40 protein-coding genes, 6 tRNA genes and 2 other RNA genes (2 of these 48 cut by a window edge) are annotated in these 57,671 nt (G+C 50.4%); 33 read left to right on the forward strand and 15 right to left on the reverse strand.

The features are described from left to right. Nucleotides 1-313: the final stretch of an ABC transporter ATP-binding protein gene (locus RS889_RS05830; protein WP_021016964.1), read on the forward strand. The gene continues 773 nt to the left of window position 1, outside the view; the window shows 313 of its 1,086 coding nt (coding positions 774-1,086); its start codon lies beyond the left edge, outside the window; the stop codon is at nucleotides 311-313. A 48-nt stretch (nucleotides 314-361) separates the two neighbouring features. On the opposite strand, the gene RS889_RS05835 is transcribed toward RS889_RS05830, so the two are convergent. After that, nucleotides 362-1,480, reverse strand: coding sequence for an ROK family transcriptional regulator (locus RS889_RS05835; protein ID WP_315710932.1), 1,119 nt, complete (start codon nucleotides 1,478-1,480; stop codon nucleotides 362-364). Between the two features lie 57 nt (nucleotides 1,481-1,537). Beyond that, on the reverse strand, nucleotides 1,538-2,398 hold the full coding sequence (locus RS889_RS05840) for a glucosamine kinase nucleotide-binding domain-containing protein (protein ID WP_315709764.1): 861 nt from the start codon (nucleotides 2,396-2,398) through the stop codon (nucleotides 1,538-1,540). A 354-nt stretch (nucleotides 2,399-2,752) separates the two neighbouring features. Between RS889_RS05840 and RS889_RS05845 the strand changes: the two genes are divergently transcribed. Continuing rightward, nucleotides 2,753-3,910, forward strand: coding sequence for a Gfo/Idh/MocA family protein (locus tag RS889_RS05845; protein ID WP_315709766.1), 1,158 nt, complete (start codon nucleotides 2,753-2,755; stop codon nucleotides 3,908-3,910). 171 nt (nucleotides 3,911-4,081) lie between these two features. Here the strand turns inward: RS889_RS05845 and grcA are convergent, their stop codons facing one another. Next, nucleotides 4,082-4,465, reverse strand: a complete 384-nt coding sequence (grcA, locus tag RS889_RS05850) for an autonomous glycyl radical cofactor GrcA (protein ID WP_315709767.1) — start codon at nucleotides 4,463-4,465, stop codon at nucleotides 4,082-4,084. A 368-nt stretch (nucleotides 4,466-4,833) separates the two neighbouring features. Between grcA and ung the strand changes: the two genes are divergently transcribed. Beyond that, entirely contained in the window at nucleotides 4,834-5,523 is a 690-nt protein-coding gene (gene ung, locus RS889_RS05855; protein ID WP_315710933.1) for a uracil-DNA glycosylase, read from the forward strand. A gap of 93 nt (nucleotides 5,524-5,616) precedes the next feature. On the opposite strand, the gene RS889_RS05860 is transcribed toward ung, so the two are convergent. The 3 genes from RS889_RS05860 to gltX all read right to left on the reverse strand — a co-directional run bounded on the left by RS889_RS05860 (nucleotide 5,617) and on the right by gltX (nucleotide 7,499). After that, nucleotides 5,617-5,692 (reverse strand) — tRNA-Ala (locus tag RS889_RS05860). A 47-nt stretch (nucleotides 5,693-5,739) separates the two neighbouring features. Continuing rightward, nucleotides 5,740-5,815, reverse strand: a tRNA-Ala gene (locus RS889_RS05865). A gap of 268 nt (nucleotides 5,816-6,083) precedes the next feature. After that, entirely contained in the window at nucleotides 6,084-7,499 is a 1,416-nt protein-coding gene (gltX, locus tag RS889_RS05870; RefSeq protein WP_021016958.1) for a glutamate--tRNA ligase, read from the reverse strand. Nucleotides 7,500-7,765: 266 nt separating this feature from the next. On the opposite strand from gltX, the gene RS889_RS05875 reads away from it, so the two are divergent. From RS889_RS05875 to RS889_RS05905, 7 genes are all read left to right on the forward strand, one after another. Continuing rightward, nucleotides 7,766-7,841: transfer RNA gene (locus tag RS889_RS05875), tRNA-Val, on the forward strand. A 50-nt stretch (nucleotides 7,842-7,891) separates the two neighbouring features. Beyond that, nucleotides 7,892-7,967 (forward strand) — tRNA-Val (locus tag RS889_RS05880). A 41-nt stretch (nucleotides 7,968-8,008) separates the two neighbouring features. Continuing rightward, a tRNA-Val gene (locus RS889_RS05885) sits at nucleotides 8,009-8,084 on the forward strand. Between the two features lie 7 nt (nucleotides 8,085-8,091). Beyond that, nucleotides 8,092-8,167 (forward strand) — tRNA-Lys (locus RS889_RS05890). A gap of 43 nt (nucleotides 8,168-8,210) precedes the next feature. After that, a non-coding RNA gene (locus tag RS889_RS05895) (RtT sRNA) lies at nucleotides 8,211-8,337 on the forward strand. A gap of 43 nt (nucleotides 8,338-8,380) precedes the next feature. Then, nucleotides 8,381-8,507, forward strand: a non-coding RNA gene (locus RS889_RS05900) — RtT sRNA. 226 nt (nucleotides 8,508-8,733) lie between these two features. Continuing rightward, complete coding sequence (locus RS889_RS05905; RefSeq protein WP_315709768.1) at nucleotides 8,734-9,168, forward strand: DoxX family protein; 435 nt, start codon at nucleotides 8,734-8,736, stop codon at nucleotides 9,166-9,168. 225 nt (nucleotides 9,169-9,393) lie between these two features. Here RS889_RS05905 and srmB read toward each other — a convergent pair whose 3' ends face one another. Beyond that, the gene (gene srmB, locus RS889_RS05910; RefSeq protein WP_315709769.1) at nucleotides 9,394-10,719 is read right to left on the reverse strand and encodes an ATP-dependent RNA helicase SrmB; all 1,326 of its coding nucleotides are present in this window, start codon (nucleotides 10,717-10,719) and stop codon (nucleotides 9,394-9,396) included. A gap of 132 nt (nucleotides 10,720-10,851) precedes the next feature. Here srmB and trmN point away from each other — a divergent pair, with 132 nt between their 5' ends. After that, complete coding sequence (gene trmN / locus RS889_RS05915; protein WP_315709771.1) at nucleotides 10,852-11,595, forward strand: tRNA(1)(Val) (adenine(37)-N(6))-methyltransferase TrmN; 744 nt, start codon at nucleotides 10,852-10,854, stop codon at nucleotides 11,593-11,595. 48 nt (nucleotides 11,596-11,643) lie between these two features. Here trmN and nadB read toward each other — a convergent pair whose 3' ends face one another. After that, a complete protein-coding gene (gene nadB, locus RS889_RS05920) occupies nucleotides 11,644-13,245 on the reverse strand; it encodes an L-aspartate oxidase (RefSeq protein WP_315709773.1) in 1,602 nt (533 codons plus the stop codon). A gap of 372 nt (nucleotides 13,246-13,617) precedes the next feature. Between nadB and rpoE the strand changes: the two genes are divergently transcribed. The 11 genes from rpoE to acpS all read left to right on the forward strand — a co-directional run bounded on the left by rpoE (nucleotide 13,618) and on the right by acpS (nucleotide 23,086). Next, nucleotides 13,618-14,193: an RNA polymerase sigma factor RpoE gene (gene rpoE, locus RS889_RS05925; protein ID WP_021016952.1), complete on the forward strand. Its 576-nt coding sequence runs from the start codon at nucleotides 13,618-13,620 to the stop codon at nucleotides 14,191-14,193. A gap of 50 nt (nucleotides 14,194-14,243) precedes the next feature. Continuing rightward, nucleotides 14,244-14,903 (forward strand): anti-sigma-E factor RseA, encoded by a 660-nt coding sequence (gene rseA / locus RS889_RS05930; RefSeq protein WP_021016951.1) that lies wholly within the window; start codon nucleotides 14,244-14,246, stop codon nucleotides 14,901-14,903. Beyond that, complete coding sequence (rseB, locus tag RS889_RS05935; protein ID WP_021016950.1) at nucleotides 14,903-15,856, forward strand: sigma-E factor regulatory protein RseB; 954 nt, start codon at nucleotides 14,903-14,905, stop codon at nucleotides 15,854-15,856. Before rseA ends, rseB begins: the two co-directional genes overlap by 1 nt. A 2-nt stretch (nucleotides 15,857-15,858) precedes the next feature. Beyond that, nucleotides 15,859-16,326, forward strand: coding sequence for a SoxR-reducing system protein RseC (gene rseC, locus RS889_RS05940; RefSeq protein ID WP_021016949.1), 468 nt, complete (start codon nucleotides 15,859-15,861; stop codon nucleotides 16,324-16,326). Between the two features lie 269 nt (nucleotides 16,327-16,595). After that, nucleotides 16,596-18,395, forward strand: coding sequence for a translation elongation factor 4 (gene lepA, locus RS889_RS05945; protein ID WP_021016948.1), 1,800 nt, complete (start codon nucleotides 16,596-16,598; stop codon nucleotides 18,393-18,395). A 16-nt stretch (nucleotides 18,396-18,411) separates the two neighbouring features. After that, complete coding sequence (lepB, locus tag RS889_RS05950) at nucleotides 18,412-19,380, forward strand: signal peptidase I (RefSeq protein WP_021016947.1); 969 nt, start codon at nucleotides 18,412-18,414, stop codon at nucleotides 19,378-19,380. A gap of 181 nt (nucleotides 19,381-19,561) precedes the next feature. After that, nucleotides 19,562-20,242 carry a ribonuclease III gene (rnc, locus tag RS889_RS05955; RefSeq protein ID WP_021016946.1) on the forward strand — a complete coding sequence of 227 codons (681 nt, stop codon included), beginning with the start codon at nucleotides 19,562-19,564 and terminating at the stop codon, nucleotides 20,240-20,242. Continuing rightward, on the forward strand, nucleotides 20,239-21,144 hold the full coding sequence (gene era, locus RS889_RS05960; RefSeq protein ID WP_021016945.1) for a GTPase Era: 906 nt from the start codon (nucleotides 20,239-20,241) through the stop codon (nucleotides 21,142-21,144). Before rnc ends, era begins: the two co-directional genes overlap by 4 nt. A gap of 11 nt (nucleotides 21,145-21,155) precedes the next feature. Then, entirely contained in the window at nucleotides 21,156-21,896 is a 741-nt protein-coding gene (gene recO, locus RS889_RS05965) for a DNA repair protein RecO (RefSeq protein WP_021016944.1), read from the forward strand. 78 nt (nucleotides 21,897-21,974) lie between these two features. Next, complete coding sequence (pdxJ, locus tag RS889_RS05970; RefSeq protein WP_021016943.1) at nucleotides 21,975-22,706, forward strand: pyridoxine 5'-phosphate synthase; 732 nt, start codon at nucleotides 21,975-21,977, stop codon at nucleotides 22,704-22,706. Further along, the gene (acpS, locus tag RS889_RS05975) at nucleotides 22,706-23,086 is read left to right on the forward strand and encodes a holo-ACP synthase (RefSeq protein ID WP_315709776.1); all 381 of its coding nucleotides are present in this window, start codon (nucleotides 22,706-22,708) and stop codon (nucleotides 23,084-23,086) included. Before pdxJ ends, acpS begins: the two co-directional genes overlap by 1 nt. A gap of 16 nt (nucleotides 23,087-23,102) precedes the next feature. On the opposite strand, the gene RS889_RS05980 is transcribed toward acpS, so the two are convergent. Beyond that, nucleotides 23,103-23,363 carry a YfhL family 4Fe-4S dicluster ferredoxin gene (locus tag RS889_RS05980; RefSeq protein ID WP_021016941.1) on the reverse strand — a complete coding sequence of 87 codons (261 nt, stop codon included), beginning with the start codon at nucleotides 23,361-23,363 and terminating at the stop codon, nucleotides 23,103-23,105. A 354-nt stretch (nucleotides 23,364-23,717) separates the two neighbouring features. On the opposite strand from RS889_RS05980, the gene pdeH reads away from it, so the two are divergent. Next, a complete protein-coding gene (gene pdeH / locus RS889_RS05985) occupies nucleotides 23,718-24,509 on the forward strand; it encodes a cyclic-guanylate-specific phosphodiesterase (protein WP_315709777.1) in 792 nt (263 codons plus the stop codon). A gap of 775 nt (nucleotides 24,510-25,284) precedes the next feature. After that, the gene (locus RS889_RS05990; protein ID WP_315709779.1) at nucleotides 25,285-26,802 is read left to right on the forward strand and encodes a sensor domain-containing protein; all 1,518 of its coding nucleotides are present in this window, start codon (nucleotides 25,285-25,287) and stop codon (nucleotides 26,800-26,802) included. 51 nt (nucleotides 26,803-26,853) lie between these two features. Here the strand turns inward: RS889_RS05990 and RS889_RS05995 are convergent, their stop codons facing one another. The 3 genes from RS889_RS05995 to RS889_RS06005 form a co-directional block, all read right to left on the reverse strand. Beyond that, nucleotides 26,854-28,215: an HlyD family type I secretion periplasmic adaptor subunit gene (locus tag RS889_RS05995; RefSeq protein WP_315709780.1), complete on the reverse strand. Its 1,362-nt coding sequence runs from the start codon at nucleotides 28,213-28,215 to the stop codon at nucleotides 26,854-26,856. Beyond that, entirely contained in the window at nucleotides 28,202-30,388 is a 2,187-nt protein-coding gene (locus tag RS889_RS06000; protein WP_021016937.1) for a type I secretion system permease/ATPase, read from the reverse strand. Before RS889_RS06000 ends, RS889_RS05995 begins: the two co-directional genes overlap by 14 nt. A gap of 62 nt (nucleotides 30,389-30,450) precedes the next feature. Further along, nucleotides 30,451-31,800 carry a TolC family outer membrane protein gene (locus RS889_RS06005; RefSeq protein WP_315709781.1) on the reverse strand — a complete coding sequence of 450 codons (1,350 nt, stop codon included), beginning with the start codon at nucleotides 31,798-31,800 and terminating at the stop codon, nucleotides 30,451-30,453. A 350-nt stretch (nucleotides 31,801-32,150) separates the two neighbouring features. Here RS889_RS06005 and RS889_RS06010 point away from each other — a divergent pair, with 350 nt between their 5' ends. The 5 genes from RS889_RS06010 to RS889_RS06030 all read left to right on the forward strand — a co-directional run bounded on the left by RS889_RS06010 (nucleotide 32,151) and on the right by RS889_RS06030 (nucleotide 46,589). Next, the gene (locus tag RS889_RS06010) at nucleotides 32,151-34,472 is read left to right on the forward strand and encodes a retention module-containing protein (RefSeq protein ID WP_315709782.1); all 2,322 of its coding nucleotides are present in this window, start codon (nucleotides 32,151-32,153) and stop codon (nucleotides 34,470-34,472) included. A 254-nt stretch (nucleotides 34,473-34,726) separates the two neighbouring features. Beyond that, on the forward strand, nucleotides 34,727-34,936 hold the full coding sequence (locus tag RS889_RS06015) for a hypothetical protein (protein WP_315709783.1): 210 nt from the start codon (nucleotides 34,727-34,729) through the stop codon (nucleotides 34,934-34,936). Nucleotides 34,937-35,138: 202 nt separating this feature from the next. Then, a complete protein-coding gene (locus tag RS889_RS06020; protein WP_315710934.1) occupies nucleotides 35,139-36,083 on the forward strand; it encodes an Ig-like domain-containing protein in 945 nt (314 codons plus the stop codon). Nucleotides 36,084-36,212: 129 nt separating this feature from the next. Further along, nucleotides 36,213-46,175 carry an Ig-like domain-containing protein gene (locus tag RS889_RS06025; protein WP_315709784.1) on the forward strand — a complete coding sequence of 3,321 codons (9,963 nt, stop codon included), beginning with the start codon at nucleotides 36,213-36,215 and terminating at the stop codon, nucleotides 46,173-46,175. Nucleotides 46,176-46,247: 72 nt separating this feature from the next. Further along, complete coding sequence (locus RS889_RS06030) at nucleotides 46,248-46,589, forward strand: hypothetical protein (protein ID WP_021016934.1); 342 nt, start codon at nucleotides 46,248-46,250, stop codon at nucleotides 46,587-46,589. A 67-nt stretch (nucleotides 46,590-46,656) separates the two neighbouring features. On the opposite strand, the gene lapD is transcribed toward RS889_RS06030, so the two are convergent. Together lapD and lapG are read right to left on the reverse strand one after the other, a co-directional pair. Beyond that, the gene (gene lapD / locus RS889_RS06035) at nucleotides 46,657-48,597 is read right to left on the reverse strand and encodes a cyclic di-GMP receptor LapD (RefSeq protein WP_315709786.1); all 1,941 of its coding nucleotides are present in this window, start codon (nucleotides 48,595-48,597) and stop codon (nucleotides 46,657-46,659) included. Nucleotides 48,598-48,606: 9 nt separating this feature from the next. Beyond that, nucleotides 48,607-49,260 carry a cysteine protease LapG gene (lapG, locus tag RS889_RS06040; RefSeq protein WP_315710935.1) on the reverse strand — a complete coding sequence of 218 codons (654 nt, stop codon included), beginning with the start codon at nucleotides 49,258-49,260 and terminating at the stop codon, nucleotides 48,607-48,609. Nucleotides 49,261-49,494: 234 nt separating this feature from the next. Between lapG and murQ the strand changes: the two genes are divergently transcribed. After that, a complete protein-coding gene (murQ, locus tag RS889_RS06045) occupies nucleotides 49,495-50,388 on the forward strand; it encodes an N-acetylmuramic acid 6-phosphate etherase (RefSeq protein ID WP_315710936.1) in 894 nt (297 codons plus the stop codon). A 104-nt stretch (nucleotides 50,389-50,492) separates the two neighbouring features. Continuing rightward, on the forward strand, nucleotides 50,493-50,999 hold the full coding sequence (gene tadA, locus RS889_RS06050; protein ID WP_315709788.1) for a tRNA adenosine(34) deaminase TadA: 507 nt from the start codon (nucleotides 50,493-50,495) through the stop codon (nucleotides 50,997-50,999). A gap of 18 nt (nucleotides 51,000-51,017) precedes the next feature. Here tadA and mltF read toward each other — a convergent pair whose 3' ends face one another. Further along, nucleotides 51,018-52,463, reverse strand: coding sequence for a membrane-bound lytic murein transglycosylase MltF (gene mltF / locus RS889_RS06055; RefSeq protein ID WP_315709790.1), 1,446 nt, complete (start codon nucleotides 52,461-52,463; stop codon nucleotides 51,018-51,020). A 275-nt stretch (nucleotides 52,464-52,738) separates the two neighbouring features. Here mltF and purL point away from each other — a divergent pair, with 275 nt between their 5' ends. Next, nucleotides 52,739-56,623, forward strand: coding sequence for a phosphoribosylformylglycinamidine synthase (gene purL, locus RS889_RS06060; RefSeq protein ID WP_315709792.1), 3,885 nt, complete (start codon nucleotides 52,739-52,741; stop codon nucleotides 56,621-56,623). Between the two features lie 689 nt (nucleotides 56,624-57,312). Next, nucleotides 57,313-57,671: the start of a sensor histidine kinase gene (locus RS889_RS06065; protein WP_315709793.1), read on the forward strand. Its footprint extends 1,075 nt past the window's final position; the window shows 359 of its 1,434 coding nt (coding positions 1-359); the start codon lies at nucleotides 57,313-57,315; the stop codon falls past the right edge of the window.

Genomic DNA, 57,671 nt, shown 5'->3' on the forward strand with positions numbered 1-57,671 from the left:
ACCGGAGTTGAACATTGATAATCTGCTATTACCACTCAGCCATACTCTGCAAGAAGGACAGCATGTGTGGTTGGGTGTCCGGCCTGAACATTTTGTCGAGCCGATGGGCGCCGATTGTCAGTTTACGGCATCGCTGACATTTGCTGAGCGATTGGGTCATACCAACTATCTGTATCTGGATATTGGTGTGGAGAACACGCTGGTTATTGAGCAACGAGAAGCCAAACGCTATGAAACCGGCGACAGCGTATCACTGGGGATCAACGCCAGCCAGTGCCTGCTTTTTGCCGACAGCGGTGAGCGTGTTCGCTAAATATGATGCTGATTTTTCCCCTTTCAATCGGTCGAGAGGGGGAACCGTTTATTCTCCATCGGCATTTGCCGCCAGAATATCAATGAGTTTGTTAACCGCAAAACCAGCGGCACCCAATGCCCACATACGGTTTGACTCGGTCAGGAACATCAAGGGCGTCAATTGTGGCGTGAGCTTCAGGCGGTACGCCTGGAAACTCATCGTGACGCGTTCCAGTAATATCCGTGATGCCATTTGTGGCTCCATCGCTAGATAAACCACATCCGGATCCAGGGCTATCGACAGATTCGCCAATGATACACCAATGTGATGCCCGGCATTAGCCAGGACATCCAGCATGTGGGGGGATGGTCGTTGATCGACTTCGAGTAAGTTCTTCGGCGGTGTTTCGCCTGTGGGTGTCTGTTGTGCAATGGCATTCAAGATCGCGCGCGACGAGGCAATGTCTTCAAGATTTCCTGCCGTCCCGTCACCAATCAGCGCCATGCCTATTTCCCCCGCGTTACCGTGACGTCCGCGATACAACTGGCGCTCCAGGATAATACCTGCACCAATACCTTTACCGTAGGTGGCGATAATTGCTGATTGCGCACTGCCCAACTGACCAAATACGAGGGTCGCCAGTGCCATAGCATTCGCATCATTCTCGATATAGACCGGAATGTTAAAGCGCTCTTCCAGCATGTTGGCAATAGGTACATTGGTCCAGTCTAGTGCTTTAGAACGTACACAGTAGCCGTTTGCTGGGTCAACGATACCTGAGAGTGCTACACCGATAGCGCTGACTTTTGCGGCATCCACAGTCTTGAGGAACTTGGTCAGCGCATCACTTAACTGTTTGGGGGTTAATGCGCCGGTTGGGATCAGCTGTTCACCAATCAGTTTGCCATTCAGATCCGTCATAACGATCAGATTGCGTTCCGCATTAAGCTGAATACCAACGACAGTGGCATGATCGGGATTCAGACCCAACAGGATTTTGGGTCTGCCCATAGATTCCCGTCGAAGCCCGAGTTCATGAATAATTCCTTTGCTTAATAGTCTGTTCGCCGCCTGAGAAATGGTGGACATGCTCAGGCCGCTGCGTACTTTCAAGTCCGACTGGCTGATCGGAGAATTTTCAATAATAAGGCGCAGAATACGCGCTGAAACATTCGGAACAATCATAGGGTTTTGAATCATCTTATGGTTTCATGACAGAGAAATTGCTGCAATTATTGTCGATTATTGTGTCGCCAGACGCAACGCGCCTTGTAAAGCATCCGCTTTGGCGCTAACCAGACGTTCACGCGTCACTGTGGGCAAATAGGGCAATATCGGTTTAGCGATACCACCCATTAATGCCACGTCACCCTGACACGCCTTGAGTAACCAATTCAGCATTAAATCAATATCTTCGGCTAATTGACTAACCAGAGTGAGCCCCTGTGGGTCTGATGCCTGTGCGGCCTGGAAAATCTCAGGAGCAAAATGCCCCCAGTCTGCCGGCTTGGCGGACTGTGACCAGTTGAGTAGTGTTTCTGGTGAGTTAGAAAAGTGCGCCATCAGCGAACGCGTGAGTGGGGTATGTGTGAGAATATTGTCGTGCGCCAGTAGTGCTGAACGCAATGCACTGCGACCAAGAATGGCCCCAGAACCCTGATCACCAAGGTTAAATCCCCAACCACCGATAGCATGAAAGTGATGCCCGTCGAACGCGGCCCCCTGACTTCCTGTCCCGACAATGAGTACGGCACCCGGAGAACCAGAATGTGCACCAAGACAGGCAATCTCAACATCCGATGCTACGTGAACTGCTGCAAAAGGCAGTACTGACTGTGTGACGCGATGGCGAAGTTCAGTGATATTCGCCCCGGCAAAGCCAAAACCGGCCACGGTATCAGATAATGCGGAAAGTGGCAGTCCGGCATGATAGAACGTCTGTTCAACGGCAGACATCGCCGTAGACAGCGCACCGTTAAAATCTGAAAATAGATTAGCGGCGCCAAGGCACGCTTCAGCCAGAATGGTGCCTTTCTTGTCGGTCAGTCGCGCACGGCATCGTGTACCACCGCCATCCACACCCACGAAGTAATCTGGTTGCAACCTTGCCTCCTTCTGGCTCTGAACCACCGGCTTTTAACGCCATCAAGTAACAGCCTAAACCTGTAGCTTTTCACTCCAATGAATGGCGTGACCGGTATAGAGCAAAAAAGATAGGGTAAAAAAACATAAATCGCAATGATAAAAAAATTAAGAAAAAATAAATTCATAAAAAATCATTAAAAACATAATGATAACAAATTATTTCATTTTCACTTAAGCTTCATTTATTGACATTAGTTTTGCTGTCGTAATAAGTTCTTGATGGTTGTCAGAGCAATGTAAGCCTGGTCAGGGCCATGCATCATTACACCATTTCGCAAAGCATCTCTTTCAGAGACGGGCAGGGGACATAACATGAAAGTAGGCATTGTCGGACTCGGTTTTCGCATGTCAAATGTGGTTAACGAGTTCAGTAAAGTTGATCCGGATTTCAGCATTACCGGATATTTTGATCCCGCACCGGCAGGGTTACCGAATCTGAAAGCGTTCAATATCGATGCCGGTTACGCCTTCGACTCTTTTGATGCACTCTTGCGGGCTGGTGGCTTTGATTTGCTGATGGTCGGCTCGCCAAATTATATGCATCTTGAGCATATCCGGGCGGGGCTGGCTACAGGTGTGCGCGTCTTTACCGAAAAACCGGTAGTCATCGACGAAGCACAAAGCATGGCGTTGGCTGAACTGGTTAAAGAGTATGGATCTGACAACATCATCGTCGGGTTGGTATTACGTTATTCGCCCTTGTATATCGATTTGCTCAAAGCGAAACAAGGCAACCAACTGGGTGAAATCACTTCCATTGAGGCCACCGAGCATATCAAGCCTTATCACGGTGCTTTCTTCATGCGCGACTGGCGTCGCTATGAGAAATATGCCGGCCCTTACATTCTGGAAAAATGCTGTCACGATATCGATCTTTATCAGGGCTTGGTCGGTGAGCGAGCTGTTCGGGTTGCCAGCTTTGGCGGTCGGAAATCCTTTACCCCGCAGCATGAACCACAGGGAAAAATCACCACTGATTCCGAGGTGTATCACATCAAACCCAGTGGCTGGTCCAGCACCGATGCGGTATTTAACAGTGATGCGGATATTGTGGATTATCAGACAGCCATTATCGAATATGCAGGTGGTGCCACGTTAGCCTTCCATGCCAATCTGAACGTGCCGGATGAATTTCGTCGTTTCTGCGTAATAGGATCCAATGGTATGGCGGAGGGCGATTTTGTCCGTAACTATTTTCGTGTACATGATGCCCGTACGGGGGACAAGCTGGTTTCGACCGAATATGAAGGTAATGCGTATGATGGTCATTATGGTGCAGATGCATTAATGGTCGAGGAGATCGTCAAGCATCTGAAAACCGGCAGTCCACTGAAAGTGTCCGTCGTTGATGCGCTGGAAGCCGGGTTAACGGCGATTAAAATTGATGAGGCGAGAAAACAGCGTACCGTTATCGATCTAACTGAATGTTGGCAACGTTTTGATCGGGCATTAGGTCGTGAGCTCTGTTAAGCGTTCATTGCTTACCGGCGTTAATCGGCCATAAGTGACAATGTTAGATGTTAAAGGCGCCCCTCTCGGTACTACGGTATGACTGGGTATCAAGGGATTAAACGCAATCTGGGATTAAATTTAAGGGAGCGTATATCCGCTCCCTTGTCATCAATAATACCAATACGGTTATTACAGACTTTCTGTGAAAGTACGAGTAATAACGTCGCGCTGTTGTTCTGGTGTCAGTGAATTAAAACGTACAGCATAGCCAGATACACGGATGGTTAGCTGTGGATATTTTTCCGGATGTTTGACCGCATCTTCCAGCGTTTCACGGCGCAGAACATTCACATTCAGATGCTGACCGCCTTCAACGCGAACTGATGGTTTGATATCTAACGGAATTTCGCGATATTCAAACTGGCCCAGCTCACTGACTGTCACGATTTGGTCTTCGCTATAGCCGGATTTTGCACATACACAGCGAGCCTGAGACTTCTCTTCATCCAACAGCCAGAAAGAATTAACCAGGGTATTGTCGTTTGCTTTGGTGATTTGAATACCAGTAACCATAATTGCCTCCGTAAAGCGGCGTTATATTATCTAAAATAAAAATGCGGGCAGTCAGTAACAAACCAACGGTTTGTATTTAACGATAAAGTAAAATTGACTGAATCTGTCTTCCTGTATACCAGCCAATTTACTGTGCCACTTTGATATAAATCAATTTTCAAGGAGCAATGTGCTCGTCTTGAGGAGTAATTATTTGTTTTATATCAATTTTCGTCTATATTAATAAATGCAAAAAAATTTTGTAAATTTTCAATTATTTTTCAAATGCGTGGTCGATAGCCACCAATATGTCGGTTATGGTTTTACCTGACAGTGATTGACCGGTAAGCTAGATAATCAGGATTCACTGATTGGATAACGGATGCATGATGGAAAGCTCCTTTACCTGGCACGATGTGCTGGCCCAAGAGAAACAACAACCTTATTTCATTAATACGCTCAAATTCGTTAGTCAGGAACGCGCTGCTGGCAAGGTGATTTATCCGCCGCAAAAAGATGTTTTCAACGCATTTCGTTTTACCGAATTTAGTCAGGTCAAGGTCGTTATCCTGGGCCAAGATCCCTATCATGGACCTCATCAGGCGCATGGACTGTCATTCTCGGTCCGTCCCGGAGTGCCTGCGCCACCTTCACTGATGAACATCTATAAAGAACTGGCGAATGACATGCCCGGATTTAAAATACCGACGCATGGGTTTCTGCAAAGCTGGGCACAACAGGGTGTGTTGCTCCTTAATACTGTTTTAACGGTTGAAGCGGGTAAAGCGCACTCCCATGCCAATCTGGGATGGGAAACATTTACCGATAAGGTGATTGAAGTATTAAATGCCCATCGGGAAGGGGTGGTGTTTTTGCTATGGGGATCTCATGCGCAAAAGAAGGGCAATATGATTGACTGCCAGCGCCATCATGTTTTGAAAGCGCCTCACCCGTCACCACTTTCTGCTCATCGTGGTTTCCTGGGGTGTCGACATTTCTCGCAAGCCAATCAATTTCTCGAGCAACAAGGCATTACGCCCATAGACTGGATGCCGAGTTTGTCTGAAAATCAGGAATGATCGATACTGCCTTCGGGTAACGAGGGCATTTTGACAGAAGTGTTGTGGTGATAGACAGAGAGTTCAATGAATAATAGAGATAAAACAAGGAATTGGTGGAGCTAAGCGGGATCGAACCGCTGACCTCTTGCATGCCATGCAAGCGCTCTCCCAGCTGAGCTATAGCCCCACATATCATATGTGGATGGTATTTCAGGAAATCCAGACCGCGTGATGTGGTGGAGCTAAGCGGGATCGAACCGCTGACCTCTTGCATGCCATGCAAGCGCTCTCCCAGCTGAGCTATAGCCCCATTCCTGACACAATATCCGTGTGAACGGGCCGCATGATATGCAACCGCATGTATAGTGTCAACGGCTAAATCCATTTCTGCAACTGACCGCTGAAAAAGACGTCAACGTTTTGTTTGCAGACAATTTCATCCTTTGGTTTGAACTCACATAAAGGAAACACGAGGACAGTGCTCTTGAAAGACACCATTCCTCGTGCCAGGCACAACTCTATATAACGGCTTCTGATCAAGCATGATGGCGCAGCCAAACGAGTTGTTTAATGCGTCTTTATGACTGCGCTTCGCGTGCGGTGATAAAGTCCAATGCGCGGTCGATTCTCGCCAGAGTGCGCTGTTGTCCCACAGCATGAACCGTCACGTCTACGCCGGGAGATTGGCCTGCGCCCGTTACGGCCACACGCAGTGGCATGCCCACCTTTCCCATCCCCTGCTGCAATTCATCTGCTGTTCCCTGGATGGCATGATGAATGTGCTCCGGTGTCCATTCGCTGATCGCCGCCAGTTTGGCGCGTACCCGCTCTAATGGTTGACGTGCGACTGGGCGCAGATGTTTCTTGGCCGCGTCGGCATCAAACTCGTCGAATTCCTCATAGAAGTAACGGCATGAAGCTGCCATTTCTTTTAGTGTTTTGCAACGTTCGCCCAACAAGACCACCAGTTGGCTGAGTTGTGGACCGCTACGGGTATCAATCCCAGCTTGTTCGATATGCCAGGACAAATGTGTTGCGACATACTCTGGCGGTAGATGATTAATATAATGATGATTCAGCCACTGTAATTTCTCAGTATTAAATGCACTGGCGGATTTGCTTACCGCATCTAGCGAGAACAGTTGCTTCATTTCCTCAATGGAAAAAATTTCCTGATCGCCAGAAGACCAACCCAGGCGAACCAGATAGTTCAGCAGAGCTTCCGGTAAATAGCCATCATCACGGTATTGCATTACCCCAACCGCACCATGACGTTTGGATAACTTTTTGCCGTCGTCACCAAGAATCATGGAAACATGTGCATATTCCGGTACCGGTGCACCTAACGCTTTCAGAATATTAATCTGTCGAGGCGTATTATTGATATGGTCTTCACCACGGATAACATGGGTGATTTCCATATCCCAGTCATCAATCACCACGCAGAAGTTATAGGTTGGCGATCCATCGGTTCGACGAATGATCAGATCGTCCAGTTCCTGATTACTAAACTCAATTGGCCCGCGAATGCGGTCATTAAAAATAACCGAGCCTTCCTGCGGATTGCGGAAACGAACAACGTGTGGCTCATGTTCATCATGATGTTGGTGAGAATCACGACAGCAACCGTCATAGCGCGGTTTTTCACCATTCGCCATTTGCTGTTCGCGTAATGCTTCAAGACGGTCTTTAGAGCAATAGCATTTATATGCGGTTCCATTTTCCAGCATCTGATCGATGACAGCATTGTAGCGGTCAAAGCGTCGAGTCTGATAGTACGGCCCTTCATCCCAGTCCAGGTTCAGCCAGTTCATGCCATCCATAATGGCATTAATTGCTTCCTGGGTAGAACGCTCCAGATCGGTATCCTCAATACGTAATACAAATTCGCCATTATGATGACGGGCAAAAAGCCAGGAATAAAGAGCGGTACGAGCACCGCCGACATGAAGATAACCAGTAGGACTGGGCGCGAAACGGGTTTTTATTTTCATTGGAATTACGGCCTTATTACGCGATGGCTGTTAGTGAATTGACACAAGTTCATGATTAAAAGTGAGCAATATTCTACCACTCTACCTTAATTCCTCAACGCTATAACACGCCTGGGTGACGTCTATATTTGACAAAATAGGCGAGAATTCTACGGCAATGTCCAGAAATACGACATCTTGTTTAATTTTACAACGAACAGCTATTTTCGTTTTAAAAAGCGTTGACTCACTTTGAACTATCCCTATAATGCGACTCCACACAGCGAGGGTGATTAGCTCAGCTGGGAGAGCACCTCCCTTACAAGGAGGGGGTCGGCGGTTCGATCCCGTCATCACCCACCACACTTTTATAAAGTGTTCCCCTGTGTAAGAGATTAAAAATATTGAGAAGTGGGTGATTAGCTCAGCTGGGAGAGCACCTCCCTTACAAGGAGGGGGTCGGCGGTTCGATCCCGTCATCACCCACCACTTCTCAACCAGCTCAAATCTCTGAATGTGTTATCAGAAGTGGGTGATTAGCTCAGCTGGGAGAGCACCTCCCTTACAAGGAGGGGGTCGGCGGTTCGATCCCGTCATCACCCACCACTTCTGCGGGTCGTTAGCTCAGTTGGTAGAGCAGTTGACTTTTAATCAATTGGTCGCAGGTTCGAATCCTGCACGACCCACCAATTCCATATGTGATCCCTTTTGTTATCAATTCGCTGTTATTCCATAGTGCACGTGTCGTGTGGGTGAGAACCTGCGCTCAGGTTCGAGCCGAGCGAATGCGAGACAACAACGCGTCAGCGTTGGCCCGCAGGGTGAGGCCAGAGGCCGAATTATCCTGCACGACCCACCAATTCCATATGTGATCCCTTTTGTTATCAATTCGCTGTTATTCCATAGTGCACGTGTCGTGCAGGTGAGAACCTGCGCTCAGGTTCGAGTCGAGCGAATGCGAGACAACAACGCGTCAGCGTTGGCCCGTAGGGTGAGGCCAGAGGCCGAATTATCCTGCACGACCCACCAATTCCATATGTGATCCCTTTTGTTATCAATTCGCTGCCACCATTCTTAATGTTCTGTTTCCTGTCATTCTTTGTGTTTTTTCTCAGCGGCTATTTTTCAACTATTATTCTCTATGACACAGTTTTTTTGACTAGCTATATCAAATATATTGGTTTTTTATCTGAACAGGAAATGACGACACTAATGCTGTTTATACAAACCCATTTCCCTCATAAAGGATATAAAAATGATTTCTCAAGCCAACAAGTGGTTCTCTCAGTTAACCGATTATCCTGATGCGGGGAAATTATTGCTGCGTTTAACTATTGGCATACTGTTGCTTTTCCACGGGGTTGCCAAGATTGAACACGGTGTGAGTTGGATTGTGGGAATGTTGCAGGAGAATGGTCTACCCGGTTTTATTGCCTATGGTGTTTATATCGGAGAAGTTGTTGTTCCGGTACTCATTATTCTTGGTTTGTTTACCCGTGTTGCGGGTGCTATTTCCGCTATAAATTTGTTAGTGGCCACGTTGTTGGTGGGGATGGGAAGATTTTTCACCATAACTCAGGTTGGTGCTTGGGGATTGGAAGTTGAAGCACTTTACTTCCTGGCCAGCCTGGTCATTATGCTGATGGGTAGTGGGCGTTACTCAATCACGTCAAACGAAGATTATCGATAGGCTGGATGAGGGAAACGCTCGTTTAGGACGGTTTCTAATTACTGACAAATGCGTAAGCGGATTATAAAACGTAGCAAGTACATCCTTGTAAGCTTAAGCCGCGCCATCCCTCTGGCGCGGATACTTTACTTCTATCACTCATTATCACCGTTCTGATTCGGCACATAGATTGATCAACGGTCTGAAGGGAGCATCGGCTCCCTTTTATTTTTATGGCTATAATGATCAACTTTCAGTCGGTTTTTCCATCTTGTCAGCGGGCTGACGACGTTTACCAACATTTTTACTATCGCGGTGGCGAATTTTCACCTTTACTTTCTGTTTATCTTTCTCTTTCTGTTCTTTGCGTTTGGTCAACACTTTCTTGGATGGCTTTCCGGTCACGTTGTCGTTTGGTGCCCGTGTGCTGGGACGTAGTTCATCCACCACGCGAGGCTTTAACGGTTCATTCAGATAACGACTAATTTTCCCCAGCAGCAGGTGATCGTGGGCTTCAACCAGCGATATTGCACATCCTTTGCGACCTGCGCGACCAGTTCGGCCAATACGGTGTAGATAGGTATCTGCGGTGCGTGGTAAATCGAAGTTAAATACATGGCTGATATCGTTAATATCGATGCCTCGAGCAGCAATGTCAGTTGCAACCAGTACATTTACCCGCCCCTCGCTTAAGCGCTTGATAGCCTCGTTTCTTTTGGCCTGGACCATCTCGCCTTCCAGATAACAGGACTGAATGCCGGCTGCATGCAACCATCCAACCAGCTCATGGACACGTTCACGTTTGCGCACAAACACAATAGAACGAGTGACATCCGGTTGTTTCAATAAGTGGCATAACAGGGCGGTTTTGTGTTCAAGATCATCGGCACGGTAGTACCATTGCAGAATCTTTTTACGTTCCCGGCGTGAAGGATCGGACTCTATTTCTATCGGATCATTCAGCAGGCGTTCGGCAAAATCCTGAATGGCGTCGCCTTCCAGTGTGGCCGAGAACAGCAGTGTTTGCTTGCGCCAGCGTGTTTCACCGGCGATGTGCTCAATATCCTGTGCAAAGCCCAGTTCCAGCATGCGATCAGCTTCATCCAGGATCAGCGTTTCGACTGCCCGGCAGTCAAAATTTTCTTCTTTAATGTATTGCAACAATCGCCCGGTGGTCGCAACCACGAGATCCTGATTTTCACTAAACACTTCAGCGTGGTTCATATAGGCGACGCCACCAGTGATAGTGGCTATATCCAGATGCGTGTGCGCAGCCAGCAGGCGAGCCTGGTCAGCAACCTGCATCGCCAGCTCACGGGTTGGCGTCAGAATTAGAACCCGAGGCGGTCCTGATTTTTTCCGTGGAAAATCGAGTAGATGCTGTAGAACCGGCAACAGATAGGCAGCGGTCTTCCCTGTACCTGTTGGTGCGGAGCCCAGTACATCTCGCCCTTCCATCGCTGGGGGAATAGCGGCAGCCTGAATTGCTGTCGGGCGCTGAAAGCCTATGTCACGCAAGGCATCAAGCAGGCTTTCGTCAAGATCAAACTCGGAAAAATTGGTTGCAGTCATTGTCTACCTCTGTTCGGGGCGGTGATTATAGACGCATTGGCCTGGTTGTTCATCTGTTTAAGCTGCGATGACTACTTTTCCTCGACTTGAGATTCTCTTATGCTACCCCGGTTTGGTACGGAATGACGAATAATGAAGCATCAAGACAGTAAATCAGGATTGCGGTCCGGTGGTTTTACCTTTAAGCAATTTTTTGTTGCGCACGATCGTTGCGCGATGAAAGTCGGAACCGATGGCATAGTCCTGGGCGCGTGGGCACCGTTGCGATCTGTGGGCAGGATATTGGATATTGGCTGTGGTTCTGGTGTGATTGCCTTAATGCTGGCTCAGCGTAGTGGGGGAGCCGTCCCTGTTGATGCAGTTGAACTGGATGCAGTGGCCAGTCAGCAGGCAATGGACAATGTATCTACATCACCGTGGTCTGACACGATTAATATTTATCATGCTGATATTACTCGGTTTATACCAGCTACCACTGCGCCATACTCGCTGATTGTCAGTAATCCGCCGTATTTTTCCCCAGGGGTGTCCTGTCGAACGGAACAGCGTGCGCAGGCGCGTTATACCACAACGTTGACACATTCAGACTTATTGAACTGTGCTCATCGACTCTTGGCTGATGACGGATTGTTTTGTGTCGTATTGCCCCACCAGGTTGTAGAGGAATTTCTGAATAATGCCCGTGATGGCGGCTGGCATCTCAGACAGCGCACAGATGTGGCGGAATATGCATTTCGGGCTGCTCATCGAGTGTTGCTGGCGCTGTCTCACCAGCCGGGTGCCGTGATAGAAACATCACTGGTCATCCGCGATGACCACCAATGTTATTCCGTCGCTTTCCGAACGCTGACCCAGGATTTTTATTTGTTTATGTAGGTTGAGAACAGCGAGGCTCAAGGCCCCGCCTTTCTCTCTCCAAGGGGATTATGGATGCAAAATCGTAGGCTGTGGTGTGTCTGAGCGCTCAGGGTAATCGAGCGTATAATGCAATCCGCGGCTTTCTTTTCTTTCCAGCGCACAACGGACGATCAACTCGGCAACCTGAACCAGGTTACGCAATTCCAGCAGGTTGTTGGAAATACGGAAATGTGCATAGTATTCATTAATTTCATGCTGTAACAGATTGATGCGGTGTAATGCCCGTTCCAGTCGCTTGGTGGTTCGAACAATACCGACGTAGTCCCACATGAAAAGCCGCAGCTCATGCCAGTTATGCTGGATAATGACCTGCTCATCAGAGTTGTCCACCTGGCTTTCATCCCACGATGGCAGATGATCGACCAGCTGCTTGCTTGGCAGACGCTTAAGAATGTCTTCAGCCGCTGACCAGCCATAAACCAGACACTCCAGCAGTGAGTTGGAGGCCATCCGGTTGGCGCCATGCAATCCGGTGTAGCTGACTTCACCAATGGCATAAAGTCCGTTCAAATCGGTTCTGCCTTGCTGATCCACCACTACACCACCACAGGTATAGTGTGCGGCGGGAACTATCGGGACTGGTTCTTTGGTCAGATCGATACCCAGTGACAGTAATTTTTCATAAATGGTCGGAAAATGATGAGTAATGAATTCCGCAGGTTTATGGCTGATATCCAGGTACATACAGTCAGCCCCCAGACGCTTCATTTCGTGATCGATGGCACGAGCGACAATATCTCGGGGGGCCAGCTCGGCACGTGAATCAAAGTCGGGCATAAAGCGGCTGCCATCAGGGCGTTTCAGGTAAGCACCTTCACCACGTAGGGCTTCTGTAAGCAAAAAATTCCTGGCTTGCGGATGAAACAGGCAGGTGGGATGAAACTGGTTGAATTCAAGATTGGCGACCCTACATCCTGCACGCCATGCCATGGCGATACCGTCACCGGAAGAAACATCTGGATTGGTAGTGTACTGATACACCTTGGCGGCACCACCACTGGCCAGTACCACTGTTTTAGCCCGGCAGGACTCGACGACTTCCTTTTCCCGGTTCCAAATGTAAGCGCCTACCACCCGTTTATGGCCTGCTAGCCCCAGCTTGCTGGACGTGATCAGGTCAACCGCATTACAGCGCTCCATCAGCGTGATATTGGGATGTGCGAGAGCTTTACCAACCAATGTCGTTTCGACTTCTTTACCCGTGGCATCGGCAGCGTGCAGAATGCGTCGATGACTGTGACCCCCTTCCCGGGTTAAATGGTAACGAGCTTCGCCATGAGGGGAGTTTTCAGTATCAAACAATACACCCTGGTCAATCAGCCATTGAACACAGTGTTTGGCGTTATTGGCAATAAAGGATACTGCCTCGCGTTCACACAGACCATCACCAGCAATCAATGTATCTTCAATGTGGGAGTCGATACTATCTGTTTCATCAAAAACAGCGGCGATCCCGCCCTGGGCATAAAAGGTGGCGCCTTCGTTCAATGGCCCTTTGCTGAGAACCATCACTCTGGAATGCGGGGCGAGGCGAAGTGCTAGCGAGAGTCCTGCTGCTCCGCTGCCGATGATGAGGACATCGCAGTCGTGTTCAGTGGTTGAATTCATGATGAGTGTTGTTTAGTTTATAAAACAGTAAAACGAATCCTAGCACTAGATAGGTTATTTATGCAGCCTTTTTGTTCATTTTGTTAAACATACTCTGAATGTGATGCTAACCCTCTATCGCAGCGTGACTTATGGTGCCAGAACTGTGGTTTTGGCGTATGATTCGCTCTGAAATGGGGTGCAAATGAGAAAAGATAGTGTGAACTATTGTGTATCCCAGAAAATTCAATGAAGTAGTCATTAAAATAAACGTCATAGCGCGGAACTTTATTATTCAAATACACTCCAAGCGTGAGCTTGCTCTGATTTCAGTGAATAGCTGGCAGTACTTAACATAGGCGTGGAGACGGGTTTGGGGAGATATTACCTCGGATGAGCGAGCAGTTAGCGGATCAGGTTCTGGTTGAGCGGGTCCAGAAAGGAGATCAGAATTCGTTCAATTTACTGGTTATTCGTTACCAGCATAAAGTGGCGAGTCTGGTATCCCGTTATGTTCCTCCGGGAGACGTGCCGGACGTAGTGCAGGAATCCTTTATCAAAGCCTATCGTGCGCTGGAGTCTTTTCGTGGCGATAGTGCTTTTTACACTTGGTTGTACCGTATCGCGGTGAATACGGCAAAAAATTACCTGGTAGCGCAGGGTCGGCGACCTCCCTCTAGCGATGTGGACGCCAACGATGCTGAAAATTATGAAAATGCCAGTGCATTGAAAGAAATATCGAACCCTGAGAATTTAATGTTGTCAGATGAGTTGCGAAGAATTGTTTTCCGTACCATAGAGTCACTGCCTGAGGATTTACGTTTGGCAATTACTCTGCGTGAACTGGATGGACTAAGCTATGAAGAGATAGCGTCCATAATGGATTGCCCAGTCGGTACTGTTCGGTCGAGGATTTTCCGCGCTCGGGAAGCGATTGATAATAAAGTACAACCACTTATTCAGCGTTAGCTTGTTCTTGACGCTAACAATGGCGGGTTTGACAAGGTAAGGGTGTCAGTATGCAGAAAGAGAAACTTTCCGCTCTAATGGATGGCGAAGTAGTTGATAATGAACTGCTGAGTGCTTTGTCGAAGGATGACAAGTTACAGCAAAGTTGGCAGAGTTATCATTTGATCCGCGATACATTACGTGGTGATGTCTGTGATAACGTAGTGAATATTGACATTGCCGAACGGGTAGCCGCTGTGCTGAAAAAAGAGCCGCTACGTCTCATTTCTCACACCGTAGCTGATGTTCAACCACATCCACAAACCTGGCATCGATTGCCGTTCTGGCACAAGATTCGTCCGTTTGCCAGTCAACTGACTCAAATTGGTGTTGCCGCCTGTGTTTCACTGGCAGTGATTGCTGGTGTGCAACACTATCAGCAAGGTAATGTGACGCCAGAAAGCGCTGGAGGAACACCGGTGCTGAGTACGACACTGCCCATGTTAGGTGCCGCATCACCGGTAAGCCTAAGTGTCCCGGCTGAAAACGGTGTCGCACATGGCGGACAGCGCCAGATGCAGGCGCAGCATGAGCGTATTAATGCGCTGTTGCAGGATTACGAATTGCAGCGTCGGGTCTATTCCGATCAGCTTCAGCTTCAGCAACCTGACGTTCAGCAGGCCGCCGTGCAAGTACCTGGGACTCAATCATTAGGAATGCAACCGCAGTAATGAAGCGCTTTTGGTTTGTCGCATGCATTTTTTTTGGCAGTCTGTCTTATTCTTCTATCGCTCTGGCGCAGAATGACTCCAGAGCGATATTGCAGCAGATGAGCAGTGCCAGTCAGTCATTAAATTATGAAATGTATTTCATCAATGTTTCCCACTTGGGAATTGATTCCTTGCGTTATCGCCATATTATTCAAGACAAGGATACACTGGCACAATTGATCCACCTCGACGGCCCTCGTCGGGAGATTCTGCAACGTGGCAATAGTATTATCTATCACGAAGCTGATATGGAACCTTTCACGTTGTCGGGTGAACATATTGTGGATTCTCTACCCGCCTTGATGTTCGCTGATTTCCAGCATTTGTCCGGATACTATGATTTCATTCCCACTGGGCGTATACGGCTTGCTGACCGTCAAGGGGACGTTATTCGTATTGTATCCCGTGATGGTACGCGTTTTAGCTATGTAGTCTGCCTGGATTCTGAGACCAAATTACCTCTGCGTGTCGATTTGCTTGACCAGAATGGTGAGATGCTGGAGCAGTTCCGGGCCATTTCCATTGTCGTGGGTGACAATATTCAAAAACTCATGGCACCATTGAAAAATCTTAAGCAGCCACCATTACTCAGTCTATCGACTAAAACGTCGGCAAATTTTAACTGGGTGGCTGAATGGTTACCGATGGGAGTAGAAGAGATTTCTCGTAATCAACATCTGTTGTCAGGTGTTAATGTTCCTGTGGAGTCGCGGTTTTACAGTGATGGTTTGTTCAGTTTTTCTGTGAATATCAGTCCGGCTAGTGAAACAGCTCGCTCTGAGCGAAATGCATTCGTTGGCCGTCGGACAGTGCATACAGAAATCCGTGATAACCATGAAATTACCGTCATTGGTGAGCTACCGTTGGCTACGGCTAAACGTATCGCAGATAACATTATTTTTAAGGCACAGTAGTAATGATTAAAGAATGGGCGACTGTGGTTTCATGGCAAAGTGGTATGGCGCTTGTGCGTTGCGAACCGCGTTCTGGCTGCGGTAGCTGTCAGTCGCGCACGGGGTGTGAATCGGGGGCGTTGAAGGCACTGGAGAGTCCAGAGCACCAATTACTCATCCCTTATCGACAGCCGCTTCAGTCGGGACAACGCGTGGAAATTGGTGTTGCAGAGAGTAGTTTGCTTCGTTCCGCCGTATTGATGTACCTGTTTCCCTTGCTGGGATTAATGGTCGGTGCGGGTGTGATGCAAGCATTGTATGGCAATGACATACTGTCTATCACCGGAGCATTGGCAGGTGTGATGATGAGTTTTTGGGCAGTACGGCTCTGGGCTGACAAAATAGGTGAAAACAGCGATTATCAGCCGGTGATCCTGCAAGTCTCCTTGCCGGAATCTTTATTGCGGGTTGAATCTTTTCCCACCCTTTGAATACAAGAGATGAAATGCTTGTATGCCATGCATCTTCGGTATTAATTTCAACAGCCGCTCAGTTTTTTACAGCTTCTTTCATCTTATAACTCGGGTATCTTCGATAAAGCAGTCATAATCGTGGGTAATACTCAGTCCATGACTAGGTTTTCTACCATCCGACATGTAGAATGCTGCGGTTCAGGTATAGGACAACGGCTATGGTTGTCACCTAATGCACGTGCCATCGGCAAGAATTTCAGGAATACCAAGGTAGAAAAACTTTTATAATGAAGCATATACGAAATTTCTCCATTATTGCTCACATCGACCACGGTAAGTCGACGCTATCTGACCGCATTATTCAAATTTGCGGTGGCTTGTCCGAACGAGAAATGGCGGCACAAGTACTGGATTCTATGGATCTGGAACGTGAACGTGGTATTACCATCAAAGCCCAGAGTGTGACGTTGGATTACAAAGCATCCGATGGTCAAATTTATCAGCTTAATTTCATCGATACGCCTGGACACGTTGATTTTTCTTATGAAGTTTCCCGCTCATTGGCAGCCTGTGAGGGAGCCTTGTTGGTGGTAGATGCCGGACAAGGGGTAGAGGCACAGACTCTGGCCAATTGTTACACGGCAATGGAAATGGATCTGGAAGTGGTTCCGGTCTTGAATAAAATCGATTTGCCTGCCGCCGATCCTGATCGTGTTAGTGAGGAAATTGAAGATATCGTGGGCATTGATGCTACCGATGCGATTCGTTGTTCTGCCAAAACCGGTGTGGGCGTACCTGAAGTGCTGGAACGTCTGGTGCGGGATATTCCCCCGCCAGAAGGTGATCCGGAAGCAGCGCTGCAAGCGCTGATTATCGACTCCTGGTTTGATAACTACCTGGGGGTAGTTTCACTTATACGCATCAAGAACGGTATGTTGCGTAAAGGTGACAAGGTCAAAGTGATGAGCACCGGTCAGGTTTATAACGCTGAACGGCTAGGGATCTTCACACCGAAGCGGGTTGACCGGGAAGTATTGAACTGCGGTGAAGTTGGCTGGCTGGTTTGTGCTATCAAAGATATTCTCGGCGCACCGGTCGGAGATACCCTGACTCTGGCCCGTAAACCGGCAGAAAAGGCACTGCCGGGTTTTAAAAAAGTAAAACCACAGGTTTATGCCGGACTTTTCCCAATCAGTTCCGATGATTATGAGGCTTTCCGTGATGCACTGGGCAAACTCAGTCTGAATGATGCGTCATTGTTCTATGAGCCGGAAAGTTCCACTGCACTGGGCTTTGGTTTCCGATGCGGTTTCCTCGGCCTTCTGCATATGGAAATCATTCAGGAACGTCTGGAGCGTGAATACGATCTGGAGTTAATTACTACGGCTCCGACCGTTGTTTATGAAGTCGAAACCACTGGCAATGAGGTTATTCACGTTGATAGCCCTTCCAAGTTACCGCCGGTGAACAATATCCAGGAATTACGCGAACCTATCGCCGAGTGTCACATGCTGCTGCCACAGGAATATCTGGGCAATGTGATCACATTGTGTATCGAGAAACGTGGTGTACAAACCAACATGGTGTACCACGGCACTCAGGTAGCTTTAACTTATGACATCCCTATGGCAGAAGTGGTGCTGGATTTCTTTGACCGTCTGAAATCAACCTCGCGCGGATATGCCTCTCTGGATTATAGCTTCAAGCGTTTCCAGGCCTCTGATATGGTGCGGGTGGATGTGCTAATTAACAATGAACGTGTGGATGCGCTGGCGTTGATTACCCATCGTGATAATTCTCAGTATCGGGGTCGCGAACTGGTGGAAAAAATGAAAGAACTCATTCCCCGCCAGCAATTTGATATTGCTATTCAGGCTGCAATCGGTAACCACATTATTGCGCGTTCTACGGTTAAACAGTTGCGTAAAAACGTGCTGGCCAAATGCTATGGTGGTGACGTAAGTCGTAAGAAAAAACTGCTACAGAAGCAGAAAGAAGGTAAAAAACGCATGAAGCAGGTCGGTAACGTTGAACTGCCGCAGGAAGCGTTTTTAGCCATTTTACATGTTGGTAAAGAAAGTAAATAAATTCTGAGGAGTTGGCATGGCCAATATGTTTGCCTTGATTTTGGCATTGGCGACACTGGTTACCGGTGTTATCTGGTGTTTTGAACGCTTTAGATGGGCGCCGGCGCGGCGTGCAAAAGTGGCGGCATTGAGCCATTCGTCCGATGGTACAATCGATCAGAAAACGTTATCAAACAACTTGAAACAGCCAGGTTGGATTGAAACTTGCGTGTCGGTCTTTCCTGTACTGGCATTGGTATTTATTGTTCGTTCATTTATTTTAGAACCGTTTCAGATCCCGTCAGGTTCGATGATGCCGACGCTGTTAATCGGCGATTTCATTCTGGTCGAAAAATTCGCTTACGGAATTAAAGATCCCATTACGCAGACGACATTAATTGAAACGGGTCATCCTAAGCGTGGTGATATTGCGGTTTTTAAATATCCCAGAGATCCTCGACTGGATTATATCAAACGCGTGATTGGTTTACCGGGTGACCGGGTCAGTTACGATCCGATTGCCAAGCAGGTAACAGTACAGCCAGCCTGCTCTGGACAGCAACATTGTGACAAGGCGTTGGCAATTACATACAGCGATGTTCAGCCGAGCAATTTCGTTCAGACATTCAACAGTACCGGTCACGAAGTAAGTAGCGGTTTCTATCAGATTCCCGTCGGTGAAAGTAGTGACGGTATTCGTATGAATACCCGTGAAGAAACGTTGGGTAAGGTAACGCACCATATCCTGACGCTGCCAGGTGCTCAGGATCAACTTGGCCTTTATTATCAGCAGCCACATCAGCCTTTAGGAACCTGGGTTGTTCCTGCCGGACATTATTTCATGATGGGCGATAACCGTGATGACAGTGCTGATAGCCGTTATTGGGGATTTGTGCCTGAGAAAAATCTGGTTGGCAAAGCAACGGCTATCTGGATGAGTTTTGAAAAACAAGAAGGCGAATGGCCAACAGGTGTTCGTTTAAGCCGTATTGGCGGTATTCATTAATTCAACGAGATAAACACACAGCATATTTGTGTGTTCCGTTGTAGAATATTCCGAATAAATAAACGCAGGCTCCCGGTCGGGGGCCAATGCAAACGAAACAGTTTTGATTATATATTCTCAGTAAAGCAGGATTGTTCCGTATGCTGTTGTTTTAAAAGTATTATTGAGCTATTGGTAACACATGAACCCCATCCTCATAAATCGTTTACAAAAAAAACTAGGCTATACTTTCCAACAATATGACTTGTTATTGCAGGCGTTGACTCACCGTAGCGCCAGTAGCAAACATAATGAACGGCTGGAATTCCTTGGGGATTCTATCCTGAGTTTTGTTATTGCCAATGCGCTTTATCATCGTTTCCCTCGTATAGATGAAGGGGATATGAGTCGGATGCGGGCAACATTGGTACGTGGTAATACACTGGCGGAGATTGCCCGGGAATTTGAATTGGGCGAATGCCTGCGTTTAGGCCCTGGAGAATTAAAAAGCGGTGGTTTCCGGCGTGAATCCATTCTTGCCGATACGGTTGAGGCACTGATCGGAGGTATATTCCTGGACAGCAGTATTCAGATGGTAGAACAATTGATTCTTCAATGGTATCAGACCCGTTTGGATGAAATCAGTCCAGGTGATAAACAGAAAGATCCCAAGACCCGGCTACAAGAGTTTTTGCAGGGACGGCATTTGCCACTACCGACCTATCTGGTCGTGCAGGTACGTGGTGAAGCACATGATCAGGAATTCACCATTCATTGTCAGGTGAGTGGGTTTAGCGAGCCGGTGGTTGGCACCGGTTCAAGCCGCCGAAAAGCTGAACAGGCTGCGGCAGAGCAAGCGTTGAAAAAGCTGGAGATTGAATGAGTGAAGAACAGACATACTGCGGCTTTGTCGCTATTGTTGGACGACCCAATGTAGGTAAATCAACCTTGCTGAATCAATTATTGGGTCAGAAGGTGTCCATTACCTCGCGTAAGCCACAGACTACCCGCCACCGTATCATGGGCATTCACACCGAAGGCCCTTATCAGGCGATTTATGTCGATACTCCTGGGCTTCATATTGAAGAGAAACGGGCCATCAACCGTTTAATGAATCGTGCTGCCAGCAGTTCAATCGGTGATGTTGAGTTGATCATTTTCGTAGTGGAAGGTACTCACTGGACAGACGATGATGAAATGGTCATTAATAAGCTGCGTGATCAAAAAAACCCGGTAGTGCTTGCCATTAATAAAGTGGATAACGTGACGGATAAAACCAAACTGTTACCTCATATTCAAATGCTGAGCCAGAAAATGGATTTCCTTGATGTAGTACCGATTTCTGCGGAAAAAGGGACTAATGTTCAAAATATTGCCAGCGTTGTTCGTAAACACCTGCCAGTTGCTGAACACCATTTCCCTGAGGACTATATTACTGACCGCTCTCAGCGTTTTATGGCATCAGAGATTATTCGTGAAAAACTGATGCGTTTTCTCGGCGAGGAGTTGCCTTATTCAGTCACGGTAGAAATTGAGCGTTTTGTGACGAATGAGCGAGGCGGCTATGACATCAATGGCCTGATTCTGGTAGAGCGTGAAGGTCAGAAGAAGATGGTGATTGGCAGCAAAGGTACCAAGATAAAAACGATTGGTATTGAGGCTCGACAGGACATGGAACAGATGTTTGAAGCCAAAGTTCATCTGGAACTGTGGGTCAAAGTGAAGTCGGGCTGGGCGGATGATGAACGTGCGCTGCGCAGCTTGGGCTATACTGACGACCTATAAGGGCCTTGCCTATGGAGGGCTGGCAGCGCGCATTTGTCTTGCATGGGCGACCTTACAGTGAAACCAGTTTGTTGCTGGATCTGTTTGCTGAAAATGATGGTCGAGTCCGGGTGTTGGCCAAAGGCGCTCGCGCTCGACGTTCAAATCTGAAAGGCTGTCTTCAGCCTTTCACTCCTTTATTGGCCCGTTGGAGTGGGAAGGGGGAAGTGAAAACGCTGCAAAGCGCCGAACCCGTTTCGCTGGGATTACCCTTGACTGGCAGCATGTTGTACAGCGGGTTATATGTTAATGAATTACTATCCCGTGTTTTAGAGCATGAAACTAATTATTCATCGCTTTTCTTCGATTACCTTCACTGCCTGCAACAATTGGCCTCATTAGCAGGGTCTCCCGAACCTGCACTTCGTCGTTTTGAATTAGCGCTATTAGAAAGTCTGGGATATGGTGTCGATTTCCTGCATTGTGCAGGAAGTGGCGAGTTTGTGGCAGAATCAATGACCTATCGTTATCGCGAGGAAAAAGGGTTTATTGCCAGCCTGATCATCGATAACGCTAGCTTTACCGGCAGGGAATTACAGGCACTGGCTGCAAGGGAATTTCCTGATATAGCGACGTTGCGTGCGGCAAAGCGTTTTACTCGTATGGCGCTAAAACCCTATTTAGGTGCTAAGCCGCTAAAAAGTCGGGAACTGTTCCGCCAGTTTATTCCCAAGCCTTCTACACCTCCTGTACATGGCGGTGAAGACGAGTAAAAGTGAACAGGTATTCTTGGTGTGCAACATAGGTGTAAACTCTGCTTTCTGTTATGTACTATTTTTTAAGGATAAATCATGGCTGAGTTGTTGTTGGGCGTAAATATCGATCATATTGCCACGTTACGTAATGCCCGGGGAACGTCTTACCCCGATCCGGTTCAAGCCGCTTTTATGGCAGAGCAGGCTGGTGCTGATGGTATTACTGTTCACCTGCGGGAGGATCGTCGTCATATATTGGATCGTGATGTTCATATTTTGCGGCAGACTATCCAGACCCGGATGAATCTTGAAATGGCTGTTACAGAAGAAATGCTGACTATTGCTTGTGAGCTGAAGCCTCATTTTTGTTGCCTGGTGCCGGAAAAACGTCAGGAAGTGACGACGGAAGGTGGTTTAGATGTAGCTGGGCAGCAGGAAAAAATGGTTGATGCGGTAGCCAGACTGAGCTCCGCTGGTATCTTGGTTTCTTTGTTTATCGATGCTGATCATATGCAGATCGATGCAGCAGTTGCCTGTGGTGCACCTTACATTGAAATTCACACTGGTGCCTATGCGGATGCCGAAGAGGACACAATACGTCAGCGTGAATTTGCAAGGATCCGCGAAGCGGCTACTTACGCTGCCAGTAAAGGATTAAAAGTGAATGCTGGCCATGGTCTGACTTACCATAATGTGCAGCCCATCGCCGCACTGCCCGAAATACATGAGCTGAATATTGGTCATTCAATTATTGGTCGTGCAGTGATGAATGGTTTGTCCGCTGCTGTGATGGAAATGAAAACCCTGATGCGGGAAGCCCGTCGTTAATGGCTATTCTGGGGTTGGGGACGGATATTGTTGAAATTTCGCGCATAGAGGCGGTAATTGCCCGTTCAGGTGACCGCCTTGCCCTGCGTATTCTTAGCGCGGAAGAGTTGAATAATTATCAGACACATCATCATCCAGCCAGATTTCTGGCTAAACGCTTTGCTGTAAAAGAAGCAGCGGCGAAAGCATTCGGTACAGGAATTCGTAATGGGTTGGCATTCGCCCAGTTTGAAGTTTTTAATGATTCATTAGGGAAACCTGGGTTGCGCTTTCGTGATCGGGCCGCAGGCCTGGCGATACAAATGGGGATTAAGCGGGTTCACGTTTCATTGGCGGATGAGCGCCACTATGCATGCGCTACCGTAATTATTGAAGACTGACTGACGGATTGCCATTCTATATTTTATCTGCGTGATGTAACTGTACAAATTTTTCCCAGAGTTGCTCGTTACTTTCCTGATTAGCCGGATCTTTAAGGATGGTATTATCGATGGGGCATACTGTTTGACAGGTCGGTGTTTCATAGTGGCCAATGCATTCCGTACAGCGTTCAGCTGCGATTTCATAAATATCTACCCCCATCGAAATAGCTTGATTAGGGCACTCTGGTTCACACATATCACAATTGATACATTTCTTGGTAATCAGTAAAGCCATATTTTTTCCCTTTCTTCGATCTGGGCGCAGATTATACTCTGCCTGAACCGGACTGCACACGTTGAACTTTTTTTACGGAATGAGTAGTGGTCGGTCAGCGGAGGAAAGTAGTCATTATTTGCGTAACTAATATATGCATTATTCTGAATTGTTACTATGATTCGATGTATAACACATGCTTGTGTATAGCCTTTTGATATGGTTAACTAATTGTTTTACATGCAATGTGTCCGTCATGTTATCAATGTAATGTAAATCACATTATGGCTGTATCCTGAATCAAGTTTTTCAGAATAGGGTCGATAACCTTATATATTTATATAGTCTCTTTTTATAGTTAAAAACGTATGTCTAATGGCGGAGTACATAGTGCGGCAAAAAAGTCATGTTGAGCAGGTAGGCTTATCTTTCTCTACTGTGGGGGAGGAAAATTTGGTCGATACTGATTGTTGGCGTTGCTGTGAAAGACAGTATACTTTTCAACCTATTTACCGAACTTCTGGAAAGTTGATGGGGATTGAATTACTTACCGCCGTTTTTTATCCGTCTACGCCACAACAGGTTATTTCTCCCGAAGCTTATTTTAAGACTCTTGATGTTGAAAAACGGTTGCAGGTTGTCATTGAACAGTTACAACTATTAAATCAATGGAATCAGCGGTTTATACAGGATGATCTGTTGGCTTCTGTTAATATTGATGGCTTGACATTATTGGCTTTGCAGAAAAGTCGAAAGGCAAAAAAACTGATTACATCAATGCCATGGTTACGCCTTGAATTAGTTGAAAGTCTGGAAGGCCTTTCTAAAGATACATTGGCCAATTTGCCAGAAGCTCGAAGATTATGGCTTGATGATTTTGGCTGTGGTGTTGCTAATTTTTCATCTCTGGTGCTGACGAAATACGATTGCATCAAGATAGCCCGTGAACTGTTTGTCATACTGTTACAAACGGAAGAGGGCAGACAGCTTTTTCCTCTGCTTGTTACCTTGATAAGTCGTTACTGCAATTATGTCGTGATCGAAGGTGTAGAGACTAAAGATGAATGGACAGTAGTAAAACAATCCAATGCAACTGCAGCTCAGGGGTATTATCTTGCCCGCCCTCAATCGTTTGATCATTTCGATAGCCTGCAACTGGAGCTGTAGACATCCTTCTCAAACTTCCTGTATCCCTGTAATTTCTCTCTCTCTATTTCGCATCTGGTATGCTTTTATGCCTGCTCGTGCTTATGTTACAAGGTCAAAAGTACAAAACTTCATTTGGATAACAATCAGATGATAATCTAGTAAGTACGATAAATTAGCGTAATATCGATTTTTTTAGATTTAAGTATTGTTTGTTACATGTAAACAGTGTTTTATACCGAAAATAATGATATTTGCAAATTAAGATATATTTTGACATCTTATCAGAAAAATATCTCAATATTAAGCGATTAACTGTAATTAGTTGTTTATAATTAACTGATTATAAAAGACAAAAAAGAAAATCATTTGATTACAACGATCAAAAATCACTTAGTGATAGATTTTTTTGATTAAAACGGTACTGCTTATTGGTATAATTGATTTGCTTACGAAAATTTGGTGGTCAAAATACAACACACACAAAGTACGTAAAGCATTGTTTAAAATAGTAGACAGACTTATAACCAAACTAACTACTCATATAGTAAATAAGCTAACCCTATTGATTTTATTATCTTATTCTCACACAACGATATATGGAGGCGTTATGCTGGTGTTTCTATGTTTCTGAACTATCCTGCAGACCGGATAGGTTTTTCTTTCATTCAATCTACTCTCCGGAAATGCACCAGCCCTGAAAACTCAAGCAAGGGGATGTTATTACCGAGATTTTTCGTTTTCAGTGATGTGATTTGTACGATCAGGACCACATGGGCCTGAGGAGAGTATTATTGTGTATGAAATTATAATAACTCTGTTAGTCGTTCTTTTAGGGGTTTCTTCCGCTAGGAACAGGAAATATCAGCAGAAAGTCAGTATAGAGCAAAAAAAACAAGACTTTCTCAATATGGTTTTTTTCGCTACGGAATATAGTCCTGCATCAATTATGATTGCAGATGAGAATTGTGAAATTATCTATGTGAATCGACAGTTTATTACCATGTCAGGATATGACGCCGAGGAAGTGCTTGGCAATAATCCGAGAATGCTGAGTTCCGGCATGACGAACGCCAGTGTTTATGAAGATCTCTGGGCTACTATGAGTCGGGGGAATATATGGAATGGCGAATTTATTAACCGTAAAAAAAATGGGCAGTTATATTGGGAAAAAGCCAGCATAGTTAAGATATATAATAAGGCTAGCAACTCTATTCAGTATGTTAGTGTGAAAATGGATATTACGGAAAGGAAAACACAAGAGCATCATGACAATTCTTATAATCGCGCGTTGGAACTATTATCCAGTGGCGCACCGCTGAAAGACATTCTCGATGCCATTGTATTTAGTATTGAAGAGAAAAATCCAGGCCGAATTGTTTGCTCTATTTTACTGGTTGATAAGGAAAAGAAATGTTTGACGCTAGGTTCTGCACCTAGCCTACCGGGTTTTTATAAAAATGCTATTCATAATGTGAAGATAGCGGATGGTGCTGCATCATTTGGTACGGCAGCTTATGCTGGTAATCGAGTAATTGCAGATGATATCTCTACACATCCACATTGGTCTCTTTATAAAGGTCTGGCATTGTATGCGGGTTTGCGTTCATGCTGGTCAGAGCCTATTTTTGGGCAAAACAAGGAAATATTAGGTGTCCTTAGTATTTATCACCGTAAAGTATATTCTCCGACCGAAGATGAAATTACTTCTATCGAAAAATCAGCTCAATTGGTGTCGGTAGCGATCGAGCGATATCGGGCAATTGATATGCTGCGTCGTAGCGAAGAGCATTACCGTCAATTGGCTCATTATGATTCCCTGACATCTTTGGCAAATGGCCTGACATTTGCCGAGCAGATGGAACAGGCTATTCAATTATCCAAGCAAACAGGCAGAAAGATAGCTTTGATGTTTCTTGATCTGGATAAATTTAAACAAATCAATGATACCTTCGGCCATGCTGTCGGTGATTTACTCTTAAAAGAAGCCGCTTCCCGTATGCGTGCGGCCGTCCGGGATACAGATACGGTATATCGTCGCAGTGGTGACGAATTCATTATTTTACTGGAAGGAATTAAGGAAATCGCCAATACACTTTATGTTGCTGATAAAATTCACAACGCGCTGAATGAAACTTTTGAGATTGGGGGGAAAAAGCTCGATATATCCTGCAGCATCGGCATTGCGCTTTATCCGGAACACGGTACCGATTCATTAACACTGGCAATTAATGCCGATGCGGCCATGTATCAAGCCAAAGCATTGGGCCGCAGCCAAACGCAGATTTATCACGATTTAAACACCCATCAATAAATAAGGGTGTTTTTATCTTTCATGTTGTAACGCTATTGATTATTTCAACTGTTATCTTTCTCGTAATGCCTCTGCTCTGGCTCGCAGAATGGGTTTTAAAAGGTAGCTGAGTATCGTTTTCTTCCCTGTCATTATATCTACTGTAGCAACCATGCCTGGAATAATTAACAAGGGCTTTTTTGCTGTGCCCAAATAATTTTTATCAGTTCGCAACCGAATGATATAAAAGCTGTTTCCATCTTTATCCGTTACGGTGTCCGGGCTTATCTGCTCCAGATGTCCTTTGAGTCCGCCGTAAATCGTATAGTCATAAGCCGTAAATTTAACGACTGCATTCTGGCCCGGGTGCAAAAAAGCGATATCCCGAGGACGGATTCGAGCTTCAATCAGCAGCTTGTCATCCAAAGGAACAATTTCGACCAGATCGCTGCCAGGTTGAATAACACCACCAATCGTATTAACTAATATCTGCTGCACAATACCTTTCACTGGTGAAACCACCAGTGTGCGATTAACCCGATCTTCAAGCGCCTTACCGGTAGCTGTAATCTTGTTGAGATTAGTCTGCGCTTCATTTAGTTGTGATAACGCATCACTTATATAGCGACCTTGGGCTTCCTCGATTTTATTGTTCACCTCGTTGAAGGCGGCTTCTGCCCGCGGAATGGAAAGTGTTACAGAGTTAAGTTGACCGAGGGTTTCTACTTCTGAACGGCGCAAGCGTAACACTTCTACTTTTGAAATCGCGCCTTCGGCAATCAGGGGTTCCGACATCTTGATTTCCTGTTGCAGTAGCTTGAGGCTGTTGCGGAACTGTTCCTGCTTGGCGATAAAATCGCGCAGTTCTTGCTGGCGTTGAATCTGTTGCTCTTTCAGTCCGGATATTTCATTGTGGAACTGTTTACGTCGGCTGTTATAGAGATTTTGTTCACCTCTGGCAACTTCAGGGGCATCTTGGATAACATCCTTTGGCAGGTTAAGCTCTTTATTATTAATTTCCGCATTTAAACGTGCAATTCGGGCCACAAGAGTCAGTCTGTCGGCTTCGGTTTCACCTACGTTGGAAGCAAAACGGGTCGCGTCAAGTTGTAGCAGCGGTTCTCCCTTGCTGACGATTTGCCCCTCATGAATAAACATCTTGCTGACAATACCACCTTCCAGGTTCTGTATTTTCTGCAATCGGGAAGAAGGGACCGCTTTACCTTCTCCCCGAGTGACTTCATCAATATTGGCCAACGCTGCCCAAAGAAAGAAAAAGATAAAGAAGGCCAGAATAGCCCATAGTGATAAGCGGATAATCCGAGGTGCGTCTTCTATCATGGCCCGACTAACTTCCGGCATGATTTGCTCTTCTTCTTCATTATGCGCAAAAAAATAGGCTAAAAGGCGTTTGGCGTTTTTAACGAGGTGCATTGATTTGCCCTTTTTTTAGTGCATCCATCACAATAGCCTTTGGACCGTCGGCAATGATGCGTCCTTTGTCGATGATCACCAGTCGATCAACCAAACCCAGCATTGATACGCGGTGAGTGACCAGTAACAACGTTTTATTCGATAGTACGGGGATTAATGCATGTTTGAGCCGATCTTCACTGCTGTTATCCATTGAGCTGGTGGGTTCATCCAGAACCAGGATAGGTGGATCCAACAATAGGGATCGGGCGATGGCTACGGCTTGACGTTGACCACCAGATAACTGCAGCCCTCTTTCACCCACTTGCAGGTTGTAACCGTCGGGATGAAGGCGGGCAAATTCATTTACGCCAGCAATTTCGGCGGCGCGCAGCATTGCTTCATCCTCAACATATCGGGCACCGGAGAGTAGATTATCACGCAGAGAACCGCTGAGCAGTTGGACATCCTGCGGGACATAGCCAATGTTGTGACGCAAATCGCTTACGTCGAGCTGGCGGATATCAACACCATCAATTAGTAAATTGCCGGATGTGGGCTGGTAAAGATTGACGATCAGCTTTTCCAGGGAGCTTTTACCAGAACCGCTGCGCCCGATAATACCGACCTTTTCACCCGGTGTGATGGAGAGATTAATCTCCTGAAGGGAATGGTTTTTTTGCTCAGGATAATGGAACGTTACATTGCGAAATTCAATGCCGCCAGAAATGCTTTCACGCTTGAGTGGGCGCTCTTTATCGCTGCGCTCCTGCGGTAATTGCATCATCTGTTCGGTCGTCGCCATGGTGAGTTTGGCTTGCTGATAACGGGTTACCAGCCCGGATAATTGTCCCAACGGCATGAGAGCCCGACTATTCAGCATATAGCTGGCAATCAGCGCCCCCATGCTGAGTTTTCCATTAATCAGGAGATAAACACCAAAAACGATCAGCACCACGCCGGAAAATTGCTGGAACCATTGTGTCAGGTTTACGGCCAATGAAGAGAGCGCTTTGGCCCGCATTTCCAGCCGGGTAAGGGTACCAATGGTTTGTTCCCAGTGGTATTGCTGTTCACTCTCTGCATTATTGACTTTAATGGCATCCAGTCCCCCCAGTGTTTCTATTAAGGTCGCCTGACGTTCGCTGGCGAGCTGCATTGTTTTTTCAATCGTTTCCGATAACGGTTTTTGTAGCGCCCAACTGAACAACAGTGCAACAGGGAAAGCCAGTAAAGGTACCCAGACCAGTGGGCCACCGATGATGCCAATCACGAGCAGCAATAATAAAGTGAACGGAAAATCAATCAAGGTGGTTAAGGTGAGAGAAGAAAGAAAGTCCCGCAGAAACTGAAATTCATGAATATTCTGCGCGAAATTTCCCACTCTGGCTGGCCGGGCTTTCATGGCCATGCCGGTAATACGCTCAAACAAGGTGGCTGAAATAATCAGATCGGTTTTTTTACCCGCCATGTCTAAACATAAGCCGCGCAGGGTACGTAAAATCAAATCAAATATGAAAGCACCCGTCACTCCTATCGCCAGCACCCATAAAGTTGATGTTGCCTGATTAGGCACCACCCGATCATAGACGTTCATGACAAACAGCGGGGTGGCTAGTGCAATAATATTGATTAAGAAACTGGCGATAACGGCATCCAGATACAGGAACCTGGAAAGCTTCAGGGTATCTTTAAACCAGGCATTGGTGCGTGGAATTAGCGAGTGTTGTTGTAATTCAAATCGATGACGCGGATGGGCAAACATCACCAGTCCCAGGTAATTCTGCTGTAATGTGTTGTGATCGATAGAAATCTCACCACCTTCTGTTTCACTGGGCATGATTTGTGCGCTGCCATCCTCGTTCCAACTGAGCAGTATTGCCGCTCTTCCTTCCCGCAGTAGCAGCATTGCGGGGAGCGACATCGCTGGAATACTGGACAGCGAACGTTTGAGTATTCGCGCCTGTAACCCTGCACGGGCCGCCGCTCTGGGGAGCAGCTTGATGGACATACGTTGTTCAACAAGAGGGAGGCCTGCCGTCAGGGTAGAACGACTGGCTGATTTTCCCTGTAATGAACACAATATTAATAGACTATCCAGCAGCGGATCATCATGACGGCTGCGTGGATCGTTGTGCAATGGTACAGTGGTGCTTTCCTCGTTACTGGTTGGTTGTTCGCTATGTGAATTCATATAACCGAACTTTTCCTTACTTAAGATGGTTTCCGGCCTGCATACGACAAGCAATTAACCGGTTAGTTTAAACTAGGCAGTTCGACTTGGGTTTTAACCTCACTCAGGCTTTGGCTGGCTGCAGGTGCAGGAATGGACAGGCTTGCTAATAAATTTCCCATACGGGCTTTTAAACGGTATTCGCTGAACATTTCAGTAAACCGAATTTCAACCATGCGTCGTTGTGCGGTAAAAAGCTCATTTTCACTGTCCAGTACGTCCAGCAGAGTGCGTTCCCCCAGACTGAACTGTTTTTGATAGGCATTACGTACCTGTTGACTACGTTCGGCGTACTCTTCCGCTATGGGCAACTGTTGTCGTGCATTATTTACTGCGGACCAAGCCAGTCGAAGCTCTTCATTCAGTAAACGAAGGGTATTATTACGCACATCCTGAGCTTCTTTTACCTGATAAGCTTTTGATTCCATAGTGGCTTCAGTGCTTCCGCCTTCATACAGGTTGTATCGCATTCTCAGCATAGCCTGCCATTCATTATCTGTCCCACGAGCACCATCAATGTTGTCACCCATCGAGCGAGATAATTCAACGTTAACGTGGGGGTAAAACCCGGCTTTGGACGCCTGATACTGTTTTTCTGTGGCAATAATATCTGCTTCTGCTGATTTCAGAATTGGACTATTAGTCAGCATGATTTTACGTGCTTTATCCAAAGAGTCAGGTAGTTGCAACGCACTCTGGGTTGGTATCTGTAGATTTTCCGGCTCTTTACCAATGGTACTGTAATAGGTTGTCTGGGAATCGGTCAGGTTGGTCTTTTCTGTCAAAGCATTATTACGTGCCTGTGCCAACCTGGCTTGAGCCTGTTCCAAATCCGCCAGCCTTCCAACACCTTGTTCTGTCCGCAACTTGATTTGATCGTAGATACGTTCGTGGCTGAGCAGATTTGCCTCCGCCAGGCGGACATACTCCTGACGTTGCAAAACATCCAGATATGCCTGGATAGCGTCCAACGCCCGGTTTTCACTGGTATTCAATACTTTATAAGCTCGGGAATTGACGGTAGCTTTTTGCCGACCGACTTCACTGGACGTTGCAAAACCATCAAAAACCATCTGGCTTAGACTAATGCTGGATTCACGTCGGTTGAGTTTATCTGAGTCAGTCCCTAGCGCCCGGGTAGAAGCACTGTCTGTGTTCTCTTTACCTATTCCAGCGTTGACAGAAATGTTGGGTAGATAACCACTTTCGGCTGAACGCATATCCTGCTCAGCAGATAGCCGGTTATTAATGGCAGCACTGACTTCGGGATGTGTATGAAGCGTATCCTCAACGGCTTCTCGTAGCGTGTCAGCGAAAGACATGGATGAGGCTATTAGTAACGGTAGCAGAACAAACGAGTATTTATGTGGCATTAAACCTTTTTCCTCTACGTATACTTAGGTTAAAAATATCCTTACACTTTCAATAAATAGTTACAGAAAGTTATTCCTTAATTAAAAAATAAAATGCATTAATATCAATGCATTGAGAGTTTATTGGAAATAATTGTTGCGAATATCGCGCGTTAGTTGTTTTAAAAAAGTAAATTTTAGTAAGAATGTTCCGAATTTTTTATTATATTAGGCAGAGAGTCAAGAGGTTGACGTTGAGAGAATAGCATTACACATATTGAATTAATTAGTTTTTCTTATCAATGTGATAATGTGACTTCTTGGTCAAATCGAATTGTTCAAAAAATAATTGGATATATCAAGAGGATACTATGGCTAGTAGCGTTATCGGTACCATTAGATTTGTTATTGGTCAGGTATTCGTTGTCGCTTCAGATGGTACACAGCGCCAGCTAGTCGCAGGCGATCGTATTTACAATGGAGAAGAAGTCGTTACCGGAAATGCCGGTGCTGTTTCCATTTTGTTACCTGATGGCCATACGCTTGATTTGGGACGTGACAGCCGATGGGGAGATGGAACCGATATTACGTCACAACAGCCAGATCCCACTGCGGACGTAGCGGCGTTACAGGAAGCTATTGCTCAGGGCGCGGACCCTACACAGGTGTTGGAAGCCACAGCTGCTGGTGCCGGTAATGGGGATATCGGCGAGGCTGGTGATGGTGGCGGTGGACATTCAACAGCTGACATCATGCTGAACCTGACAGGTAAAATTGTCGATCCTACGGCTGGTTTTGATACGACAGGTATTACCAATTCTGTAACGGATATTCCCAGTCTGACTGATCCTAATTTGCTGGCTGCACAAATTCAGGAAACATCAATTCCCAGTGATACAACATCTCCTTCTATTGTCATTACGTTTAATCGCGATGGTTCCCTCAATTTTCAATTTACTGAAGCACCGGTCGGTTTTGACCTGAGTGATATTACCGTTAATAACGGTATTGTCTCTGATTTATTGCAGGATCCCAATGACCCAACGCACTGGACGGCAGTATTGACGCCGAGTTCCAATTTTGAAGGGTTGGTGACGGTAAGCGTTGCAGATGGTAGTTATACCGACCAAGCGGGAAATGTGGGAAGTGGCGGACAGGTAACCACTCAGGTAGATACATTACCGCCGGAGGCCAGCATCAGTATTGATGCGGTGACCGCCGACAACACGATTAATGCCGCCGAAGCCGGACAGGATCAGACCGTCAGCGGCACCGTCGGCAACGATGTGCAGGTCGGCGACACCGTCACGGTGACCATCGGCAGCCAGAGCTACCAGACCCAGGTGACCAGCGCCAGTGACGGCAGCCGGGTGTGGAGTGTCAGCGTACCGGGCAGTGTACTGGCCGGACAGAGTGCCATTCAGGCGACGGTCACCACCAGCGATGCGGCGGGTAACCCGGCCACTGCCACGGCTGATCACGCCTATCAGGTCGATACCACGGCGCCGGACGCCAGCATTACCATCGATCCAGTGACGGCGGATAATGTTCTGAATCAGGCGGAAGCCGGACAGGATCAGACGGTGAGCGGCACAGTGGGTAACGATGTACAGGTGGGCGACACCGTCACCGTCACTATCGGTTCGGCGACCTACCAGACCCAGGTGACTAGCGCCGGCGACGGCAGCCGGGTATGGAGTGTCAGCGTGCCCGGCAGCGTACTGGCAACGAACGCCACTATTCAGGCCACCGTCACGACGACCGACGCCGCCGGTAACCCGGCCACCGCCACCGCTGATCACAGTTATCAGGTGGATACCACGGCGCCGGAGGCCAGCATCAGTATTGATGCGGTGACCGCCGACAACACGATTAATGCCGCCGAAGCCGGACAGAACCAGACCGTCAGCGGCACGGTGGGCAACGATGTGCAGGTGGGCGACACCGTCACGGTGACCATCGGCAGCCAGAGCTACCAGACCCAGGTGATCAGTGCCGGCGACGGCAGCCGGGTATGGAGTGTCAGCGTGCCGGGCAGTGTACTGGCGACGAACGCCGCGATTCAGGCGACGGTCACCACCAGCGATGCGGCCGGTAACCCCGCCACCGCCACGGCTGACCACAATTATCAGGTCGATACCACGGCGCCGGAGGCCAGCATCAGTATTGATGCGGTGACCGCCGACAACACGATTAATGCCGCGGAAGCGATGTTGCAGGTGGGCGACACCGTCACCATCACCATCGGCGGCCAGAGATTACCAGACCCAGGTGACGGCAGCCGGGTATGGAGCGTCAGCGTGCCGGGCAGCGTACTGGCCGGGCAGAGTACCGTTCAGGCCACCGTCACCACCAGCGACGCCGCCGGTAACCCGGCCAGCGCCAGCGCCGATCATAGTTATCAGGTGGATACCAGCGCGCCGGAGGCCAGCATCAGTATTGATGCGGTGACCGCCGACAACACGATTAATGCCGCCGAAGCCGGACAGGATCAGACGGTGAGCGGCACAGTGGGTAACGATGTACAGGTGGGCGACACCGTCACCGTCACTATCGGTTCGGCGACCTACCAGACCCAGGTGACAGATGCGCCGGCGACGGCAGCCGGGTGTGGAGTGTCAGCGTGCCCGGCAGCGTACTGGCAACGAACGCCACTATTCGGCGACCGTCACGACGACCGACGCCGCCGGTAACCCGGCCACCGCCACCGCTGATCACCACAGTTATCAGGTGGATACCACGGCGCCGGAGGCCATGACATCAGTATTGATGCGGTGACCGCCGACAACACGATTAATGCCGCCGAAGCCGGACAGAACCAGACGGTGAGCGGCACGAAGGTCGGCGACACCGTCACGGTGACCATCGGCAGCCAGAGCGCTACCAGACGGACTGGCGACGAACGCCGCGATTCAGAACCAGACCGCCGAAGGTGAGCGGCAGCGGTGTGCCGGGCAACGATGTGCAGGTGCGGCGACACCGTCACCGTGACCATCGGCAGCCAGAGCTACCAGACCCAGGTCATCAGTGCCGGCGACGGCAGCCGGGTATGGAGTGTCAGCGTGCCGGGAACGCCACTATTCAGGCGTACTGGCGACGAACGCCGCGATTCAGGCGACGGTCACCACCAGCGATGCGGCCGGTAACCGGCGGATAACCGCGAAACCAGACCGTCAGCGGTACGGCAACGATGTGCAGGTGGGCGACACCGTCACCATCACCATCGGCTGACCAGACGGTGACCAGTGCCGGCGACGGCAGCCGGGTCAGTGTGCCGGGCAGTGGGCCACGAACGCCCGCGATCGGTCACCACCAGCGATACCACGCCAGCGCCGATCGCCGGTCGATACCAGCCAGCGGTGACCGCCGATAACACGATTAATGCCGCCGAAGCCGGACAGGATCAGACCGTCAGCGGCACGGTGGGTAATGATGTGCAGGTGGGCGACACGGTCACGGTGACCATCGGCAGCCAGACTTACCAGACCCAGGTGACCAGTGCCGGTGACGGCAGCCGGGTGTGGAGCGTCAGCGTGCCGGGCAGTGTGCTGGCAACGAACGCCACTATTCAGGCGACGGTCACCACCAGCGATGCGGCCGGTAACCCGGCCAGCGCCACCGCCGATCACGCCTATCAGGTGGATACCAGCGCGCCGGAGGCCAGCATCAGTATTGATGCGGTGACGGCGGATAACACGATTAATGCCGCCGAAGCCGGACAGAACCAGACCGTCAGCGGTACCGTCGGCAACGATGTGCAGGTGGGCGACACCGTCACCATCACCATCGGCTCGGCGACCTACCAGACCCAGGTGACCAGTGCCGGCGACGGCAGCCGGGTGTGGAGCGTCAGTGTGCCGGGCAGTGTACTGGCCACGAACGCCGCGATTCAGGCCACGGTCACCACCAGCGACGCCGCCGGTAACCCGGCCAGCGCCAGCGCCGATCATGCCTATCAGGTGGATACCAGCGCACCGGAGGCCAGCATCAGTATTGATGCGGTGACGGCGGATAACACGATTAATGCCGCCGAAGCCGGACAGAACCAGACCGTCAGCGGCACCGTCGGCAACGATGTGCAGGTGGGCGACACGGTCACGGTGACCATTGGCTCGGCGACTTACCAGACCCAGGTGACCAGCGCCGGTGACGGCAGCCGGGTGTGGAGTGTCAGCGTGCCCGGCAGTGTGCTGGCAACGAACGCCGCGATCCAGGGGACGGTCACCACCAGCGACGCCGCCGGTAACACCGCCACCGATCACGCAGGTCGATACCAGCGCGCCGGAGGCTGGCATCAGTATTGATGCGGTGACCGCCGACAACACGATTAATGCCGCCGAAGCCGGACAGAACCAGACGGTGAGCGACGGCACGGTGGATGTACAGGTGGGCACACCGTCACCACGTCACCATCGGCAGAGCACCAGACCCAGGTGATCAGCGCCAGTGACGGCAGCCGGGTATGGAGTGTCAGCGTACCGGGCAGTGTACTGGCCACGAACGCCGCGATTGAGGCGACGGTCACCACCAGCGACGCCGTCGGTAACCCGGCCAGCGCCACGGCTGACCATAGTTATCAGGTGGATACCACGGCGCCGGACGCCAGCATTACCATCGATCCAGTGACGGCGGATAATGTTCTGAATCAGGCCGAAGCCGGACAGGATCAGACCGTCAGCGGCACCGTCGGTAACGATGTGCAAGTGGGCGACACGGTCACGGTGACCATCGGCAGCCAGACTTACCAGACCCAGGTGACCAGTGCCGGTGACGGCAGCCGGGTGTGGAGCGTCAGCGTGCCCGGCAGTGTACTGGCGACGAACGCCGCGATTCAGGCCACCGTCACCACCAGCGACGCCGCCGGTAATCCCGCCACCGCCACCGCTGATCACAGTTATCAGGTGGATACCAGCGCGCCGGAGGCCAGCATCAGTATTGATGCGGTGACGGCGGATAACACGATTAATGCCGCGGAAGCCGGACAGGATCAGACCGTCAGCGGCACCGTCGGCAACGATGTGCAGGTGGGCGACACGGTCACGGTGACCATCGGCAGCCAGAGCTACCAGACCCAGGTCACCAGCGCCGGCGACGGCAGCCGGGTGTGGAGTGTCAGCGTGCCGGGCAGTGTGCTGGCAACGAACGCCGCGATTCAGGCGACGGTCACCACCAGCGATGCGGCCGGTAACCCGGCCAGCGCCACCGCCGATCACGCCTATCAGGTCGATACCAGCGTGCCGGAGGCCAGCATCAGTATTGATGCGGTGACGGCGGATAACACGATTAATGCCGCCGAAGCCGGACAGGACCAGACCGTCAGCGGCACCGTCGGCAACGATGTGCAGGTGGGCGACACGGTCACGGTGACCATTGGCTCGGCGACTTACCAGACCCAGGTGACCAGCGCCGGTGACGGCAGCCGGGTGTGGAGTGTCAGCGTGCCCGGCAGTGTGCTGGCAACGAACGCCGCGATCCAGGGGACGGTCACCACCAGCGACGCCGCCGGTAACCCGGCCACCGCCACCGCCGATCACAGTTATCAGGTCGATACCAGCGCGCCGGAGGCCAGCATCAGTATTGATGCGGTGACGGCGGATAACACGATTAATGCCGCCGAAGCCGGACAGAACCAGACGGTGAGCGGCACAGTGGGCAACGATGTACAGGTGGGCGACACCGTCACCGTCACCATCGGCAGCCAGAGCTACCAGACCCAGGTGATCAGCGCCAGTGACGGCAGCCGGGTATGGAGTGTCAGCGTACCGGGCAGTGTACTGGCCACGAACGCCGCGATTGAGGCGACGGTCACCACCAGCGACGCCGTCGGTAACCCGGCCAGCGCCACGGCTGACCATAGTTATCAGGTGGATACCACGGCGCCGGACGCCAGCATTACCATCGATCCAGTGACGGCGGATAATGTTCTGAATCAGGCCGAAGCCGGACAGGATCAGACCGTCAGCGGCACCGTCGGTAACGATGTGCAAGTGGGCGACACCGTCACCGTCACTATCGGTAGCCAGAGTTACCAGACCCAGGTCACTACGGCCAGCGATGGCAGCCGGGTGTGGAGCGTCAGCGTGCCCGGCAGTGTACTGGCGACGAACGCCGCGATTCAGGCCACCGTCACCACCAGCGACGCCGCCGGTAATCCCGCCACCGCCACCGCTGATCACAGTTATCAGGTGGATACCAGCGCGCCGGAGGCCAGCATCAGTATTGATGCGGTGACGGCGGATAACACGATTAATGCCGCGGAAGCCGGACAGGATCAGACCGTCAGCGGCACCGTCGGCAACGATGTGCAGGTGGGCGACACGGTCACGGTGACCATCGGCAGCCAGAGCTACCAGACCCAGGTCACCAGCGCCGGCGACGGCAGCCGGGTGTGGAGTGTCAGCGTGCCGGGCAGTGTGCTGGCAACGAACGCCGCGATTCAGGCGACGGTCACCACCAGCGATGCGGCCGGTAACCCGGCCAGCGCCACCGCCGATCACGCCTATCAGGTCGATACCAGCGCGCCGGAGGCCAGCATCAGTATTGATGCGGTGACGGCGGATAATGTTCTGAATCAGGCCGAAGCCGGACAGGATCAGACCGTCAGCGGCACCGTCGGTAACGATGTGCAGGTGGGCGACACCGTCACCGTCACTATCGGTAGCCAGAGTTACCAGACCCAGGTCACTACGGCCGGCGATGGCAGCCGGGTGTGGAGCGTCAGCGTACCCGGCAGCGTACTGGCCGGGCAGAGTGTCATTCAGGCCACCGTCACCACCAGCGACGCCGCCGGTAACCCAGCCAGCGCCACCGCCGATCACGCCTATCAGGTCGATACCACCGCGCCGGAGGCCAGCATCAGTATTGATGCGGTGACGGCGGATAACACGATTAATGCCGCCGAAGCCGGACAGGATCAGACCGTCAGCGGCACCGTCGGCAACGATGTGCAGGTGGGCGACACCGTCACCATCACCATCGGCAGCCAGACTTACCAGACCCAAGTGATCAGCGCCAGTGACGGCAGCCGGGTATGGAGTGTCAGCGTGCCGGGCAGTGTGCTGGCAACGAACGCGGCCATTCAGTCCACCGTGACCACCAGCGATGCGGCGGGCAATCCCGCCACCGCGAGCGCCGATCACGCCTATCAGGTCGATACCAGCGCGCCGGAGGCCAGCATCAGTATTGATGCGGTGACCGCCGATAACACGATTAATGCCGCCGAAGCCGGACAGGATCAGACGGTGAGCGGCACGGTGGGTAACGATGTACAGGTGGGCGACACGGTCACGGTGACCATCGGCTCGGCGACTTACCAGACCCAGGTGATCAGCGCCAGTGACGGCAGCCGGGTGTGGAGTGTCAGCGTGCCGGGCAGCGTACTGGCCGGGCAGAGTGCCATTCAGGCGACGGTCACCACCAGCGACGCCGCCGGTAACCCGGCCAGCGCCACGGCTGACCACAATTATCAGGTCGATACCACGGCGCCGGAGGCCAGCATCAGTATTGATGCGGTGACCGCCGACAACACGATTAATGCCGCCGAAGCCGGACAGGATCAGACGGTGAGCGGCACGGTGGGCAATGATGTGCAGGTGGGCGACACGGTCACCGTCACCATCGGCAGCCAGAGCTACCAGACCCAGGTCACCAGTGCCGGCGACGGCAGCCGGGTATGGAGCGTCAGCGTACCCGGCAGCGTACTGGCAACGAACGCGGCCATTCAGGCGACGGTCACCACCAGCGATGCGGCCGGTAACCCCGCCACCGCCACGGCTGACCACAATTATCAGGTGGATACCAGCGCGCCGGACGCCAGCATTACCATCGATCCAGTGACGGCGGATAATGTTCTGAATCAGGCGGAAGCCGGGCAGAACCAGACCGTCAGCGGTACCGTCGGCAACGATGTGCAGGTGGGCGACACCGTCACCGTCACCATCGGCAGCCAGAGCTACCAGACCCAGGTCACCAGTGCCGGCGACGGCAGCCGGGTGTGGAGCGTCAGCGTACCCGGCAGCGTACTGGCCGGGCAGAGTGCCATTCAGGCGACGGTCACCACCAGCGATGCGGCCGGTAACCCGGCCAGCGCCACCGCTGATCACAGTTATCAGGTGGATACCAGCGCGCCGGAGGCCAGCATCAGTATTGATGCGGTGACGGCGGATAACACGATTAATGCCGCCGAAGCCGGACAGAACCAGACGGTGAGCGGCACAGTGGGTAACGATGTGCAGGTGGGCGACACCGTCACCATCACCATCGGTAGCCAGAGCTACCAGACCCAGGTGACCAGTGCCGGTGACGGCAGCCGGGTATGGAGCGTCAGCGTGCCGGGCAGTGTACTGGCCACGAACGCCGCGATTCAGGCGACGGTCACCACCAGCGACGCGGCGGGTAACCCGGCCAGCGCCACGGCTGATCACAGTTATCAGGTCGATACCACGGCGCCGGAGGCCAGCATCAGTATTGATGCGGTGACCGCCGACAACACGATTAATGCCGCCGAAGCCGGACAGAACCAGACCGTCAGCGGCACGGTGGGCAACGATGTGCAGGTGGGCGACACGGTCACCATCACCATCGGTAGCCAGAGCTACCAGACCCAGGTGACCAGTGCCGGCGACGGCAGCCGGGTATGGAGCGTCAGCGTACCCGGCAGCGTACTGGCCACGAACGCCACTATTCAGGCCACCGTCACCACCAGCGACGCCGCCGGTAACCCGGCCACCGCGAGCGCTGATCACAGTTATCAGGTCGATACCACGGCGCCGGAGGCCAGCATCAGTATTGATGCGGTGACGGCGGATAACACGATTAATGCCGCGGAAGCCGGACAGGATCAGACCGTCAGCGGCACCGTCGGCAACGATGTGCAGGTGGGCGACACCGTCACGGTGACCATCGGCAGCCAGAGCTACCAGACCCAGGTCACTACCGCCGGCGACGGCAGCCGGGTGTGGAGTGTCAGCGTGCCCGGTAGCGTACTGGCCACGAACGCCGCGATTCAGGCGACGGTCACCACCAGCGATGCGGCCGGTAACCCGGCCAGCGCCACCGCCGATCACGCCTATCAGGTCGATACCACGGCCCCGGACGCCAGCATTACCATCGATCCAGTGACGGCGGATAACACGATTAATGCCGCCGAAGCCGGACAGGACCAGACCGTCAGCGGCACCGTCGGCAACGATGTGCAGGTGGGCGACACGGTCACGGTGACCATTGGCTCGGCGACTTACCAGACCCAGGTGACCAGCGCCGGTGACGGCAGCCGGGTGTGGAGTGTCAGCGTGCCCGGCAGTGTGCTGGCAACGAACGCCGCGATCCAGGGGACGGTCACCACCAGCGACGCCGCCGGTAACCCGGCCACCGCCACCGCCGATCACAGTTATCAGGTCGATACCAGCGCGCCGGAGGCCAGCATCAGTATTGATGCGGTGACCGCCGACAACACGATTAATGCCGCCGAAGCCGGACAGAACCAGACGGTGAGCGGCACAGTGGGCAACGATGTACAGGTGGGCGACACCGTCACCGTCACCATCGGCAGCCAGAGCTACCAGACCCAGGTGATCAGCGCCAGTGACGGCAGCCGGGTATGGAGTGTCAGCGTACCGGGCAGTGTACTGGCGACGAACGCCGCGATTCAGGCGACGGTCACCACCAGCGACGCCGCCGGTAATCCCGCCACTTCCACGGCCGATCATAGTTATCAGGTGGATACCAGCGCGCCGGAGGCCAGCATCAGTATTGATGCGGTGACCGCCGACAACACGATTAATGCCGCCGAAGCCGGACAGGATCAGACGGTGAGCGGCACGGTGGGTAACGATGTACAGGTGGGCGACACCGTCACCGTCACTATCGGTTCGGCGACCTACCAGACCCAGGTGACTAGCGCCGGCGACGGCAGCCGGGTATGGAGTGTCAGCGTGCCCGGCAGCGTACTGGCAACGAACGCCACTATTCAGGCCACCGTCACGACGACCGACGCCGCCGGTAACCCGGCCACCGCCACCGCTGATCACAGTTATCAGGTGGATACCACGGCGCCGGAGGCCAGCATCAGTATTGATGCGGTGACCGCCGACAACACGATTAATGCCGCCGAAGCCGGACAGAACCAGACGGTGAGCGGCACGGTGGGTAACGATGTGCAGGTCGGCGACACCGTCACGGTGACCATCGGCAGCCAGAGCTACCAGACCCAGGTGATCAGTGCCGGCGACGGCAGCCGGGTATGGAGTGTCAGCGTGCCGGGCAGTGTACTGGCGACGAACGCCGCGATTCAGGCGACGGTCACCACCAGCGATGCGGCCGGTAACCCCGCCACCGCCACGGCTGACCACAATTATCAGGTCGATACCACGGCGCCGGAGGCCAGCATCAGTATTGATGCGGTGACGGCGGATAACACGATTAATGCCGCCGAAGCCGGACAGGATCAGACGGTGAGCGGCACGGTGGGTAACGATGTACAGGTGGGCGACACGGTCACGGTGACCATCGGCTCGGCGACTTACCAGACCCAGGTGATCAGCGCCAGTGACGGCAGCCGGGTGTGGAGTGTCAGCGTGCCGGGCAGCGTACCCAGGCAGACGTACAGGCGTACCACCAGCGATGCGGCGGGTAACCCGGCCAGCGCTACGCCACTATCAGGTCATACCAGGCCGGACATCAGTCACCACACGATTAATGCCGCCGAAGCCGGACGCCAGACCGTCAGCGGCACCGTAACCAGGTGGGCGGCCACCGCGGCTCGCGCCCAGGTGACCAGCGCCAGTGACGGCAGCCGGGTGTGGAGTGTCAGCGTACCGGGCAGCGTACTGGCAACGAACGCCACTATTCAGGCCACCGTCACCACCAGCGACGCCGCCGGTAACCCGGCCACCGCGAGCGCTGATCACAGTTATCAGGTGGATACCACCGCGCCGGACGCCAGCATTACCATCGATCCAGTGACGGCGGACAATACGCTGAACGAGGCAGAAAGCGAGCAGACTCAAACCATCAGTGGTTCAGTAGGAAAAGATGTACAGGCGGGGGATACGGTTATTGTCACCGTTGGTGACCGGACTTACGCCACTATCGTGAATGCCGATGGTATCAGTTGGAGTGTTAGCATACTTGGCAGTGTGCTGGCAATGCATAGTCAGATTAGTGCCGCGGTAACCACACAGGATGAAGCGGGTAACACTATGACCGCCACTGCCGATCGATCTTATACGGTCGATACTGCTGAACCGGATGTCGCTATTACTGAATTTGCTGGTAATGACGGTTATATCAGTCAGGGTGAATTGGCTAATACCGCAGTGGGTGGTACCAGTAGTGAGAGCGTCGTCGATCTGGTGTTTACTGATGCAAATGGTAAATCAGTGACGGTAAATAATGTACAGGTCGTAGAAGGGCAATGGAGTCTTCATGCTGATCTCAGCACACTGGCTGAGGGTCAGGTTACCGTGGTGGCGACAGCCACCAGCCCGTCAGGTAATCACGCTAGTGATACGGACAGTGCCACCCTGGATATTACCGGACCAGTGGGACATGACCAGATAGTAACGGGTACGGAAGATACCCCGGTCTCCATCAGTTGGAGTGACCTTGGTACGTCCGGTGATACCAGCAGCATTGTGATTTCTTCTCTTCCTGATACCAGTACAGGAACGTTGTATTTTAACGATCATGGGCAATGGAAAGCGGTTTCTATCGGGCAGACTTTTACGTCGGCAGATTTTGAACTGCGATTTGTCCCTGCCGCCAATGTTTCTGGTGCTGATCTGACGGGCATGGCATATCAGCCAGTGGATGATGCGGGAAATCATGGGGATACGGCCACACTCTCCGTTAATATCACGCCGGTGGCTGATGCGCCGGATGTCTCTTTGACGATTACCAGTGGTGATACCGTTGCAGAAACGCCGACTTACATCAAGGTCAATGGCGGCAGCGAACAGCCCGGTGGTTTTGATGTACAGGATGGTGTGATTGTCAGAATCGGTGATGGGGTGCGTGTCTGGCTTTCTCCTGGTGATCCGGTGCCGGAAATCGTGGGTAATGGTGAAGTGGTTTACTACAACCAGGGGAATGTCAGCGGCAGTCGAGACTATACCGACATCTTTGTGGTGCATGAGGGCAGTGGGTATGTGCAGGATGGCAATTATCTCACCTTAAATGCGGTGACAGGGAATTCCGGGAGTGAGTCGTCAGGGGTCAAGTCGGACTATATTTTCATCCAAGGCACACAAGCTGACGGTTATAACGACACTGTCGGGACAAATAATAATGCTGATACATCGGTGAACACTTTTGATTCCGTCAATGTGACTTATCACGATGTAGCGCTGATCGGTGGCGCTAATAAACTTGACGGTATTATTTATGGTGACGGTACTATCAAGAGCGCCGATGCTTCCTCGACTTCTGAGGAAACGGTAACGGGTCAGGCCGGCTATCAGGAACATACCATCACGGTCTCTGCGGCGTTGACGGATACGGATGGCAGTGAAAGCTTGTCGGGAATCACATTGACAGGTATACCCGAAGGTACAGTGCTAATTGATCATATCAATAACGTCACGGTAACGATTGGCGCTGATGGCGCCTATCTGATCCCCAACTCATTGCACGTCGATTCGCTTGCTGGCCAGATAACGCTACAGGTGCCGGTAGATGCGGGGCAATTTGATGTTGTTGCCCAGGCAACGGCTACTGAGCAGGCGAATTATGATTCCGCCACCGGCTATTCGTCTCAATCGGTAGAGCAATATGCTGTCACCGTAGGTACTTCCGGTAGTGATACTATAACTGGTACACACAGTAACGATATCGTTGTGGGTGATGTGTCCGGACTGCAAATCGTTGATGGTCAGAATTACAATATTGCGTTTCTGGTGGATTCCTCTGGCAGCATGTCGACAGAGAATGTGGCTAAAGCTATCACATCATTAACCGATGTATTTAACAGCCTGATTCATAGTGCCAGCGGTAGTTCTGCGGGAACTGTCAATGTCTTTTTGGCTGATTTTGATTCTCAGGTCGGGCAAACGGTATCAGTAAACCTGGCTGATCCTAATGCATTGTCCAGTCTTACGGCTGTGTTAGGTTCGATGATCTCAGGCGGCGGGACCAATTATGAGGATGTGTTTAAAACCGCAGCCAATTGGTTCCTGAGTGATACGGTGACCCATAATCAAGGCACCAATCTGACCTATTTTATTACCGATGGTGAGCCAACATTCTATCAGAATGGTGAAACGGATTCTGCTGTTGTCAGTAATAGCTGGTGGCAAACACAGACACTGAACATCGACAATATTGATTACCAGCAAGGGCAGTCCTATTACATGAATATCATGGGGGCGGCCCGAGAAGTGATTGGCACTAACGGTGATGTTTATTCGTACTCTCAGGAATGGAATCATCAGGTCTCTCGCTCGATTATTGGCCATGTCAATGCAGAAGGGGATGGTACTTATGAAATATCTTATCTGGATGGCACTGGAAACAGCACGACGCATTCAACAATAACCAACTCTCAGGACGCGTTTGCACTGTTGCAGAATGTCTCTACGGTAGAAGCGATCGGTATCGGGGATTCGCTGAATGCGGCTAGCTTGGTGAATTATGATTCGGATGGCGTAGTGCAGGATCACATTGATCCCACTCAGTTAAATGACGCGATCCTCGGTAGCAATCAGCCTGCAATGTCGGGCGATGATACGTTATCTGGTGGCAGCGGCAACGATATACTGTTTGGTGATTCGGTTACCTTTGATGGGATTGAAGGAAATGGGCTGACGGCGTTGCAGCATTACATTGCTGGTAAGCTCAATACCTCCACGGAAGCGTCATTGACGGTTCAGGAAATGCATAACTACATTTCCGGACATAGCGCAGAGTTCGATCTTTCGTCATCACATGATGGTAATGACATTCTGAATGGTGGTGTGGGAAACGATATCCTGTTTGGTCAGGGTGGTAATGATGTGCTTAATGGTGGTATGGGTAATGATATCCTTTACGGCGGTTCTGGGGATGATATCCTGATTGGCGGCTCCGGTAATAATATTCTGACCGGTGGTGCTGGCGCAGATACCTTTACCTGGCAATCTGGTGATACCGGCCATGATGTGATTAAAGATTTTAATCCTGGTGAGGGTGATCGGATTGATCTAAGTGATCTGGTAGGGGAATTGAAATCAGGAACTGATATTAGCCACTATATTCGTATTACAGAGAGTGATGGTTCACCTACCATTGAGGTGAGCACGCAAGGGCAGTTTAATGGAGCAAGTGGTGGTACGCCGGATGTCTCTATCACGTTGGATCACTATCATGGCGTACTGCCTTCAGTAGAGAGTTTGATTAGCAAACCAGAACCCAGTGCGGCTTGATTGTGCATTGGATACAGAGAGCATCGTACGGTATGTGCGGCGCTCTTCTCTGAAAATAAAAAAGGGTTGTCTATGTTCTATATTTTGCGAGACAGCAATAGCAATTTAATCAGGGTTGAAGAGTCACCGTTTCCTGAAATGAATGGCGAACTAGCGGAAGATTCTGTGGAAGCAATCGCATGGCTGAACAATCAGGAAGTCATTTTGTCCAGTCTACAGAAGTTGCGCAACAGCGATCTGGAAATGGTTCGTGTATTGGAAGATTTAATTCAGGTCTTGATCAATAAGGGTCAAGTGAATATCACGGATTTTCCTGTCGCAGCACAGCTAAAATTGATTAATCGAGCGCAGGCTCGTGAAGTGCTGGGTGGGTTGGATGCATTGATCCGTGAAGATGAAGATAAAATGTTTTGACGATATATGGCCCGTATATTGAGAACGGCTTGCCGGGGAAACCGACAGGCCGTTTTTTTATGTTGCTCTATTCTGCGGCAACCGGGCTACCCAAAAGGCGTCCCATCGCACCCTGAATACCCATTTCCTGCAATACCTGCAATTCGCCCTCTGTTTCGACACGTTCGGCAATGAGTGGGAGATCGATACTGTTGGTCGCACGATACAGCGCTTCAATAAATATTTTTTTGTCTTCTTCTTGATCAATATCGCGGATGTAACTTCCATCAATTTTCAGATAGGCAAGTCCCCATTGAGATAGGTTGCCGATCATCATAAAGCGCCCGCCAAAGTGTTGCAGACCTAACTTGCACTTGTACTCGTTCAGCAGTTTTACCAACGACTCCAGATGGGCGGGGTCTGGCAGTTGATTTTCATCGAGTTCCAGAATCAGACGTTTGGCCAGTGCAGGTTTAGACTGTAACGGTTTTAGCAACTGTTCCATCAGTTGCAGGTCCAGTACGGTACTACCGGATAAACTCAAAGCCAGAGTACCTTCATGTTTTTCCAGGTAGGCAAGTGTATGCTTCACCATGATTTGATCCAGCCGGGTACTCCAGCCAAAACGTTGTATCCACGACAGAAATTTTCCGGCGTTAATCTTATTGCCCCGTTTATCAGTAATGCGAGCCAGCACTTTTTTGTGCATCACCTGTTCAGGGTGCAGGCAGTTAACGACGGGTTGCAGGAAAAGCTGAATCTGTTCCTGGTCAAGCAGCGGTTTCAGCAAACTAAACCAATAGTGTTGATCCTCGACCCATTGCGGGGACTCCTGATTGTTATCCTCCGATCTGATATCGACATTATGCTCAGCACGGGTGAGTAATTGATCTCCCTGGATAAACAAGGATTGAACGGTATCTCCGGTGTGGAATGGAACCAATACCACATGTGCAACCGGTGATACATCGGTTTCGTCGGCTAAAAACAGGGCTTCAATGCCTCGGGATAACGTGTCGGCCAGTATAGCGGCCTCTTTTTTTATCAGACCGGGACAAAACAAAGCGAATTCACCACCACGGATGCGGGCGGTCACGCTATCGGGGCCAATAGTGTGTATTTTGCATTGATGGATAATATTCGCTACTGAAATCAGTAATTCATCGGTTCTGGCACCACCAAGACGCTGGTTCATCTTGCCCAGGTCCTGTAACCGAATCATGAGGAGATAACCGGGAGCCGTATCCTCAGCACTAAGTTTTGTTTTTAGTTGGGTATCGAATGCGCGGCGATTGGCCAGACCGGTCTGTGGATCCTGATAGGCTTCCTGCCGTAATTGTTCACTGCGCTGAGCTTCTTCCTCGAACAATGTTTTAAGCTTGGTGACCATTAAATTCATGGCCTCAACCACCCGACGTAGCTCCGGCGTTTTCGGCAGATCAGATAAGCTTAAAAATTCGTGACGACTGATGGCCATTGATTGTTCCACCATGTAGTCCAGGGGACGTAACTGACGGCGCAGAAAGAGGGCCCCGAGAGTCAGACCAATGGCTCCGCAGGCTAGCAACCAGATAAATGTGGCGACTGTACTTTGCCAGAGACGGGCGACAGCAAACATCGGATGACTGATGACTTTAACCCGAGCTGCCTGTTCCCAGCCACGCATGATGGTAGCTTCTCCGATACCCGGCCGCAAATTCACCAAATGAACAAACCAACTGGGAACATCCGGAATTTCAGGTGATGCGGTACGTTCCAGTATCACTTTATGGGTTGCTATATTCAGGACACGAATGCTGGAAAAATAGCCACTGTCAAAGATAGAACTGACCATGAGTTCTACCATGACAGGATCGTCAATATTGGGTGTGAGTGCTAACCCCAACGCTGTTGCCGAATCTTGTGCATGTGAGTTCAACTGATTGTTATATTGCTCACGGGAGCTTTCCAGGTTGGCAATGAAACCGCCACTGAACAGCACCAGCATAAACAAGCAGATGGCTATCAATAATTGTTTAAATAGCGACATAGCCTCGTCCTACTCTTCAATTGAAAATCCTTCAGCGCGCATCTTGATGAGTAAATCCTGCCAGCGCGAAAGGCGTTTACTGTCTCCGGCGCGTTTGTTACCGCTTGCGCCAGGCAGCCATAATCCATCACCATTGAATGAATAAACTGGAAATAAATCAGTGCGTTGTGTGGCTGGCTGAATCTTATTGATTAAGCTATCCAGCACCAATGGAATAGCATTCGGAGTAGGGTAGTAACTCAGCACCATATGCGCACGGTTTAAACGCAGCGCCTTAACATAAGTGATACGTAATTTTTCTCGATCAACACCCAGATGGCGCAGTGTTATATATTTGGCGATGGCATAGTCTTCACAGTCACCTTCGCCTTTACGCAATGCTTCAATCGGTGTAGCCCAGTAATCCACCTGGTGCCAGACATCAATATCTTCCTGATAAATAATTTTGTCATTGAAGAATCGGTTAACGGCGTCCAGCTTCTGGTTTTCGGTTGTATTTCGCTGGTTCAGCAACAGGGACTGCCACTCTTTTATTCGTTTGCGTGCATCAGGTGTGGCGGGGCCGTAAAGCTGGTCGGTGCGCTGTTCAATAGTAGCGAAATTCCAATTGGCATACAGAGAATCGGCCAGCAGCAGGAATACGCCAGTAAATAAATACAGCAATACTCTAAGGCATGATTGACAACGCCACTGGTATTTCAATCTGGCTTCTCTGCTTACCCAAAGGAATATCATCTAGCATTATTGCCTTGATGAATCTGACATTATAGACCGTCGCAGAATATCTTACTTTTAACATGCTAAAAAGAGCGTGTGTGGCAAAAGGGACGAAGGAGATAAAAAGGGATTACTATGTCGCCAACGACGATACCATCATGGTTAAAAAGTGGGAAGAATATGGAATTAGGGTCATTGGTTTCAGAAACTCGCAACCCGGCGACGATGAATTTAGATCTGTTGTCAACGTTGGATATGATGACGGTATTTAACCAGGAAGATCAAAAAGTACCCGAGGCGATCAGTCAGGTGCTGCCAGCGATTGCCCAGGTCGTTGAGGTTACTGCTGCCTGTCTGAAATCTGGAGGACGGTTGATCTATCTTGGTGCGGGAACTAGCGGAAGACTGGGTGTGCTGGATGCATCAGAATGTCCACCTACCTTTGGCGTGCCTCATGGGTTGGTTATCGGTCTGATTGCTGGCGGACCAGGTGCCTTGCTGAAGGCGGTGGAGGGCGCGGAGGACGATCCAGCGCTGGGTGAAGCCGATCTGATTAACCTGTCCTTGAAACCGGTAGATATGGTCATCGGCCTTGCGGCCTCGGGTCGCACACCGTATGTGCTTGGTGCATTACGTTATGCGCATCAGCTGGGATGCCATACCGCCGCGATTTCCTGTAACCCCCAGTCCCCCATTGCTCGGGAAGCGGAGATCGCGATTTCACCACTGGTAGGTCCCGAGGCGTTGACAGGATCAACCCGGTTGAAGTCAGGTACGGCACAAAAGCTGATTTTGAATATGATTTCTACCGGTGTGATGGTGAAGCTGGGCAAGGTTTATCAGAATCTGATGGTGGATGTGAAGGCTACCAACATCAAGTTGATGGATCGCGCCTGCCGCATTGTCATGGAGACAACCGGCGTAAATAGGGCAGAGGCGCAGTCGGTGCTGGAACAGACCGACTACAATGTTAAACCGGCTATTGTGATGATTCTGGTCGGTTGTGACGCTGAAGAAGCACAATGGAGGTTGAGCCATCATAATGGTTATCTGCGCGCAGCGATCAGCGATTGATCGGTGTGAGAGCTGTCGCCGGTTACTGCTGAAATATTTCCCTCCGGGATGGCGTGTGTATAATGCCGCCCTCGGTACGGCTGTAAACGGTATCAAGAGGAATTATGAACCGCATAGTAGACGATGAATACTGGATGCGTCATGCCCTGACACTGGCACAGAGAGCCCAGAATGAAGGGGAAGTCCCGGTTGGTGCGGTTCTGGTGTGCAATGACCAGGTGATTGGTGAGGGTTGGAACAGACCGATAGGCAAGCATGATCCTACCGCCCATGCCGAAATGATGGCGTTGCGTCAGGGCGGACAGGTGTTACAGAATTACCGGCTGTTAAATACGACACTATATGTCACTTTGGAACCGTGTGTAATGTGTGCGGGTGCGATGATCCATAGTCGTATTGGGCGATTGGTTTATGGCGCGACAGATGAAAAAACCGGTGCCGCAGGATCGTTGGTGGATATTCTGCATCATCCAGGGATGAATCATCAGATACAGATCACCCGCGGTGTTCTGGCGGAGGAGTGCGCTGCTATGTTGAGCGCCTTTTTTCGTATGCGGCGGGAACAGCATAAAGCGCGCCGGGTTGCGGGAAAAGGAACACTTCCTGAGTAACGGCGATGAGAAACGTATCTACCGTGGAAGTTTTTCTGGCGGTACAACCGGATAAGCCTGCCCGGCCAGCTTCTGCTGCTGCAATTTACTTTCTTTTTCTGACAGATACCCGACCAGGCTAACCATATAACGCCGGATATTCTCGACATAATTATAGGCTTCGTGACCGCGGGCATACCCGTTGGCCGTCTGGGTATAGTAGCGTCTCTGGCTTAGCATCGGTAGCCGCATTTTTACATCAGTCCAACTGTCCGGATTCCCTTTCTGTTTTTCTGTCAATTTACGAGCATCCATCAGGTGGGCATACCCCATATTGTAGGCTGCCAGCGCAAACCAGATTTTTTCATCTTCGGGAATGGTATCTGGCATTCTTTGCATCATGTTCGACAAATATTGTGCACCACCGCGGATGCTTTCTTCTGGATCGAGTCGATCAGATACGTTCAGACTCTCTGCGGTATTGCGCGTCAGCATCATTAAGCCACGAACGCCTGTGGGTGAGGTGGCCAGCGGATTCCAGTGCGATTCCTGATAGGAAATCGCCGCCAGGAGTTTCCAGTCGATATTCGTTGCGTATTTTTCAAACAGTGCACGCAAGGCCGGTAGCGTGTCATCAATGGCGGCGAGGAACGTCGTGGTATCCACATAATCGAATTCTCCCACATGACCCAGATATTTCTCTTGCAGACGAGCAAGGGTACCGTCTTCCTCTATCTGGCTGAAAAAATCGAGGAGTGCCGCTGACAGACTGTCGTCGTGAGTACGTCGCATATACCAGGTTACGGGTTCTTCATCACTGATATCGGCTGCTACTGCCAGTTGGGGATGAATCCGCTGCATTAAACCAATAGTGACCGAGTCTGCCAATGTGTAATCAAGCTTACCATCGGCCACTTGTTTGAGCAGGTCTTGTGTGGAGATATTCGAGGTGACTTCCCATTTCAATTGTGGGTATTTATGAGCCTTCAGATCGCGGAGGGTTGCTGCATGGGCGGAGCCGGACAGGACAACCAGCCGGCCCTGAAGTTTATCCAGTGACGTCGGACGAGGCGTTCCCAGCCGATACACGAGCTGTTGAGACACAGAATAGTAGGTCGGTCCGGCTTTGAAACGCTTCAGACGTTCATGATTGTAGATCAGACCAGCGGCCAGCAAATCGGCATTACCGTTATCAAGATCGTTGAACAGACCGTCAATGTTCTGGCGTGTCGAAACCACCAGCTGAACACCGAGGTAATCGGCGAACCGTTTTGCCAGTTCATAATCCAGTCCTGCGGGGGAACCGTGATTAAGGTAGTACGTCAAGGGGGAGTTGATAGTACTGACTCGCAACTCACCACGTGAAAGAATCTGCCTGAGCTGGACGTCCTGGCTGCTACGCCAGGGAATATTTGGCCATAGTGCCAACATCAACAGCAGAGCGATTACCCCGATGAAAAAATAATTTATCGTTAGACGCTTCAAATAGTTGTCTCTCGGTGACCTGATGGTCGGTCTGTCTGTAGCGGCAGTTTTTTATACGAAAAACCCGAGTCGGGGCATTTTGCGTAACAAATCGTCACTGTGCAACTTTTATTGACTTGGTTACAAATTGAGCTTGTCCGGTCGTGGATGTTGAACAATAGCGACGCAAACGGTTTCGTCGCGCGTCAGGATTCACTATAATAACGCGCGTTTCCCCCCTGTAGCGCCCATGACGCACTGCGGTCAGTGCATCGAAGATGAGAGAATTTTAGATTATGGAAATACTGCGTGGTTCACCTGCTTTATCGGCTTTTCGTATCAATAAACTGTTGGCGCGTTGCAATGAAAACTATCTGCCTGTCAGTGACATTTATGCTGAATATGTTCATTTCGCCGATGTGAGTGCCCCGTTAAGTAGCGATGAACAATCACGACTGACCCTCCTGCTGAAATATGGCCCTTCTCTCACGGAACATGAACCTACGGGGCATCTGATTCTGGTTACGCCTCGCCCAGGCACTATTTCTCCCTGGTCTTCCAAAGCAACAGATATCGCCCATAATTGTGGTTTGCAGAAAGTCCTGCGGCTGGAGCGCGGTCTGGCATTCTATATTCATGCCCCGACACTCAGCGAAGCACAGTGGCAGGAATTGGGTGCTCTGTTACACGACCGGATGATGGAAAGCGTGTTCGATGATTTGCAACAGGCGACACAACTGTTCACCCACCATCAACCTGCACCGCTAAAACGGGTGGAAATTCTGCTACAGGGACGTCAGGCACTGGAGGCGGCTAATGTTCGTCTTGGCCTGGCATTGGCTGAAGATGAAATTGATTACCTGATGGATGCGTTTATCAAACTGGGACGTAATCCGACCGATATTGAGTTGTACATGTTTGCTCAGGCGAATTCAGAGCACTGTCGCCACAAGATTTTTAATGCCGATTGGGTTATTGATGGGGTTAAGCAGCCAAAATCGCTGTTTAAGATGATCAAAAATACCTATGAGCACACCCCGGATCACGTGCTATCAGCTTACAAAGATAATGCGGCGGTCATGGAAGGTTCAGCGGTCGGTCGCTTTTTCACCGATACGAAAAATGTGTATGACTACCATCAGGAAGAAGCCCATATCCTGATGAAGGTCGAAACGCATAACCACCCCACCGCTATTTCACCGTGGCCGGGTGCCGCTACCGGTTCTGGTGGCGAAATCCGTGATGAGGGTGCGACCGGACGCGGTGCCAAGCCGAAAGCTGGTCTGGTGGGCTTTTCGGTTTCCAACCTGCGTATCCCTGGATTCGTCCAACCGTGGGAACATGATTTTGGCAAGCCCGATCGTATTGTCAACGCGTTGAATATCATGGTAGAAGGCCCGCTGGGCGGAGCAGCGTTTAACAACGAATTTGGCCGTCCGGCATTGACTGGCTATTTCCGGACTTATGAAGAGTCTGTTGATAGCCATAACGGGGTTGAAGTCCGGGGTTATCACAAGCCAATTATGCTGGCGGGTGGTATTGGTAATATCCGTGCTGATCATGTGAAAAAAGGTGAAGTCAGTATTGGCGCCAAACTGATTGTTCTGGGTGGCCCGGCGATGAACATCGGGTTGGGTGGTGGTGCCGCTTCTTCCATGACTTCCGGCCAGTCTGATGCTGATCTCGACTTTGCTTCTGTACAACGGGATAACCCGGAAATGGAGCGTCGTTGTCAGGAAGTGATTGACCGCTGTTGGCAGTTGGGTGAAGAAAATCCGATTTTGTTTATTCATGATGTGGGCGCGGGTGGTCTTTCCAACGCGATGCCGGAACTGGTAAGTGATGGTGGTCGTGGCGGTCGTTTTGAATTGCGCGACATTCTCAACGATGAGCCGGGAATGAGTCCGTTGGAAGTGTGGTGTAACGAATCGCAGGAACGTTATGTCCTGGCGGTGGCACCGGAGCAACTGGCGCTGTTTGATGAAATCTGCCGTCGCGAGCGGGCACCTTACGCGGTTATTGGCGAGGCTACCGAAGAACAGCATCTGACCATGAATGACCGTTATTTCAACAATAGACCAATTGATTTACCGCTTGAAGTGCTGTTGGGTAAAGTGCCTAAAATGCAGCGTGACGTTGTGCATCAATCGGTGGAAGGCACACCGCTTGATCGCACGGGAATCTATCTGGCGGAAGCGGTGGAACGTGTGTTGCACCTGCCTGTGGTGGCGGAGAAAACGTTCCTGATCACCATCGGTGACCGCAGTGTGACTGGCATGGTTGCGCGGGATCAAATGGTGGGACCGTGGCAGGTACCGGTAGCGGATTGTGCTGTTACCACGGCCAGTCTGGATAGCTATTACGGTGAGGCCATGTCCATTGGTGAACGGGCCCCGGTGGCGCTGCGCAACTTCGCCGCCTCAGCCCGTCTGGCAGTGGGTGAAGCGTTGACCAACATTGCTGGTACGCAGATAGGTAACCTGAAGCGCGTCAAACTGTCAGCCAACTGGATGGCTGCGGCGGGACATCCGGGTGAAGATGCCGGCTTGTATGATGCAGTCAAGGCGATTGGCGAGGAGTTATGTCCGGCTCTGGGGTTGACTATCCCGGTGGGTAAAGATTCCATGTCGATGAAAACCCGTTGGCAGGAAGGGGGTGAAGAGCATGCGGTAACGTCCCCGATGTCGCTGGTGATTTCTGCCTTTGCTCGGGTTGAGGATGTTCGTAATACCGTTACGCCGCAACTGCGTTCCGGTCAGGACAACGCGCTGCTGCTGATTGATTTGGGGGCCGGAAATCATGCGTTGGCTGCCACGGCACTAGCCCAGGTTTATCGTCAGTTGGGGTGCAAGACAGCGGATGTGCGTAATGCTGATCAACTCGCCGGTTTCTTTAATGCCATGCAGAAGCTGGTAGCGGATGAAGCGTTGCTGGCGTATCACGACCGATCAGATGGCGGCTTGCTGGTAACACTGGCAGAAATGGCCTTTGCCGGTCACTGTGGTGTGACGGTTGACATCAGCTCGATGGGTGAGGACGCACTGGCTGTCCTGTTTAATGAAGAGCTGGGGGCTGTTATCCAGATTGAGTCGTCACGCCGTGCTGAGGTTGAGCGAGTGCTGGCTGACTTTGGGCTGGTGGATTGCACCCACTATCTGGGTACGGCAGAACCGGGCGATCACTTCGTTATCGCTCAGGGGAGTGAGATCGTTTACCACGAGAAGCGCACCACGATGCGTAACTGGTGGGCAGAGACTACGTGGCAGATGCAGCGTCTGCGCGACAACCCGCAGTGTGCTGACCAGGAGCACAATGCCAAGGCTGATGATAACGATCCCGGCCTGAATGTAGTACTGACCTTTGAACCGCAGGAAGATATTGCTGCCCCATTCATCAGCAACCAGTGCCGGCCTAAAGTGGCGGTATTGCGTGAGCAAGGGGTTAACTCTCATATAGAAATGGCCGCCGCATTTCATCGTGTCGGTTTTGAAGCCATCGATGTGCATATGAGTGATTTACTGGCTGGTCGGTGTGATCTGCAAGATTTTCAGGCTTTGGTGGCCTGCGGTGGTTTCTCTTACGGTGATGTGCTGGGTGCCGGTGAAGGGTGGGCGAAATCGATTCTGTTCAACAACCGGGTGCGTGATGAGTTCTCTGCGTTCTTCCTGCGTCCACAAACCTTGGCGTTGGGGGTCTGTAATGGTTGTCAGATGATGTCCAACCTACGTGAACTGATTCCGGGAGCTGAACATTGGCCTCGTTTTGTTCGCAATAAATCTGATCGTTTCGAAGCTCGCTTCAGCCTGGTTGAAGTTACTAATAGTCCGTCGCTATTTATGCAGGATATGGTGGGTTCCCGCATGCCGATTGCGGTTTCTCATGGCGAAGGACTGGTAGAAGTGCGTGACGATGCCCATTTGGACGCTCTGGAACAGAGCCGGCTTATTGCGCTGCGTTATGTCAATAATTACGGTCAGGTAACAGAAGATTATCCCGCTAATCCGAACGGATCACCCAATGGCATTACTGCGGTGACCAGCCTTAGTGGCCGAGCAACAGTGATGATGCCGCATCCAGAACGAGTATTTCGTACCGTGAGCAACTCCTGGCATCCGGAAGAGTGGGGGGAAGACAGCCCCTGGATGCGCATGTTCCGTAACGCTCGCAGACAATTGGGGTGATACCGGAAATCTGCTTTACAGGTCGAAATCAAGAGGCTTCGGACTCTTGATTTCTGATCTGTCTCAAATTGGCGACATTGAGTACTTCGGTTGTCTCAAAAAAGAGACTATTAACTTGTTGATTTATAATAATTAATTTAATAACGCTCAAGAGTGTCTCCTTCTGGAGACAGAACAACAGGTTATCGTCAGCAGATACTGAAGATTGTCAGTGTTATTTCATATTTGCTCGTGGCGTATTTTTATTTATTGTTATTATTCAACTAATTATGTTTAACATTTTGTATTTGGCATGATTAATGCATTTAATCATTAGCTGCTCATTCAACTGGTTATGACTGCATTGCCAACTGGCATATTTTCGCTCATAACATCCAGAATGACGCCAAAAGAAAAGGTGCCTATCGTCCACCTCAGCGATAACTGTACGTGCAAGCGAACTTTATCAAACATCGGGCGACACGTTGAGTGAGGCACCACCTATTTCCAACCCGGTCAAGCAATTATGCTGGACCGGGTTTTCTTTTTTATCATCATGTGAATGCTGTTCTGTTACATGAACATCCCATTTCCGATGGTATTTCTCTGATAATCACATCGTTATTGCGAGCCGTTACGCACAGCGATGGCGAAAACATTGAACTTTTATCTGAGTCAGTTAGCATCTGAACGGATTGAAAGGTAACGAGATGATTTCCTTGAAACGATGGCGTTTATTCCCGCGTTCTCTGCGGCAACTGGTTATTATGGCTTTTCTGCTGGTGCTTTTGCCGCTGCTGGTATTGGCGTATCAGGCTTATAACAGTCTTGATACGCTCAGTGAGCAGGCGGCGGGAATGAACCGTACCATGCTGGCTGATATCCGCCGCAGTGAAGCGATGTCTAGAGTAGCCTTGGCAATGGAGCGTAGCTACCGTCAATATTGTGTTCTTGATGATCAAACCCTGGCTGATTTGTATCAAAACCAGCGTAAGCACTATGCCCAGATGCTTGATGTTCACGCGTCTATTCTGCCTGACCCCAGCTATTACCAGAATTTACGTCAGTA

The organism is Brenneria uluponensis, from assembly GCF_032395385.1.
Lineage (GTDB): Bacteria > Pseudomonadota > Gammaproteobacteria > Enterobacterales > Enterobacteriaceae > Prodigiosinella > Prodigiosinella aquatilis.

Excerpts from the sequence above, each read along its gene's own strand:
- RS889_RS05835 (WP_315710932.1), bottom strand. The coding sequence starts at position 1,480 with ATGATTGTTCCGAATGTTTCAGCGCGTATTCTGCGCCTTATTATTGAA.
- RS889_RS05845 (WP_315709766.1), top strand. The coding sequence starts at position 2,753 with ATGAAAGTAGGCATTGTCGGACTCGGTTTTCGCATGTCAAATGTGGTT.
- grcA (WP_315709767.1), bottom strand. The coding sequence starts at position 4,465 with ATGGTTACTGGTATTCAAATCACCAAAGCAAACGACAATACCCTGGTT.
- ung (WP_315710933.1), top strand. The coding sequence starts at position 4,834 with ATGGAAAGCTCCTTTACCTGGCACGATGTGCTGGCCCAAGAGAAACAA.
- gltX (WP_021016958.1), bottom strand. The coding sequence starts at position 7,499 with ATGAAAATAAAAACCCGTTTCGCGCCCAGTCCTACTGGTTATCTTCAT.
- RS889_RS05905 (WP_315709768.1), top strand. The coding sequence starts at position 8,734 with ATGATTTCTCAAGCCAACAAGTGGTTCTCTCAGTTAACCGATTATCCT.
- srmB (WP_315709769.1), bottom strand. The coding sequence starts at position 10,719 with ATGACTGCAACCAATTTTTCCGAGTTTGATCTTGACGAAAGCCTGCTT.
- trmN (WP_315709771.1), top strand. The coding sequence starts at position 10,852 with ATGAAGCATCAAGACAGTAAATCAGGATTGCGGTCCGGTGGTTTTACC.
- nadB (WP_315709773.1), bottom strand. The coding sequence starts at position 13,245 with ATGAATTCAACCACTGAACACGACTGCGATGTCCTCATCATCGGCAGC.
- rpoE (WP_021016952.1), top strand. The coding sequence starts at position 13,618 with ATGAGCGAGCAGTTAGCGGATCAGGTTCTGGTTGAGCGGGTCCAGAAA.
- rseA (WP_021016951.1), top strand. The coding sequence starts at position 14,244 with ATGCAGAAAGAGAAACTTTCCGCTCTAATGGATGGCGAAGTAGTTGAT.
- rseB (WP_021016950.1), top strand. The coding sequence starts at position 14,903 with ATGAAGCGCTTTTGGTTTGTCGCATGCATTTTTTTTGGCAGTCTGTCT.
- rseC (WP_021016949.1), top strand. The coding sequence starts at position 15,859 with ATGATTAAAGAATGGGCGACTGTGGTTTCATGGCAAAGTGGTATGGCG.
- lepA (WP_021016948.1), top strand. The coding sequence starts at position 16,596 with ATGAAGCATATACGAAATTTCTCCATTATTGCTCACATCGACCACGGT.
- lepB (WP_021016947.1), top strand. The coding sequence starts at position 18,412 with ATGGCCAATATGTTTGCCTTGATTTTGGCATTGGCGACACTGGTTACC.
- rnc (WP_021016946.1), top strand. The coding sequence starts at position 19,562 with ATGAACCCCATCCTCATAAATCGTTTACAAAAAAAACTAGGCTATACT.
- era (WP_021016945.1), top strand. The coding sequence starts at position 20,239 with ATGAGTGAAGAACAGACATACTGCGGCTTTGTCGCTATTGTTGGACGA.
- recO (WP_021016944.1), top strand. The coding sequence starts at position 21,156 with ATGGAGGGCTGGCAGCGCGCATTTGTCTTGCATGGGCGACCTTACAGT.
- pdxJ (WP_021016943.1), top strand. The coding sequence starts at position 21,975 with ATGGCTGAGTTGTTGTTGGGCGTAAATATCGATCATATTGCCACGTTA.
- acpS (WP_315709776.1), top strand. The coding sequence starts at position 22,706 with ATGGCTATTCTGGGGTTGGGGACGGATATTGTTGAAATTTCGCGCATA.
- RS889_RS05980 (WP_021016941.1), bottom strand. The coding sequence starts at position 23,363 with ATGGCTTTACTGATTACCAAGAAATGTATCAATTGTGATATGTGTGAA.
- pdeH (WP_315709777.1), top strand. The coding sequence starts at position 23,718 with ATGGCGGAGTACATAGTGCGGCAAAAAAGTCATGTTGAGCAGGTAGGC.
- RS889_RS05995 (WP_315709780.1), bottom strand. The coding sequence starts at position 28,215 with ATGCACCTCGTTAAAAACGCCAAACGCCTTTTAGCCTATTTTTTTGCG.
- RS889_RS06000 (WP_021016937.1), bottom strand. The coding sequence starts at position 30,388 with ATGAATTCACATAGCGAACAACCAACCAGTAACGAGGAAAGCACCACT.
- RS889_RS06005 (WP_315709781.1), bottom strand. The coding sequence starts at position 31,800 with ATGCCACATAAATACTCGTTTGTTCTGCTACCGTTACTAATAGCCTCA.
- RS889_RS06010 (WP_315709782.1), top strand. The coding sequence starts at position 32,151 with ATGGCTAGTAGCGTTATCGGTACCATTAGATTTGTTATTGGTCAGGTA.
- RS889_RS06030 (WP_021016934.1), top strand. The coding sequence starts at position 46,248 with ATGTTCTATATTTTGCGAGACAGCAATAGCAATTTAATCAGGGTTGAA.
- lapD (WP_315709786.1), bottom strand. The coding sequence starts at position 48,597 with ATGTCGCTATTTAAACAATTATTGATAGCCATCTGCTTGTTTATGCTG.
- murQ (WP_315710936.1), top strand. The coding sequence starts at position 49,495 with ATGGAATTAGGGTCATTGGTTTCAGAAACTCGCAACCCGGCGACGATG.
- tadA (WP_315709788.1), top strand. The coding sequence starts at position 50,493 with ATGAACCGCATAGTAGACGATGAATACTGGATGCGTCATGCCCTGACA.
- purL (WP_315709792.1), top strand. The coding sequence starts at position 52,739 with ATGGAAATACTGCGTGGTTCACCTGCTTTATCGGCTTTTCGTATCAAT.